This window comes from Thalassospira sp. SM2505 (assembly GCF_054901115.1).
Genome location: NZ_CM142731.1, coordinates 4,150,753 through 4,208,423, shown reverse-complemented (window position 1 = coordinate 4,208,423; position 57,671 = coordinate 4,150,753). Strand labels below are relative to the sequence as shown.

General features: G+C 54.7%; 55 protein-coding genes (2 of these 55 only partly in view). 23 read left to right on the top strand and 32 right to left on the bottom strand.

What is annotated here, in order from left to right:
• Positions 1-1,730 carry the 3' portion of a branched-chain amino acid ABC transporter ATP-binding protein/permease gene (locus tag ACTU44_RS19710; protein ID WP_462096174.1) on the top strand. It extends 835 nt beyond the left edge of the window, so the window shows 1,730 of its 2,565 coding nt (coding positions 836-2,565); the start codon falls outside the window, past its left edge; it ends in the stop codon at positions 1,728-1,730.
• On the top strand, positions 1,723-2,943 hold the full coding sequence (locus ACTU44_RS19705; RefSeq protein ID WP_462096173.1) for an amidohydrolase family protein: 1,221 nt from the start codon (positions 1,723-1,725) through the stop codon (positions 2,941-2,943). Before ACTU44_RS19710 ends, ACTU44_RS19705 begins: the two co-directional genes overlap by 8 nt.
• A gap of 64 nt (positions 2,944-3,007) precedes the next feature.
• On the opposite strand, the gene ACTU44_RS19700 is transcribed toward ACTU44_RS19705, so the two are convergent.
• From ACTU44_RS19700 to ACTU44_RS19620, 17 genes are all read right to left on the bottom strand, one after another.
• On the bottom strand, positions 3,008-4,435 hold the full coding sequence (locus ACTU44_RS19700) for a gamma-aminobutyraldehyde dehydrogenase (protein WP_114098168.1): 1,428 nt from the start codon (positions 4,433-4,435) through the stop codon (positions 3,008-3,010).
• Between the two features lie 35 nt (positions 4,436-4,470).
• Positions 4,471-5,286, bottom strand: a complete 816-nt coding sequence (locus ACTU44_RS19695) for an ABC transporter permease (protein WP_336083868.1) — start codon at positions 5,284-5,286, stop codon at positions 4,471-4,473.
• The gene (locus ACTU44_RS19690; protein ID WP_336083866.1) at positions 5,276-6,247 is read right to left on the bottom strand and encodes an ABC transporter permease; all 972 of its coding nucleotides are present in this window, start codon (positions 6,245-6,247) and stop codon (positions 5,276-5,278) included. The genes ACTU44_RS19695 and ACTU44_RS19690 overlap by 11 nt, the downstream gene beginning before the upstream one ends.
• A complete protein-coding gene (locus ACTU44_RS19685) occupies positions 6,244-7,233 on the bottom strand; it encodes an ABC transporter ATP-binding protein (RefSeq protein ID WP_462096172.1) in 990 nt (329 codons plus the stop codon). Before ACTU44_RS19685 ends, ACTU44_RS19690 begins: the two co-directional genes overlap by 4 nt.
• A 225-nt stretch (positions 7,234-7,458) precedes the next feature.
• Positions 7,459-8,619, bottom strand: coding sequence for an ABC transporter substrate-binding protein (locus ACTU44_RS19680; protein WP_114098172.1), 1,161 nt, complete (start codon positions 8,617-8,619; stop codon positions 7,459-7,461).
• Positions 8,620-8,795: 176 nt separating this feature from the next.
• A complete protein-coding gene (locus ACTU44_RS19675; RefSeq protein WP_462096171.1) occupies positions 8,796-9,761 on the bottom strand; it encodes a LysR family transcriptional regulator in 966 nt (321 codons plus the stop codon).
• Entirely contained in the window at positions 9,762-11,120 is a 1,359-nt protein-coding gene (locus ACTU44_RS19670; RefSeq protein WP_462096170.1) for a sensor histidine kinase, read from the bottom strand. It lies immediately after the preceding gene.
• Between the two features lie 5 nt (positions 11,121-11,125).
• Positions 11,126-11,806, bottom strand: coding sequence for a response regulator transcription factor (locus ACTU44_RS19665; RefSeq protein WP_114098174.1), 681 nt, complete (start codon positions 11,804-11,806; stop codon positions 11,126-11,128).
• Positions 11,807-11,898: 92 nt separating this feature from the next.
• Positions 11,899-12,507, bottom strand: coding sequence for a nucleotidyltransferase family protein (locus ACTU44_RS19660; protein WP_462096169.1), 609 nt, complete (start codon positions 12,505-12,507; stop codon positions 11,899-11,901).
• Between the two features lie 12 nt (positions 12,508-12,519).
• Positions 12,520-13,515, bottom strand: coding sequence for an XdhC family protein (locus ACTU44_RS19655; RefSeq protein ID WP_462096168.1), 996 nt, complete (start codon positions 13,513-13,515; stop codon positions 12,520-12,522).
• A gap of 82 nt (positions 13,516-13,597) precedes the next feature.
• On the bottom strand, positions 13,598-15,766 hold the full coding sequence (locus tag ACTU44_RS19650; protein WP_462096167.1) for a xanthine dehydrogenase family protein molybdopterin-binding subunit: 2,169 nt from the start codon (positions 15,764-15,766) through the stop codon (positions 13,598-13,600).
• A gap of 3 nt (positions 15,767-15,769) precedes the next feature.
• Positions 15,770-16,231: a (2Fe-2S)-binding protein gene (locus tag ACTU44_RS19645; RefSeq protein WP_114098178.1), complete on the bottom strand. Its 462-nt coding sequence runs from the start codon at positions 16,229-16,231 to the stop codon at positions 15,770-15,772.
• 292 nt (positions 16,232-16,523) lie between these two features.
• A complete protein-coding gene (locus tag ACTU44_RS19640; RefSeq protein ID WP_462097442.1) occupies positions 16,524-17,882 on the bottom strand; it encodes an FAD-binding oxidoreductase in 1,359 nt (452 codons plus the stop codon).
• Between the two features lie 82 nt (positions 17,883-17,964).
• The gene (gene dapA / locus ACTU44_RS19635; RefSeq protein ID WP_114098180.1) at positions 17,965-18,864 is read right to left on the bottom strand and encodes a 4-hydroxy-tetrahydrodipicolinate synthase; all 900 of its coding nucleotides are present in this window, start codon (positions 18,862-18,864) and stop codon (positions 17,965-17,967) included.
• A gap of 30 nt (positions 18,865-18,894) precedes the next feature.
• Positions 18,895-20,199 carry a TRAP transporter large permease gene (locus tag ACTU44_RS19630; RefSeq protein ID WP_462096166.1) on the bottom strand — a complete coding sequence of 435 codons (1,305 nt, stop codon included), beginning with the start codon at positions 20,197-20,199 and terminating at the stop codon, positions 18,895-18,897.
• 8 nt (positions 20,200-20,207) lie between these two features.
• A complete protein-coding gene (locus ACTU44_RS19625) occupies positions 20,208-20,726 on the bottom strand; it encodes a TRAP transporter small permease (protein ID WP_114098183.1) in 519 nt (172 codons plus the stop codon).
• 135 nt (positions 20,727-20,861) lie between these two features.
• Positions 20,862-21,896, bottom strand: coding sequence for a TRAP transporter substrate-binding protein (locus tag ACTU44_RS19620; RefSeq protein WP_462096165.1), 1,035 nt, complete (start codon positions 21,894-21,896; stop codon positions 20,862-20,864).
• Between the two features lie 407 nt (positions 21,897-22,303).
• Between ACTU44_RS19620 and ACTU44_RS19615 the strand changes: the two genes are divergently transcribed.
• Both ACTU44_RS19615 and ACTU44_RS19610 read left to right on the top strand, forming a co-directional pair.
• Entirely contained in the window at positions 22,304-22,921 is a 618-nt protein-coding gene (locus ACTU44_RS19615) for a helix-turn-helix domain-containing protein (protein WP_114098185.1), read from the top strand.
• A 4-nt stretch (positions 22,922-22,925) separates the two neighbouring features.
• The gene (locus tag ACTU44_RS19610) at positions 22,926-24,068 is read left to right on the top strand and encodes an alpha-hydroxy acid oxidase (RefSeq protein ID WP_462096164.1); all 1,143 of its coding nucleotides are present in this window, start codon (positions 22,926-22,928) and stop codon (positions 24,066-24,068) included.
• Between the two features lie 130 nt (positions 24,069-24,198).
• On the opposite strand, the gene ACTU44_RS19605 is transcribed toward ACTU44_RS19610, so the two are convergent.
• Positions 24,199-24,432 (bottom strand): hypothetical protein, encoded by a 234-nt coding sequence (locus tag ACTU44_RS19605; RefSeq protein ID WP_114098187.1) that lies wholly within the window; start codon positions 24,430-24,432, stop codon positions 24,199-24,201.
• A 214-nt stretch (positions 24,433-24,646) separates the two neighbouring features.
• On the opposite strand from ACTU44_RS19605, the gene ACTU44_RS19600 reads away from it, so the two are divergent.
• A complete protein-coding gene (locus ACTU44_RS19600) occupies positions 24,647-25,084 on the top strand; it encodes an Lrp/AsnC family transcriptional regulator (RefSeq protein WP_114098188.1) in 438 nt (145 codons plus the stop codon).
• Positions 25,085-25,272: 188 nt separating this feature from the next.
• Here the strand turns inward: ACTU44_RS19600 and ACTU44_RS19595 are convergent, their stop codons facing one another.
• Positions 25,273-26,520 (bottom strand): saccharopine dehydrogenase family protein, encoded by a 1,248-nt coding sequence (locus tag ACTU44_RS19595; protein WP_462096163.1) that lies wholly within the window; start codon positions 26,518-26,520, stop codon positions 25,273-25,275.
• A 76-nt stretch (positions 26,521-26,596) separates the two neighbouring features.
• Positions 26,597-27,694: a carboxynorspermidine decarboxylase gene (locus ACTU44_RS19590; protein ID WP_114098190.1), complete on the bottom strand. Its 1,098-nt coding sequence runs from the start codon at positions 27,692-27,694 to the stop codon at positions 26,597-26,599.
• Positions 27,695-28,311: 617 nt separating this feature from the next.
• Here ACTU44_RS19590 and ACTU44_RS19585 point away from each other — a divergent pair.
• On the top strand, positions 28,312-28,800 hold the full coding sequence (locus ACTU44_RS19585; RefSeq protein WP_114098191.1) for a VOC family protein: 489 nt from the start codon (positions 28,312-28,314) through the stop codon (positions 28,798-28,800).
• A gap of 29 nt (positions 28,801-28,829) precedes the next feature.
• Here the strand turns inward: ACTU44_RS19585 and ACTU44_RS19580 are convergent, their stop codons facing one another.
• Positions 28,830-29,864, bottom strand: coding sequence for a LacI family DNA-binding transcriptional regulator (locus ACTU44_RS19580; RefSeq protein WP_114098192.1), 1,035 nt, complete (start codon positions 29,862-29,864; stop codon positions 28,830-28,832).
• A gap of 176 nt (positions 29,865-30,040) precedes the next feature.
• On the opposite strand from ACTU44_RS19580, the gene ACTU44_RS19575 reads away from it, so the two are divergent.
• The 14 genes from ACTU44_RS19575 (at position 30,041) to ACTU44_RS19510 (ending at position 44,815) form a co-directional block, all read left to right on the top strand.
• Positions 30,041-31,594 (top strand): sugar ABC transporter ATP-binding protein, encoded by a 1,554-nt coding sequence (locus tag ACTU44_RS19575; RefSeq protein ID WP_462096162.1) that lies wholly within the window; start codon positions 30,041-30,043, stop codon positions 31,592-31,594.
• Positions 31,587-32,600, top strand: coding sequence for an ABC transporter permease (locus ACTU44_RS19570; protein WP_114098194.1), 1,014 nt, complete (start codon positions 31,587-31,589; stop codon positions 32,598-32,600). The genes ACTU44_RS19575 and ACTU44_RS19570 overlap by 8 nt, the downstream gene beginning before the upstream one ends.
• Before the next feature lie 65 nt (positions 32,601-32,665).
• Positions 32,666-33,622, top strand: coding sequence for an ABC transporter substrate-binding protein (locus tag ACTU44_RS19565; protein WP_114098195.1), 957 nt, complete (start codon positions 32,666-32,668; stop codon positions 33,620-33,622).
• A gap of 104 nt (positions 33,623-33,726) precedes the next feature.
• Positions 33,727-34,782: a sugar phosphate isomerase/epimerase family protein gene (locus tag ACTU44_RS19560; protein WP_462096161.1), complete on the top strand. Its 1,056-nt coding sequence runs from the start codon at positions 33,727-33,729 to the stop codon at positions 34,780-34,782.
• A 59-nt stretch (positions 34,783-34,841) separates the two neighbouring features.
• Positions 34,842-36,005, top strand: coding sequence for a Gfo/Idh/MocA family protein (locus tag ACTU44_RS19555; RefSeq protein ID WP_114098197.1), 1,164 nt, complete (start codon positions 34,842-34,844; stop codon positions 36,003-36,005).
• A gap of 531 nt (positions 36,006-36,536) precedes the next feature.
• The gene (locus tag ACTU44_RS19550) at positions 36,537-37,502 is read left to right on the top strand and encodes a 2-hydroxyacid dehydrogenase (protein WP_114098198.1); all 966 of its coding nucleotides are present in this window, start codon (positions 36,537-36,539) and stop codon (positions 37,500-37,502) included.
• Positions 37,503-37,710: 208 nt separating this feature from the next.
• Positions 37,711-38,868, top strand: a complete 1,158-nt coding sequence (locus ACTU44_RS19545) for a TRAP transporter substrate-binding protein (protein WP_114098270.1) — start codon at positions 37,711-37,713, stop codon at positions 38,866-38,868.
• 101 nt (positions 38,869-38,969) lie between these two features.
• Complete coding sequence (locus ACTU44_RS19540; protein WP_114098199.1) at positions 38,970-39,542, top strand: TRAP transporter small permease subunit; 573 nt, start codon at positions 38,970-38,972, stop codon at positions 39,540-39,542.
• 57 nt (positions 39,543-39,599) lie between these two features.
• Positions 39,600-41,021: a TRAP transporter large permease gene (locus tag ACTU44_RS19535; protein ID WP_114098200.1), complete on the top strand. Its 1,422-nt coding sequence runs from the start codon at positions 39,600-39,602 to the stop codon at positions 41,019-41,021.
• Positions 41,022-41,033: 12 nt separating this feature from the next.
• Positions 41,034-42,386: an amidase gene (locus tag ACTU44_RS19530; protein WP_114098201.1), complete on the top strand. Its 1,353-nt coding sequence runs from the start codon at positions 41,034-41,036 to the stop codon at positions 42,384-42,386.
• Entirely contained in the window at positions 42,386-42,571 is a 186-nt protein-coding gene (locus ACTU44_RS19525) for a hypothetical protein (RefSeq protein WP_114098202.1), read from the top strand. The genes ACTU44_RS19530 and ACTU44_RS19525 overlap by 1 nt, the downstream gene beginning before the upstream one ends.
• A gap of 230 nt (positions 42,572-42,801) precedes the next feature.
• Positions 42,802-44,028 (top strand): hypothetical protein, encoded by a 1,227-nt coding sequence (locus ACTU44_RS19520; protein WP_462096160.1) that lies wholly within the window; start codon positions 42,802-42,804, stop codon positions 44,026-44,028.
• Positions 44,029-44,230: 202 nt separating this feature from the next.
• Positions 44,231-44,410 carry a hypothetical protein gene (locus ACTU44_RS19515; protein WP_462096159.1) on the top strand — a complete coding sequence of 60 codons (180 nt, stop codon included), beginning with the start codon at positions 44,231-44,233 and terminating at the stop codon, positions 44,408-44,410.
• Positions 44,411-44,473: 63 nt separating this feature from the next.
• Positions 44,474-44,815: a hypothetical protein gene (locus ACTU44_RS19510; RefSeq protein ID WP_462096158.1), complete on the top strand. Its 342-nt coding sequence runs from the start codon at positions 44,474-44,476 to the stop codon at positions 44,813-44,815.
• Between the two features lie 48 nt (positions 44,816-44,863).
• On the opposite strand, the gene ACTU44_RS19505 is transcribed toward ACTU44_RS19510, so the two are convergent.
• The 9 genes from ACTU44_RS19505 to ehuR form a co-directional block, all read right to left on the bottom strand.
• Positions 44,864-45,355, bottom strand: coding sequence for an Lrp/AsnC family transcriptional regulator (locus tag ACTU44_RS19505; protein ID WP_462096157.1), 492 nt, complete (start codon positions 45,353-45,355; stop codon positions 44,864-44,866).
• A gap of 2 nt (positions 45,356-45,357) precedes the next feature.
• Positions 45,358-46,356, bottom strand: coding sequence for a N(2)-acetyl-L-2,4-diaminobutanoate deacetylase DoeB (gene doeB / locus ACTU44_RS19500; RefSeq protein ID WP_114098204.1), 999 nt, complete (start codon positions 46,354-46,356; stop codon positions 45,358-45,360).
• Positions 46,357-46,465: 109 nt separating this feature from the next.
• Positions 46,466-47,647, bottom strand: a complete 1,182-nt coding sequence (doeA, locus tag ACTU44_RS19495) for an ectoine hydrolase DoeA (protein WP_114098205.1) — start codon at positions 47,645-47,647, stop codon at positions 46,466-46,468.
• A gap of 57 nt (positions 47,648-47,704) precedes the next feature.
• The gene (gene eutC / locus ACTU44_RS19490) at positions 47,705-48,697 is read right to left on the bottom strand and encodes an ectoine utilization protein EutC (protein ID WP_462096156.1); all 993 of its coding nucleotides are present in this window, start codon (positions 48,695-48,697) and stop codon (positions 47,705-47,707) included.
• 5 nt (positions 48,698-48,702) lie between these two features.
• Positions 48,703-49,692, bottom strand: a complete 990-nt coding sequence (eutB, locus tag ACTU44_RS19485; protein WP_462096155.1) for a hydroxyectoine utilization dehydratase EutB — start codon at positions 49,690-49,692, stop codon at positions 48,703-48,705.
• Positions 49,689-50,492, bottom strand: a complete 804-nt coding sequence (locus ACTU44_RS19480; RefSeq protein ID WP_462096154.1) for a maleate cis-trans isomerase family protein — start codon at positions 50,490-50,492, stop codon at positions 49,689-49,691. Before ACTU44_RS19480 ends, eutB begins: the two co-directional genes overlap by 4 nt.
• 106 nt (positions 50,493-50,598) lie before the next feature.
• On the bottom strand, positions 50,599-51,882 hold the full coding sequence (locus ACTU44_RS19475) for a TRAP transporter large permease (RefSeq protein ID WP_114098209.1): 1,284 nt from the start codon (positions 51,880-51,882) through the stop codon (positions 50,599-50,601).
• 13 nt (positions 51,883-51,895) lie between these two features.
• Positions 51,896-52,477, bottom strand: coding sequence for a TRAP transporter small permease (locus tag ACTU44_RS19470; RefSeq protein ID WP_258548691.1), 582 nt, complete (start codon positions 52,475-52,477; stop codon positions 51,896-51,898).
• Positions 52,478-52,632: 155 nt separating this feature from the next.
• Positions 52,633-54,030 carry a MocR-like ectoine utilization transcription factor EhuR gene (ehuR, locus tag ACTU44_RS19465; protein ID WP_114098211.1) on the bottom strand — a complete coding sequence of 466 codons (1,398 nt, stop codon included), beginning with the start codon at positions 54,028-54,030 and terminating at the stop codon, positions 52,633-52,635.
• Between the two features lie 219 nt (positions 54,031-54,249).
• On the opposite strand from ehuR, the gene ACTU44_RS19460 reads away from it, so the two are divergent.
• A complete protein-coding gene (locus tag ACTU44_RS19460; RefSeq protein WP_114098212.1) occupies positions 54,250-55,269 on the top strand; it encodes a TRAP transporter substrate-binding protein in 1,020 nt (339 codons plus the stop codon).
• 133 nt (positions 55,270-55,402) lie between these two features.
• Here ACTU44_RS19460 and ACTU44_RS19455 read toward each other — a convergent pair whose 3' ends face one another.
• The gene (locus tag ACTU44_RS19455) at positions 55,403-55,783 is read right to left on the bottom strand and encodes a hypothetical protein (RefSeq protein WP_462096153.1); all 381 of its coding nucleotides are present in this window, start codon (positions 55,781-55,783) and stop codon (positions 55,403-55,405) included.
• A gap of 227 nt (positions 55,784-56,010) precedes the next feature.
• Between ACTU44_RS19455 and ACTU44_RS19450 the strand changes: the two genes are divergently transcribed.
• Together ACTU44_RS19450 and ACTU44_RS19445 are read left to right on the top strand one after the other, a co-directional pair.
• Positions 56,011-56,619, top strand: a complete 609-nt coding sequence (locus tag ACTU44_RS19450) for a TetR/AcrR family transcriptional regulator (protein ID WP_462096152.1) — start codon at positions 56,011-56,013, stop codon at positions 56,617-56,619.
• A 183-nt stretch (positions 56,620-56,802) separates the two neighbouring features.
• The gene (locus ACTU44_RS19445) at positions 56,803-57,156 is read left to right on the top strand and encodes a hypothetical protein (RefSeq protein ID WP_114098215.1); all 354 of its coding nucleotides are present in this window, start codon (positions 56,803-56,805) and stop codon (positions 57,154-57,156) included.
• Between the two features lie 121 nt (positions 57,157-57,277).
• Here ACTU44_RS19445 and ACTU44_RS19440 read toward each other — a convergent pair whose 3' ends face one another.
• Positions 57,278-57,671, bottom strand: the 3' end of a protein-coding gene (locus ACTU44_RS19440) for an aspartate aminotransferase family protein (protein ID WP_114098216.1). It continues 1,007 nt past the right edge of the window; only the last 394 of its 1,401 coding nucleotides appear in the window; its start codon lies beyond the right edge, outside the window; the stop codon is at positions 57,278-57,280.

Genomic DNA, 57,671 nt, shown 5'->3' with positions numbered 1-57,671 from the left:
CGGTGATGTTGCCCGAAATTCTGGCCGATTTTGCCGAATATCGTTTGCTGATTTTCGGGGCACTTCTGATCGTGGTTCTGCTGATCGCGCCACGCGGTATTGTTGGTGTGGTTGAACGTTTCATCCCGCTTAAAAAACGCACGGTCAATGCAATCCCCGCCGCCGAAATCGAAGCCGGGCTTAAGGCCTATGGCAAGTCAGACGGACTGGTGGTTGATGATATCTCCATCGCCTTTGGCGGGGTGAAGGCGGTGAATTCCGTATCCTTTACCGCCAAACCGGGACAGGTGACGTCGATCATTGGCCCGAACGGGGCAGGCAAGACCACGCTTTTGAACATCATCAGCGGCTTCTACAAACCAACCGAGGGGGCCGTTCGGATCGGCAATCAGGACATCGCCGGAAAGCCGACCGACTTTGCCGCGCGCAACGGAATTGCACGCACCTATCAGGCAACCAGGCTTTTTGAAAACATGTCGGTTGTCGATAACGTGATTGCCGGGATTCCGGTCGGGCGTTTTGGCAAGCCGTTCAGCGCCATTGCATCGGATGAAAACCGCAATCATGCGGCGGGACTTTTGGCGTTTTGCGGATATCAGGGCGATATCGATGCCCGTGCCGGTGACTTGCCGCATGTGGATCGCCGTCTGGTCGAAATTGCGCGCTCGCTTGCGACCAAGCCCGGTGTGTTGTTGCTTGATGAACCGGCCGCCGGTTTGATGCATGCCGATAAGGTGGCGTTGTCAAAATTGCTGCGTCAGTTGGCCGATGCCGGAATCACGGTGGTTCTGGTCGAACATGACATGGAAATGGTCATGGGCATTTCCGACCAGATTTTGGCGGTCGATGCTGGAACCCCGATCATCTTTGGCAGTCCGCAGGCGGTCCAGAATGATCCGCAAGTCATTGCCGCCTATCTGGGGGATGGCAAAATGAAAGCCCGCCCGCGTCCGGTGCCGTTCGAGGCGGGTGAATCACCCGTCATTGAAACCCTGCGTTTGACGGCGGGATATGGCGCGGCCCCGGTTCTGCATTCGGTTGATCTCAAGGTCCGGCAGGGAGAAATGGTTGCCCTGCTTGGTGCCAATGGGGCTGGCAAATCAACCTTCCTGACGGCTCTTGCCGGGTTGCTCCGGCCAGTGAAGGGGCAGATCGTTCTCAATAACGAATATATCCACGCGCTTGCCCCGCACCAGATTGTTGAACAGGGACTGATCCTTGTCCCCGAAGGACGGCAGGTCTTCCCGGAACTGACGGTGCGCGAAAACATCGAACTGGGGGCCTATAAGCAACCCAAACCGGTCAGTCATGACGAACTGGAAGCCATCCTGAAACGTTTCCCGCGTTTGCGGGACCGTATCAACAGTCCGGCCGGGCTCCTGTCGGGCGGCGAACAGCAGATGATGGCAATCGCGCGCGGTCTGGTGGCCAAGCCAAAGGCCTTGTTGCTTGATGAGCCGTCCCTTGGTCTGGCACCCGCCATGACCGAAGAACTTTATGCCATTCTGGGCGAGCTTCGCGATGACGGGGTAACGATCCTTCTGGTCGATCAGATGGCGACCATGGCGCTGGCCGTTGCCGATTACGCCTATGTCCTGGAACAGGGGCAGGTGGTTGCCGAGGGCGTTGCGGCCGATTTGCGACAGGATGAACGCCTGATTGCGGCCTATCTTGGTGGCAGCGAACAGGGCGATAAAAATCAAGAAAAGGAAGCCGTTGCAAATGCTTGATTATCTGGTGAGGAACGCCTGCCTGCATGGCGAGAACGGACTTGTTGATATCGCCGTAAAGGGCGGGAAAATTGTTGAGATCGCAAAGGCCATTTCAACCGAGGCACCGGGCTTTGATGCCAGCGGCCAGCTGATCAGTTGCGGCTTTGTCGAAAGTCATCTGCATCTGGACAAGGCTTGTATTCTTGATCGGGCCAAGAATGAAACCGGGACCCTTGCCGGGGCAATAAGCGCGGTTGCCAATGCCAAAAGCGGCTTTACCGAAGATGACATCTATCGTCGCGGCGCACGCGTGATTGAAAAGGCGATCACCGAGGGAACCAACGCCATCCGCACCCATGTGGAGATTGATCCGGGCATCGGTCTTGCGGGATTTAATGCGGTTAAATGCCTGAAGGAAGATTACGCCTGGGCAATGGATATCGAGATTTGCGTCTTCCCGCAGGAAGGCCTGTTCAACTATGCAGGCACAGAAGAACTCCTGCGCGAGGCCCTTGAAAACGGTGCCGATCTTTTGGGTGGCTGTCCCTATATGGATACGGACCCGAATGGTCAGATCCTGCGTCTGTTTGAAATGGCGCGCCAATATGATGTCGATCTTGATTTCCATCTTGATTTCGATCTGGACGGTTCGTGGCGCCATCTTGACGAAGTCGCCCGCCAGTCGATTGCCTTTGGCTGGCAAGGGCGGGTGATGATTGGTCATGTGACCAAGCTTTCGGTCCTGCCGAAAGCAGAACTTGAAGATACAATCGCAATCATGCGCGATGCCGGGATTGGATTAACCGTGCTTCCGGCAACCGACCTTTTCCTGACCGGGCGCGATCATGATCATAGCGTTCCGCGCGGCGTGGCCCCAGCGCACAAGATTGCCCATCATGGCGTTTGCTGCACAATTGCGACCAACAATGTGCTTAATCCGTTCACGCCTTATGGGGATTGTTCGCTGTCGCGCATGGCGAACCTTTATGCCAATGTCTGTCAGCTTTCGACGCAAGCCGAACTTGAAAACTGCTTTGCCATGATCGCCGATGCCCCGGCCAAACTTCTGGGCCGGTCCACCAAGATCGCAGTGGGCGAAGCGGCAAGCTTCATCATCCTGCCCGCCCAAAGTCGCGCACAGGTGGTTTCCGAAATCAGCCGCCCGGTTTGGGGCATGAAAGACGGGCGGGTAACGTTCGAACATCCCGCCGCAAAGCTGTTTCGGCCATAAGTCACACAAATAAAAAAGGGCAGCAAATATACTGCCCTTTTTGTCTGATGATTGGTGGTTGTGACTAACCGTGCGCGATCATGATGTGACGGGCAGCGGTGTAGTCTTCGAGTGCGTAGTGTGACATGTCCTTGCCATAGCCGGATTGTTTCAAACCACCATGGGGCATTTCATTGACCAGCATGAAGTGGGTGTTGATCCATGTGCAGCCATAACGCAGGCGGGCACTTGTTTGCATGGCGCGCGAGATATCCTTGGTCCAGATAGATGATGCCAGACCATAATCGGAATCATTGGCCCAAGCGACGGCCTCGTCGACATCGGTAAAGCGGGTGATGGACGCCACCGGCCCGAAAACCTCGCGGCGCACGATTTCATCAGATTGAAGGGCACCGGCAATCACGGTCGGCTGATAGAAGAAGCCCGGCCCGTCATGCAGTTTGCCGCCGGTGGTGATTTCGATGTGTTTCTGCTCGGATGCGCGGGCGACGAAGCTTGCCACGCGGTCACGCTGGCGTTCGGAAATCAGCGGGCCGATTTCGTTTTCGCTGTCATCAGCACGGGCATAGGCAATGCTTGAAACCGCTGATGACAAATCCGCCACCAGCTTGTCATGGATTTTCGGGCCTGCATAAATGCGACACGCTGCCGTGCAATCCTGACCGGCGTTATAGTAGCTAAAGGCGCGCAACCCTTCGACAACCGCATCCACATCGGCATCATCAAAGACAATGACGGGTGCCTTGCCGCCCAGTTCCAGATGGGTGCGCTTGACCGATTTGGCCGCAGCCTGAAGAACCTTTTTGCCGGTTGCGACATCACCGGTGATCGAAATCATATCGACCTTGGGATGGTTGATCAGGGCATTGCCCACGGTGGCCCCGCGACCCAGCACGATATTCACCACACCTTCGGGCAGGATATCGGCCAGAATGGTTGCCAGTTTAAGGGCGGTCAGCGGTGTTTGTTCAGACGGCTTGAAGACAACCGTGTTACCCCCGGCAATCGCCGGGGCGAGTTTCCAGGCCATCATCATCATCGGATAGTTCCAGGGCGCGATGGAACCAACCACACCAATCGGATCGCGGCGGATCATCGAAGTGTGTCCGGGCATATATTCACCGGCAAGCGAGCCCTGCATACAGCGTACAGCACCGGCAAAGAAGCGATAGCAATCGACAATGGCGGGAATTTCGTCATCGCGCACCGCATTGATCGGTTTGCCGCAGTTCAGGGATTCCAGTTTGACGAATTCTTCGGCTTCGGCCTCGATCCGGTCGGCTATTTTCAGAAGATAACCCGACCGTTCTGACGGTGTGGTGCGCGACCAGGATTTGAATGCATGTTCTGCGGCATTCACGGCCCGGTCGATCTGTTCCATTGATGCTTCGGGCAGCATCATGATGGTTTCGCCGGTTTTCGGATTGATGATGTTTTCTTCGGCTTCGACGCCCATTTCAAGGCTGCTGCCGATCAGCATCTTGGTATCCATAATAAGTTCTCCCGTTTGTATCATTATCGCGTTGTTCATTTCCCGGATCCGGCCACCTGATCGCCATCACGCGTCAGGTAATAGGCCGCAAGGATCGGCAGGACCGTGACCAGAACCACAACCATCGCCACCACATTGGTGACCGGTCGCTGGCGCGGTCGGACAAGTTCTTCAAGCATCCAGATCGGCAGGGTCGATTGCTGGCCTGCGGTAAAGGTCGTGACGATCACCTCGTCAAAGGACAGGGCAAAGGCCAGCATGCCACCCGCCAGAAGGGCGGTGCCGATATTGGGCAGAATGACATGACGGAATGTCTGGAAACTGTTGGCACCCAGATCCATTGACGCCTCAACCAGTGATCCCGATGTGCGTCTGAAACGCGCGACCGCATTGTTATAGACAACAACAACACAGAAGGTCGCGTGACCCAGAATGATCGTCCAGATCGAGAACGGAATGTCGGCAATGCTGAAGGCTGACCGAAGCGCAATACCGGTAATGATGCCGGGCAATGCAATCGGCAGGATCACCAGAAGCGAAATGGTTTCCCGGCCAAAGAATTTGGTCCGTGATACGGCGGCTGCGCACAGCGTTCCCAAAACCATGGCAATCACGGTCGAGATGGTTGCGACCTGTAACGACAGTTTCAAGGCATCCCAGACATCCGGACGGTTCCAAGTGACTTCCAGCCACTTCATGGTGAAACCGGGCGGCGGCCACTGGTATGATTTGTCCTCGGTCGTGAAGGCATAGACAAAGATCAGCGCAATGGGCAGGTGCATAAAGGCAAGACCAAGCCCGGCGGCGGCTTTCAGCGCAAAGGGTGCGCGTTGCTTTCCATCAGATCGCATCGAAGGCCCCCATGCGTTTTGCGCCCCAAAGATAGAAGCCCATGATGACAATCGGCACGACCGTAAAGGCCGCAGCCAGCGGAATATTGCCCGCCGTGCCTTGCTGGGCATAAACAGCCTGACCGATAAACAGGCGCGATGACCCGACGATTTGCGGAATGATGTAATCACCAAGGGTCAGTGAGAAGGTAAAGATCGACCCCGCGACAATGCCCGGCAAGGCCAGCGGGAAAATTACATGGCGGAATGTCTGACCCGGTGTGGCACCAAGGTCACCCGATGCCTCGATATAGCTTCCCGGGACACGTTCAAGGGCGGCCTGCACGGGCAGCACCATGAAAGGCAGCCAGACATAAAGGAATACAAGGAAAGTTCCGGTATAGCTGACCGACAGGGAATAACCGCCAATGATCGGGATCGCAAGCCAGGCTTCAAGCAGCCAGGTCAGATGCAGCTTGGCGAAAATCCAGGTCAGAATGCCTTCCTTGGCCAGGATCAGTTTCCAGGCATAGACCTTGACCAGATAGCTCGACCAAAGCGGCAGCATCACACCGATGTAAAACAGTGCCTTCCATTTGCCGCGTGCATAACGGGCGGCAAAATAGGCAATCGGAAATGCCACACAGGCCGCAGCAACCGTAACGATGGCGGCCATCGAAACGGTGCGAATGATGATGTCGAGATTGGCCGGACGGAACAGCTCGCCATAGGTTTTCAGCGTCAGTTCGTATTGAACCATCCCCGAAAATTCATCAATGGAAAAGAAACTTTGCGCCAGTAACGCAAACAGCGATCCGAGATAGATTATGCCAAGCCACAAAGCAGGCGGGGTCAGCATCAGGATCAAAAGCAGTTTGGGATTGCGCCAGAACTTGTCAGACAGCGATCCGGTCCATCCGCCCTGACCGGGCAAAATGGCGCTGCTTTGAGCCGTTTGGGTGACGGATGAGGCGGCCGTCATTGGGCATCCTCCATCAAATGCAGTTCGTTTTCCTGCCAGCTGATCTGAACCGATGCACCGTTTTCGGGAACATTCTGATCGGCCGGGATCAGGGCATTGATCCGCATATTGCCAAGGGCCAGACCAACCCGGGTGGTGCCACCCAGATAGCTGCTTCCGGTGACGGTTGCGGCATGACCGTCGGATTGAACGATACGCACAGCCTCGGGGCGCAGGCTGGCATAGGCATTTTTGCCGGTCAGCTGTTTGACAAAGCCCGGCTCAAGGACATTGGATGAACCGACGAAATCAGCGACAAAGCGGCTTTGCGGACGCTGATAGATATCTTGCGGGCTTCCGACCTGCTGGATTTTACCGTCATTAAAGACAGCCACCCGATCCGCCATCGAAAGCGCTTCGCCCTGATCATGGGTAACAAAGACAAAGGTGATGCCAAGCTTGCGTTGCAGGGTTTTAAGTTCTTCCTGCATCTGTTCGCGCAATTTAAGGTCAAGCGCGCCCAGCGGTTCATCAAGCAGCAACACCTTGGGCTTGTTGACCAATGCGCGCGCAAGCGCAACGCGCTGGCGCTGACCGCCGGAAAGCTGACCGGGTCTGCGGTCGCCATACCCCGGAAGGGCCACAAGTTCGAGGGCCTCGTTGGCGGCTTTGTGGCGTTCGGCCTTGCCCATGCCCTGGATCATCAGGCCATAGGCCACATTGTCGATGATGTTCATATGCGGGAACAGGGCGTAATCCTGAAACACGGTATTTACGTTGCGCCGATAGGGCGGAACGTTTTCGACCTTGGTGCCGAAAATCTCGATATGACCGCTTGTCGGTTGCTCAAAGCCGGCAATCAGGCGCAGGCAGGTGGTCTTGCCCGATCCTGACGGGCCGAGCATGGCGAAAAACTCGCCCTCGGCAATCGACAGGTCCACATCATCAACAGCACGGACAGTGCCGAAATGACGTGAAACACTGGAAAAGGAAACTGCATTCGTCATGGGTAAACCAGTTGTTTGAAGCCCGCTCGCGCGGGGCGGGCTTCGGGTAGCAAGGGAAGGTGGCGGGTGGCGTACAATCGGGTGACTTGTGACCGGGACATGACGTGCCATTCGCGGCTTGCCCCCCGGTTTTGCCGCAAGACATCATCACATCAGGCAAGGCATCAGGTGCCGGGTGTACGAGACACCCGATGACCAAAGCCGGTCCCGGTCACATGGCTGGTCCTAGCGACCGCCGATCACACCGATATAGTCAGATACCCAACGGTAATAGGGCACGCATTCACCCTGACTTTCGCATTTCGAAACCGGGGTCTGCCAGAAGCTGACACGGTCGAAATCGTCAAAGCCATTGGTTGCGCAACCTTCGTCACCCAAAAGGGCATTGCCCTTACATGCGGCGGGAACAGCCGGGTTGGAGCCAAACCAGGCGGCAAGGTCGCCCTGAACTTTGGGCGACAGGGAATGTTCCATCCAGAGATAGGCGCAGGTCGGGTTTTCAGCATCGGCGTGAAGCATGGTGGTATCGGCCCAGCCGGTCACACCTTCTTCGGGGATGGTCGATGCAATCGGAAGGCCTTCGGATTTCAGAAGGTTGACCTGGAACGGCCAGGAACCCGATGCAACCACACCTTCGTTCTTGAAATCATCCATCTGGATGAAGGCATCGTGCCAGTAACGTGAAACCAGTTCACGCTGTCCGCGCAGAAGATCAAGGGCGGCGGCATATTGATCGGCATTCAGCTCATAGGGGCTTTTAATGCCGAGTTCCGGGTTATGCGCCATCAGATATTGTGCCGCATCGGCAATATGGATCGGGCCGTCATAGGCCTGAACACGGCCCTTGTTGGATTTGCCATCGGCAAGGGTCATTTCCTTGAAAACGACATCCCAGCTTTTCGGCGCTTCCTTGAAGGCCTCGGTATTATACATCAGAACGTTCGGACCCCACTGATAGGGGGTGCCGTAATGCACGCCATTGACCGTGTGCCAGGGGGCACTTTTCAGGCGGTCATCAACACTGTTCCAGCTTGGAATAAGGTCGGTATTGATCGGCTGAACACGTTTGCCGGCAATCATGCGCAGCGACGCATCGCCCGAGGCGGTGACAAGGTCAAAACCGCCCTCGTTCATCAGGGCAACCATTTCATCGGATGTGTTGGCGGATTTCACATTCACCTTACATCCGGTTTCTTTCTCAAACGAGGTCACCCAGTCAAAGTTGGCGTCGGTTTCACCGCGTTCGATATAGCCCGGCCATGCAACGATATTTACATTGCCTTCGGGGGTGCCAAGTGCGGTCATCATGTCGGCTGCGGCGGCCTGACTTGCCGCCAGGGCAAGCACGACCATCACGGACGTGCCCGATTTCAGTAACGATTTCATTGTGATGTCTCCCAGTTGCAGGGCGTCAATTCGTGTGACTTTTATTTCCCGCAGCCAAGGGTACGCTGATCCTGAGCATTCACAATTTCATTTATCAGAAACACGTTATCGGTTTTTCCGATATCGTTCTGAGGCGTATGGTGACACGGCGATTGGATGACCTAAGGCAATGTGCTTTAACGCAGGCGTGTTGCGCGGTGGGCCTGGGCAAGCCCGATGAAGTCACGTGCTGCCTGTGAAAGCGGTGATCCTTTGCGCCAGACGACACCAACCTGAACCATTGGAAGGGTTCCGGATACATCGCGGCTTTCGATCCGGTCACCTTCGAGTGACCAGGGGCGATAAACCAGATCGGGCAGCAATGACAAACCGGCCCCCGTTGCGACAAGGCTTCTGACAGCTTCGACCGAACGGGTGCGAAAGGCCACGCGCGGACGCGTGCCAAGGGCGCCAAGAAGCTTGCCGGTTGCTTCCTCGATCTCGTCAACGGTCAGCATGATCAGCGGTTCGGAGGTGACATCGTCAAGGGTGATGCTTTGCGCGGTTGCCAGCCGATGGCCAAGCGGCAACCACAGGCGATAAGGCGAGACTTCAAGAATTTCCGATTGCAGGGCAAGCCGGTCGCGCAAGTTGGAAATCACCATGACGGCGGCATCAATTTCGCCTCCGATCAGAAGATGTTCCAGATAATCGCCGTTATCTTCGATCGCACTGACGGTCACATGCGGATAGGCGCGGCGATAGCGCGCAAGAATGTCAGACAGGACATAACCGGCAACAAGCGAGGTCACGCCAAGATGCAATTCGCCCTGTTCGGCCTTGGCGGTATCTTCAAAGGCCTGTTTGGCGTCCGAGACATTGGCAAGAATGGTGGTGGCATGACGCAGGAACTGATGGCCGTTATGGGTGATGTTCAGCCCCCGTGAATGACGATCAAAAAGCGTCACACCAAGATCGGCTTCAAGTTCCTTGATGGCCTCGGTCACCGCCGACTGGGAAATCGACAGAATATGCGCCGCCCCCGATACAGTTCCCTGTTCGGCAACGGCGACGAAATATTGAAGCTGTCGAATGGTAAATGCCATGATGCAATCACGATAGGCGATGGCTGCACCCTTGTCGCGGTTTTTTCGATACCACAATCAAGATTGCAATATGACCTGGCTTTTCACCAGTGCCGGGGCGGGTTTGATCAGGGTTCTGGCACCGGGATCGAAGCTGACCGACATGCCGCCATTGGGCAGATGCGTTGGCGTGCAGTGCCAGTCAAGCCGCTGGCAAATCCGCTTGACCAGTTGCAAGCCGATGCCTTCGCCCTGCGGGGTGGTGCATTGACCATTGCAGGTCGAAATGGTGTTTTCGACACGCAGTTCCGTCCCGGTCAGCGTGATGGTGACCTGACCTTTGGGTGTGTGCTGGAACGCATTGCGGATCAGGTTGGAGACAACGATCATCAAAGCTGCGCGCGACGTTGCGATTTCTGTTTCCGTGCTGTCAGGGACAAAGGTGCAACTGACATGCTTGCCATCGGTCAGATAGGAAAGATCGCTGATTTCCTGTTCGATGAAGCTTGAAAGATGGATATGTTCGGTTTCACCGAGCGGCGCGTTTTCACGACCCAGCCACAAAAGGGTTTCAAGCAATTGCTGCATGTTGCGGTTCGCACGTTTGATGCGTGACATCACGCGCGACTGGGTTTCGTTAAGCGGGCTTTTTTCCAGAAGTTCCACATTGCCCGAAACAATGGTGACCGGGGTGCGCAATTCATGGCTGGCCTGACGCAGGAATTCCCGTTCGCGGGCAACGAACTTGTCGATCTGGTCAACGGATCGATGAAGTTCATGGGCCACGTCATTGAGTTCTTCAAACCCGAAATCGGGGATGGGATCACCCAAACGATCAGCGGTCAGGCTGTTGGCCCAGCTTTGCAAATCCTCGGACGGTTTGGTCAGCCGTTTGCCGATAACCCACAGGAACCAGGCAAAGATCGCCACAATGGCAATCGCAAACGGGATCGACAGCAAGGCCAGTTTATGCAGGCGCACGAAATAGACGTTGTCTTCATCGCCAGCGTGATAGGTCTGCAAAATCAGGATTTCGCGACCGTCTTTCAGCGCATAGGGGAACACAAGAAAGACCGGGTTTTCCGGATCTTCGTTCTCGGCATATTTGTCGGTATTGACATAGAAAAGCTCGCCCGGTTCCAGATCATCAGGAGATGCAAGCGCACGTAATTGTGCAGGCAATTCGTCAAAACGGTCAAAGGTCTGGATATTGAACCCGTTTGGAAGCGGCGCGTCGGGTATCTTGGCAAGCTGGTCTTCATATTGCTCGGCGATGACCTGAAGCTGAAATGATGCCACCATCCACTTGCCATAAAGCATGTAGAAATTCACGACGACGGTATAAAGAACCAGCGTGATGACCAGACCCAGCAACACGTAATTGCGCACAAAGCGCGAGAAGGATCGGGTCTTTGGGGCACAGCAGGTTGACGACATAACAGTTACTCGCGAAGGGCCACGCCCTGGCCCGGAATGGTGTGAATCAGATTTTGTTCGAACGGTTTGTCGATCCGATGGCGCAATTTGTAAAGATGCGTTTTAAGCGCATTGGTATCGGGCGGATCACCCTGCCACAGCGCCATCGACAGGCGTGACCGGGTTACTACGCGCGGGCTGTTTTGCGCCAGAACTTCAAGGATCGTCCAACCTGTTGGCGACACACTGATATTTTTGCCTGCACGCACAACCGAGCGGTTCTCAAAATCGATGCTGAGATCGCCAAGCGCGAACCGTTTGACTTCACCGCTGCGACGGCGTGACAGAACCCGGGTGCGCAGCAAAAGTTCTTCCAGCGCAAACGGCTTGACCAGATAATCATCTGCACCGGCATGAAACCCTTCGATCTTGTCATCAAGCGTATCGCGTGCGGTCAGCATCAGGACGGGGGTGTCCACCCCTTCGTCACGAAGCGCCTTGCACACACTGATCCCGTCGCGGAACGGCAGCATCAGATCAAGAACAATGACGTCATATTCCCCGGTCAAAGCCATTTTGAATGCGGTTTCGCCGTCATAGGCATGGTCGCACTCGACCCCTTCAATCGTCAGATAGTCACTGACGGTTGCGGCGATATCCATATTGTCCTCGACCAGAAGGACCATGATGTTGGCGGTTGCTTTCATTCACGTCATCTCGTTATCGGCAGGCATGAATACCATGCCGCAATTCCACCCGCAGGTCAGCCGGAAATGGCAAGACCTGCAGGCATGCCTGTTCAGGCAGGGTGTTTCAGGACTGCTTTCAGATCGTCTTTGGTGTCGATATCAAACCGGGCATTGGGCAAATCAATGCCGATCCCGTGATGAGCGGGGCCGTTCAGGATTTTACGCGCACCAACTGGTCCCGAAAGTGCGGCAAGCGTGTCAAATGTGGCCCTTGGAAAGACGGCCGGAACGCCCAAACCATCGGGGTGACGGGTGGCAATGATATCGTTGCCGTCAAAGGTCCCGATCAGTTTGGCATAGTCAGTCGTGGCAAGTTCGATCTGATCGCATAGGGCAATCAGGACCCCGTCAAATCTGTCCTGTTTCAGGATCGCGGTCATGCCCGCAGCAATCGAACTTCCCATGCCCGACGCCCAGTCATCGTTCTCGACGATACTGGCATCCGATCCGATGATCGGGCAGATTTCATCGGCAAAGGCACCCAGAACGACAAAGCATTCGATACCGGGCAAGGCTGCAACGCGATCAAGCGTATGGCGGATCATTGGCATGCCATTGATATCGGCAAGTTGTTTACGCCCGCCAAAGCGCGCACTTTCGCCCGCAGCCAGAACAAGGGCCGCAAGTTTGGGTGTGGTGTGATCTGTGTGCATGCTCATGACAGGGTCAGACTATTCCGCAGCCTGTGCCATTGCCGGTGCGGCGCGCTGTTTGAACAGGGCATGATGGATGCCTGAGAGCATCGAAAGTGCGATGCTTTCGGGCAATTGTCCGCCGATATCAAGCCCGGCCGGACTGGATATATCAAAACCCAGATCATTGCGGCTGATCCCGGCACGCTCGAGTACATCTTCGAACCGGTGGCGCGGGCCAAGGGCCGAAAGATGCTTGATTGGTGCATCGTGCAAAATGGCCAGCGCATTGGCGTCAATGCCAACACTATGTGCCATCAGGATGACGGCGTCGACACGTTGCTTCGCAACATAACGGGCAAGATCGCGATCAATAGTGCGCAGGATTGTGCCCGCTTGCGGGAAATGTTCGGGTCGTGCATTGGCCGGACGCGGATCAACCAGTGTGGTTTTCCACCCCATATTATGGGCAATCCCGATCACCGGGCGGGCGTCAATGCCCCCACCCACCACCAGAATATGGGGCTCGGGTGAAATCGGCGTGACAAGCCAGTCGCCGTCACGGCGATTTTCAATATGGGCCGGATGGTTAGCGTGCAGGGTTCCGGTCTGGAAATACCCTTCGACCGCGTTGATCTTCTGGAAATAAAGACCGCTTTCGCGTCTGGTCAATGCGCTGTGCAGATCCGATAATCCAAGGTCATTACCCCCGGTGATCGGTTGCAGCATGATATAGACCGTGCCGCCACATCCAACGCCCAGCTTGAATGACAGATCATCTTCGTCATTGCCGTCATAGGTCAGCATGACCGGGCGTCCCGTATGCATGGCCTTGCGGGCATTACGGATGATGTCGGCTTCCAGACAGCCGCCACTGAGCAGGCCGAACTGCTGTCCGTGCCCGTTAATCAGCATCATGGCCCCGGCCTTGCGATAGGCCGATCCTTCGGTGCGGTACACCGTGCCCAACACCCATTCGGTGCCTTCACGGTTTTCCTGCCAGGCGTTGAGCATGGCGGAAAGCTGGTTATTCATCACATCGCCCTTTCCATAGAAGGGGAACTGCCCGGAGAACCGGGGAGGGGGGAAGATGTTTGGTTCCCCGGGCAGTCATGCCTTAGACGAAGTCGAAACCGGCTTTGGTCATGGGAAGATCCATGATCCGCTTGCCGGTTTTGGCAAAGATGGCATTGGCAACAGCCGGACCGGTCGGGGGAACGCCCGGTTCGCCAACGCCAGTAGGTGCATTGTTTGACGCAACAATTGCGACCTCGATTTCAGGCATTTCGATGTTTCGCAGAAGTTCGTAATCAGGGAAGTTATATTGATCGACTTCCCCGTCGGTGAGAGTGACCTCGTTGCGGAAGATGGCCGAAAGGGCATAGCCCGCCCCGCCTTCCATCTGCGCGCGGATCACGTCCGGGTTCACGGCAACACCGCATTCAACCGCCATGAACAGTTTGTTGACATGAACACTTGTGTCTTCGACCGTGACATCGGCAACCACCACCACACAGGTGTTGAACGAGTAGTGGGCAGCAAAGCCGCGCGTATCGCCCGCCTTCCAGCCGGAAATCTCGCGAACCAGTTTGATGGCCTCGATCATGCGGGCCTGATTGGCGCCAGCGGGATCAAGCATGGACAGACGCATTTCAATCGGGTCCTGACCGGTTTCGGTCGCGACCATATCCATCAGGCTTTCCATAACAAAACCGGTATGGGTATGACCAACCGAACGCCACCAGTTGATCGGAACCGGGGTGGTAAAGTCGCTGAGACCGATCCCCATATTGGGAAGGCGATAAAGGCTTTCGGCCACACCTTCGACCGAGGTCGGATCAACGCCATCCTTGACCATCATTTCGAACGGCCCACCCTTGGCAATGGATTTGACCGCCAGTCGATGGTCCCATCCGATGATCTTGCCATCACCATCAAGGCCGATCTTGGCGCGATGGGCGGACATCGGGCGATAGTAACCGCCCTTGATATCGTCTTCGCGGCTCCAGACCAGCTTGACCGGAACCTTGCGTCCCGAAACGGCAAAGGCCATGGCGGCTTCGACATTGTAATCGGATGCCGCATTGGCGCGGCGTCCGAAGGAGCCCCCGGCATACAGGGTTTTAATTTCAACCTTGGCCGGATCAAGGCCAAGTGTTGCCGCAACCATCGGACGGGTCAGGGTCGGGAACTGACAGCCGTCATGAACGCGCACGCCATCACCGACCGGCTCAATGGTGCAGTTTTCCGGTTCCAGTGGCGCGTGGGCAAGGAACGGGAAGGTAAACTGGGCGTCAATTGTCTTGGCCGCACCCGCCAGAACAGACGCAACCGATGCCAGTGGAACTTGGTGATTGGCATCAAATTGCGGGGCATCAAGCATTGCAATATGATCGGCAATCATGGCGTCCGTGCTGCGTGTTTCCGCGGCACTGAAATCCCATTCGACCGACAGGGCGTCACGGGCCTGGAATGCAGCCCAGGTGTTTTTGCCAAAGGCAACCACGCCAGCCTTGTTTGGCAGAACCTGTGCGGCGATGAAGCCACCGACTTCCTTGGCAGCACTGTCATCAAACGAGACAACGGTACCGCCAAATTTCGGGCTGCGCATGATGGCGGCATAGATCATGCCGGGCAGATTGACATCCATGGCAAACATCGCCGTGCCATTGGTCTTGCCGGTATTGTCCTTGCGATGAAGTTTGGAGCTTCCGATCAGTTTGAACTGATCAGGGGTTTTCACAGCGGGTTTTGCGACAGCCTCAAGGGTTGCGGCAATGGCAACAAACTCGCCGAAATGACCGGATTTTCCGCCAGAGCTCAGCATGCCGTTTTCAACCGTGATGGTTGATGCCTCAACACCCCAGCTTTGTGCGGCAGCACGTACCAGAAGGTCACGCGCAGCGGCCCCGGCTTCGCGATACTGCATGAAGGAGTTGGCAATGGATGTTGATCCACCGGTTCCCTGTGCGCCAAAGAACAGGTTGGCATAGCGGTTGTTATCTGCTGGCGCGAAATCAGTGGCAACCGTGTCCCAGTTGGCATCAAGTTCTTCGGCAACCAGTGTGGTCAGGCCGGTTGTGGTGCCCTGACCCATTTCGAAATGCTTGATGATGACGGTGACTGTGCCATCGGCATCAATTTTGACAAACGGGTTAAGATCGGTCGCAGCCGCAGCAGCGGAACCGGCGGCCAGAACACCCTTGGCATTCACGCCAACCAGAAGGGCGGTGGTGCCAGCAGCCGAGGCCTTAAGGAAGCCGCGACGTGAAACATTGATTGTCATGACTTAGGCCTCCAGCTTTTGGGATGCGAGCTTGACGGCTTCGTTGATGCGGACATAGGTCACGCAACGGCAGGCATTGCCGTTCATGTAATCGCGAATCTCGTCATCGGTCGGGTTCGGGTTTTCGGTCAGAAGACCGATGGCCGACATGATCTGACCGGACTGGCACCAGCCGCACTGCACGACGTCTTTTTCGCGCCAGGCTTCCTGAACGGCCTGTGCGATCTTGTCGGTCGCGCCTTCAATGGTGGTGATGTCAGTATCAACCGCGTCTTCGACAAAGGTCTGGCACGAACGGGTCGGGTAACCATCCACATGCACGGTACAGGCACCGCAATAGGCAACGCCGCAACCGAATTTGGTTCCGGTCAATTGAAGTTCGTCGCGCAAAACCCAAAGCAACGGTGTGCCGGGTTCGGCATCAACGGTGCGGGTCTCGCCATTGATTTTAAGCTGATATTGCATGGCCGCCTCATCTCTCTCTTGGCTTGTTATGCCCGATCTTCGCGCAAGGGCAGGTAACCAAGCGGTAAACGCCCGATTACCCTTTGATCGGTCGGGCGCAAAAGTGATGACCCGGCATTCCAAGCCATCAGATCGGCTGGTCGCCATGCAGATGGAGGTGTGTCGTCGTGGATTTAAGGTGGGCGAAAGAACAGAATAAAAAAACGGGCGCAAACCAGCTGCGCCCGTTCTTGCCGATCCTGCTTAAGCTTGGGAGAAGAAGCAGGTCGGACTTTGCCGTAATCAAAAAGGGTTATTCAAACAGGACACCCGGGTTCATACGGTTTTCGGGGTCGAAGGTCTGTTTCACACTTTTCATAAGTTCATAGCGCAGCGGATCGGCAAGACGTTTGAGTTCGTCGGTCAGTTTGCGACCAACCCCGTGTTCGGCGCTGAATGTTCCGCCAAAGCTTGCCGCGATGTCATGAACGCAGGTCTGAACATCATGGATAACCGCATCCGGGTCAGACAGGCTCTTCCAGTAATCATGCGGGAACATCAGGATGTAATGCACATTGCCGTCACCAAGGTGATTGACCAGAAGCGGCGTTGCCATCGGGAATTTCTCAGCGGTGACTTCCTTGGCCTTGGCGATGAATGCCGGGACCTTGGAAACGCGCACGGCGACATCATGCACCATGCCCATGCCTTCAAGCTTGTTGGCCTCGGTCACGGAATGACGAACATGCCAGATCTGTTCGGCCTGTTGGGAGTTGGTTGCGATAAAGGCATCAAGGACCGAACCGTTTTCAAGGTTCTCGCCAAGGATTTCCTCGAACACGCCATTCAGATCAACCGAGCTGTCATTTGAGGTCAGCTCGATCATCAATGACCATTCGGGAACCGTGTCAAACGGGACGTGAACGCGGTCGATATGGCGAACAACGGCGTCGATCTCGGTGCCTGAAAGCAGTTCGAAGGCCTCGACATAGGCGCCGCATTTTTCCTGAAACTCTGTAAACAGGCGCACCGCAGATTCCGGTGAATCGACCGAGACCCATGCATGGGCATCATTGGTGTTCTCAGGATGCAGGCGAAGGGCAGCACCGGTAACGATGCCAAGCGTACCCTCGGCCCCGATAAACAGATGTTTAAGGTCGTAGCCGGTGTTGTTTTTCTTGAGCCCTTCAAGGTCGCTCAGGATACGGCCATCGGCCAGAACAACCTCGATTCCGCACACCAGATCGCGCATCGGACCGTATTTGACAACCCCGGTGCCCCCGGCATTGGTCGAAATCAGGCCGCCGATCTGTGCACTGCCTTCGCTGCCCAGATAAAGCGGGAACTGACGTTTGTGGGTTTTGGCCTTTTCATGCAGTTCGGCAAGAATCACCCCGGCATCAACAGTTGCGATATTGGCGGCAACATCGATTTCGCGGATCTGCTTCATGCGTTGCAGGCTGATGACGATGCCCGGTTTGTCTTTCGGCGACGGGCTTTCAGGCACGGCGCCATAGCACAGACCGGTATTTCCCCCGAGGGGAAATACCGGCTGCCCTTCCTCGGCAGCCACTTTCATCGTCAGGGAGACCTCCTCAACTGAGGCTGGAAGGGCAACGCAAACGGCATTGCCTTGCCTGCGATCGCGCCAATCGGTCAAGAAAGGGCGCATTTCTTGAGGATCGGTGATCAAACCTTTATCGCCGAGGATTTGGTGGAGACGATCAATCATGGCTGGTCCTTGGAAAGTTAAATCAGGCGACGTTGGCAAGTGATGTGACATCGAAGGCAGATTTAAGGGCTGCCATCGTGTCCCGGGACGGGCTTTGCAGCGGAAGGCGGACATCGCCAACCGGCTGACCGGCCATTTCCATGTATTTTTTCAACGGGCCCGGATTGGTTTCGCGATAGATCGCGTCAATCGCACAATCAAGCTTGGTCTGAAGCTTGAGCGCTTCGTTCAGTTTGCCTTCACGTGCGAGATTGAAAATCTCGATCCAGATTTCCGGATAGATGTTGGCAGAAGCCAGAACACCACCCTTGGCACCCATGGTCACATGGGTCGCGAACAGCGGTTCCTCGCCACTCAGGATTGCCATTTTATCACCGGCAAGCTTCATGGTCTTGATGAATTCCGGCATGTCATAGTTTGAACATTTCATGCCGATGATCGAACCGTCTTCTGCCATTGCCTGAATGGTTTCGGCCTTGGTGGCAACGGTGGTACGACGCGGGATCTCATAGAGAAGAACCGGAACACCGATTTCGTTACGGTAGTTGGCAAAATATTCGCGCATGCCGTCCTGGGTGCCCGCTGCATAGTAGGGCGTAACAGTCATGACCCCGGCGGCACCGACAGCTTCGAAATCCTTGCCGGCTTCGACAGCATCAAGGAAACCGGTGGAAAGAACACCCGGAATGACCGGTGCGTCGCCCGCGGCTTCGACACAGGTTTTGACAATGTCCTTGCGTTCCTGACGCGACAGCGCCGGATATTCACCGGTGCCGCCAATCGGGACGATACCGGTTGCACCAGCGGCAAGCTGGCGGGTGACCAGAGCTGCAAGGGCTTTGTGATCGACAGATTTGTCTTCGGTGAAGGGCGTGACAATGGCGGTATAAAGGCCACTGATATCGTTTTTGGTGAGCGTCATTTTAGTCTCATATCTTTTGGGTGGTGGCGATTAATCGAGGAAGCCGAGCAAACGTGGCAGCGTTAGTGAGACTGCCGGGATGTATGTCACGACCAGCAACACGACGATGTTTGAAACCAGGAACGGGAAACTTTTGCGGACGATCGCGGCAAGGGGCTGTCCGCTGATGGCCGATCCAAGATAAAGTCCCAATCCATAGGGCGGTGTCATCAGGCCGATCATGACATTGACGACCATGATCACGCCGAACTGCACCGGGTCGACGCCCATTGCCGCGACAATCGGGGTGAAAAGCGGCGCAAACAAAAGCAACTGAACGGAATCCCCGATCCAAAGACCATTGATCAGGAAGAAGATGTTCAGGCACAGCAGCAACATCCATGGCTGCATATCAAGCGTTGCAATCAGTTCGGTCAGTTCGGAAGGAACACGTTCGGTCGCAAGAATCCAGCTGATGACACTGGCAAAGCCGACAATCAGATAAACCGATGCCGATGTGCGTACTGCGCGATCCAGAATATCCCAGACCTGTTTAAGAGACAGGGTACGATAGGCACAGATACCAACAACAATGGCATAGGCAACGGCAATCGAAGCCGCCTCGGTTGCAGTGAAGATACCGGAAATAATCCCGCCAATGATGATCAGCGGCATGAACAAAGCCCAGAACGCATTATAGAAAATGCGGAAGGCAAGACCGAGTGTCAGGGCCTTGATCGGGTTGGCCGGGAAGTTGTTTTTGCGTGCGATGAAATAGATCACGACAATCTGTGCGATCCCCATCAGCGCACCGGGGACGGCACCACCAAGGAACAGGGCTGCAACCGAAGTGTTGGTCAGGCTCGAAAAGATGATCAGCGGAATGGACGGCGGAATGATCGGCCCCTGAATGGCGGAACTGACCGTTACGGCGGCTGCGAAATCGGCGCGATATCCATCCTTCTTCATCATGTCGATTTCGACAGGACCAAGGGCCGAGATATCGGCAAGGGCAGAACCCGATACGCCTGAAAACATCATCGACCCGACCACGTTGACATAGGCCAGACCACCGCGCCAGCGACCGACCAGAAGACGGGAAAACTGAACAAGGCGTTCTGTCATGCCGACCGATGTCATGATTTCACCGGCAATGATAAAGAGCGGAATCGAAAGCCAGATAAACACATCCATCCCGGTAAAGAATTTATGGGAATACATGTGCAGCATGTCGGTCATGCCGGGCTTGACGAAGAAATAGGAAAGACCGGCAAAGCCGATGGCGAAGATTACCGGGCTGCCAAGGAACATCAGCAACAGCAGCAACCCGATCATGGTGATAAGTGCGTAATCCATAATGTTCCTCAGAGCTCTGCGCGAAGAAGGGACGCTTCCTGCTCGGCTTCTGGTCCCTTGACCAGATCGCGAATGGCAAGAATGACCATGTGGAACAGCATCAGCGCGGCACCGACCGGCACCGAAAGATAAATCCAGAACCACGAAAGATTGAGGGCGGCTGACGTGCGTCTCATGCCGAATATTGCCGAATCAATTCCCTTGATGAGAAGGACGGTCAGCAGGATGGCAAGCAGCAACCGGAACAGGGCATTACGATAGCCAAGCCATCTGCGAGGCCAGAACTTGTCAAAGAAATCGACGCAGACCAGTTGTTCGTCGCGAACAAGCAGACTGCCGCCCAGCATCACCACCCAGACCATCAGAAAGCGCGATGCCTCTTCGGGCCAAGGCAGGGAAAAATTAAAGCCAAATCGCAAAACAACCTGAATGAACAGGACGACGGCAACGGATGCCAGCATCAGCCTGGCCACGACGGATGTGACATAGGCGACGGACAACGAAAGTTTGTCGAGGGTCTGGAGCATGGAAGGTCCTCTCTCGGATTGCGTTTCGCGCTGGAAACATCAATCACAGAACGGCGTGCGAATGGACCGGTCACAATTCGCAAATCAAGCGGGAAACAGTTGGGCCCGGACAGAAACTGCCCGGGCCCTGACTGTTTATTCCTGCGCCGCTTTGACGGCTGCTTCAAGTTCGTTGATCAGGTCGGCACCGACCTTTTCTTCCATGAAGGCACGAATGGGGCCCTTGGTGGCATCAACGAATTTCTGGAATTCTTCCGGGGTCGGCTGATAAATCTCGACACCGGCATTACGGATCACCTTGAGATCCTGGGATTCCTTAGCCGCGATAATGCCAAGCATCGCAAAGGTTGCTTCGCGGGTGGCATTGTCAAAGATCTGCTTATCTTCGGCGCTCAGGCCCTGATAGAACTTATCATTGATCGTGATCAGCGGCATGTTGATCAGGTGGTGATCAAGTGTGTAGTACTTCTGGACTTCCTGAAGGTTGGTCAGAAGCATGGTGTAAGGCGCATTTTCCTGACCATCAACAACACCGGTCTGAAGCGCGCTGTATAGTTCCGCCCATGCAATCGGGGTCGGGGATGCGCCAAGGGCCTTGACCATTTCCATATGCAGCGGAACGGTCTGGGTGCGGATTTTCAGACCCTTCATGTCTTCGGGCGTACGGATCGGACGCACCGAGTTCGAGAAGTTGCGGAACGCGCCGGTCAGGTAGCTGAGGATGCGAACGCCACTGCCTTCGGCGATCATGTCCGAAAGTTTTTGACCAAACGGGCCGTCGTTAAGAACCTCGCGCGCGACCTCGGTGGTCGGGAAGGTATAAGGCATTTCAAGGATCTGTGCCGGCGGGTAATAAGCCGCAAGGTGGCCTGCATTCAATCCGCCAACCATATCGACAAGGCCGATGGAGTTCTGTTCGGCAAGGGATTCAAGATCACCAAGCTGTCCATTCGGGAAAACTTCGAGTTTGTAGCGGCCTCCGGACTGGTTCTGAAGGGTGTTGTCAAACACCTCGGTAAAGGTCCAGTACGGGTTGTCCAGCAGATTGCCTTCGCCATCGACATGGGCGAATTTGACAATGGTTTGTGCGTAGGCGGATGCAGACAGTACGGTGCTCAGGCCGATGGTGGCGGCGAGGGTGACATGCCGAATTTTACGAAGAATCGTCATTTTTACTCCTTTGCCGGGCGACGCACAAAGCAGTGGCGCTTCGAAGGTTGCCTGGTTTCCCTGATAAGGTTTCAACGACGGCGTCAGGCTTTATCGGGTGCCAGATCGCTGACGTTAGCGTTGTTACCGGATGCGGACCGAACGGTTGTGCAATGATGATTGGGCGAGAAGAACATCAAGGGATCCGATCGCATCCGGTAAAACCAAAATATATCCGATATGATGCAAGTCAACACAATATGACAAAAAATTTCCTATAGTATATTTTTTGTCAAATATGGCATAATGTGCAAGATGGTATATTATGGTGTGTCATAAGAAGAATCTGGACACGTGCAATTTATGGTTGTCAGACCAATAAGTGCCGGAAATAAAAGCAAGGTGTTTGCGAAAGGGATTGAGCTAGGATGAATGTCGATCTGGAAGATTTTCAGGCCAACCGACGACAAGTAAGCGTCACAAGCAACCAGTCTGATGAAATCGGACCGCGGTTGCATCATCTGCGCAAAGGGCGCGGCTGGACCTTGCAGGATGCCAGCAAGGCATCGGGAATTTCGGCATCCGCCTTTTCCAAGATCGAGCGTGGTGAACTGTCGCCGACAATCTCGACCATTCAGCGTATAGCACGCGGGTTCGATATGGATGTGGTCAGCCTGCTTTCCGATCCGGAAGCGCAGCCAACCCTTTTGGGGCGTCGCAGTGTGACACGTGCCAATGAAGGCAAGCCGCATCTTTCGGGCAATTGCGATAACAAGCTTTTATGTGCCGAACTCAAAAACAAGCGGATGACTCCGATAAAGACCCGTGTGGTTGCCCGCGATGTCGAGGAATATGACGTCTGGCCAAAAACCGACGCCGAGATTTTCATGACGATCCTGAGTGGCACCGTCGTTGTTCACAGCAAGATCTATGAGCCGCTTGAGCTCCATGAAGGGGACTCGATGTATTATGATGCGAGTGCCGAACATGTCTGGACTCGCAAGGGGCCGGAAGAAGCAGTTGTTCTTTGGGTGCTGACGAGCTGATCCGATGCAGTTGCTCAATGCCGACGATTACCGGGCGGCTGCCAGACGGCATCTGCCCAAGGGATTGTTTGAATATATTGATCGCGGCACCGAAGCAGAGCTTGCGATAGCAGATATCCGTCGATCCCTTGATAATATCCGGTTTCGTCCATCGGTTCTGACCGGGCATGCGGGCAGCAACATGACGACGTCGCTGTTTGACCGGACCTATTGCAGCCCGCTGATTATTGCGCCGACCGCCCTTGCGGGTTTGGTATCCCATGACGGGGAAACCAAGCTGGCGCGGGTTGCCAGTAAGCTTGGCATACCGTTCTGCGTTTCAACCCAGTCCGTGACATCGATTGACGATATTCGCAAAGGCGCACCTGAGGCCGAATTGTGGTTGCAGCTTTATGTCTGGCGCAATCGGGATCTAACCTGGGGGCTGCTTGATCGGGCGCAGAAAGCAGGTGTTTCAACGCTTGTGATTACAGCGGACACACCGCTTTCGCCCAAGCGCGATTATAACCAGCGCAACGGGTTTTCCGTGCCGTTCGTCCCGTCCCTTCGCGGGGTTTGGGATGTTGCGACCCGTCCCAAGTGGCTTTGTTCAGTCATGCTGCGCTATCTGATGACAAGCGGTATGCCGACCTATGCCCATTATCCGGCAGAATTCAAAACAGCCATTACCCGTGCCGCGATTGCCGAAGATGTCAAAATCGAAAGTGCGATCAGCTGGGCCGATATTGCCGAAATCCAGAAACGCTGGTCTGGCCGGATCATCATAAAGGGTGTGTTGTCGGTTGATGACGCAATCAGGGCCCGCGACATGGGGATTGATGGCATCGTGGTTTCTTCCCATGGCGGCCGGAACCTTGATGTGGCGCTGGCCCCGGCAGATGTGTTGCCCGAAATTGTCGATGCGGTCGGCGCAGAGATGCTGGTGATGGCTGATAGTGGCATTCGCCGTGGGAGCGATGCCCTTAAATATCTGGCACTTGGCAGTCGTGCGGTGATGGTCGGGCGGTTACCCCTTTACGGGCTTGCCGCCGGTGGCGAGCAGGGGGCACTTGATATCCTGACCATGCTGATCGACGAGATGCACAGCAATCTGGTTTTTGCCGGTGCCAAGGATATTGATGCACTGCGCACGGCCGCGATTGCATAGCGTCCCCGATACCGATCAGGACATTTTTGAAAAAAAAAAGCCTGTCGATGTGCGATGCACTGACAGGCTTTTTATATGGTCAGGCCGGTTGGGGCGTCGGCCTGCCATCATTGGGGGCGTGAAGTGTTTGTCAGCGCGGTGCGCGTCCATGTTCGCAAATGAAGGCGACGTCGCTGCGGGCAATGCCGATGTCATCAAGAAGTTCGCGCGGGGCGTTGCGAAGCATTTCGGTGTCACGGGCGACCTTGGTGGCTTGTGCCCATTTGCGGGGCAAAAGGACGAGCCAGCGCCAGATGGATGCGCCCGAAACCGGCGCGACATTGGTGGTGGCGACGAGGGAGTCATTCGTAAACTGTGCTGGCATGATGCTGGCTCGCTAGTTTGTTTGCTAATAAGGGGTCAAAGTTTCGTCTGACCCACAAGCAATCTACGCCTGCACTTTGTTAAATGGCGCGCAAACTTCGCAAATTCGTGCGAGATTTTCGCAAAAATTCTGCAAAAACGATTTTCTTTCGTTTGCGGCTTCGGTCATGTTTGTTTGCAGGGTGTTACATCATCACGAACCGGGAAATCGAAACGTGGCGGAACTCGATAAATTCGACTATCGCCTGCTGGAGCTGTTGCAGGAAAACAGCCGCATGACGGGCAATGAACTGGCAGACAAGGTTGGCCTTTCGTCGGCGGCCTGCCTGCGCCGTGTTCAGCGTTTGCGCGAAACCGGCGTGATCGAACGCGATGTTGCGGTGGTTTCCCCCAAGGTATTCGGCAAGCGCATGATGGTGATCGTGCTGTTGACCATGGAACGTGATCGCCCCGATCGTTACATACTGATGCGCGAGGAATTCGCCAAAATGCCCGAAGTGGTGCAGTGCCATCATGTTACCGGCGCACATGATTTTGTGTTGCGTATTCAGGTCAGTGACATGGAAGAATACAGCGCCTTTGTCGAACGGGTGTTCCATGAACCCTATATCAAGCGATATGAAAGCCTTGCGGTGCTGGGATCGCTGAAATAGCGATTTTGCACGGGCAGATTGGCGCCCGGTCTGCCTGACCTGATTGTTAGATCGTATCTAATAATCAGGCTTATTATTCAATTTTTCCTGTTAATCAAAACCAACAAAAATGGCGGACCTAAGCCCGCCATTTTGCTGCAAATATAATTGTATGAGGATTTGACCCTCGTCCTTGATCGCTATTGCGATCAGGCTGCGGAGAAATCCAGCGCCCGGTCGCCATCGGCATCCTTGATGCGGGTCGGAAGACCCATGCCATTGAGCAGGTTCAGGAACGGCTTGGCCGGAAGTTCTTCGACATTGGCCATTTTCTTGACATCCCATTCGCCCGTGGCGATCAGCATGGCAGCCGCAACCGGCGGCACACCAGCGGTATAGGAAATACCCTGGCTTCCGACCTCGTTATAGGCGTCCTTGTGATCCGCCACGTTATAGATCAGGACTTCGGTTTCCTTGCCGTCCTTGGTCCCCTTGACCAGATCACCGATGCAGGTCTTGCCGGTATAGTCCGGTGCCAGCGAGCTCGGGTCCGGCAGGCAGGCCTTGACGACCTTGAGCGGGACGACTTCGAGGCCCTCGGCGGTGGTGACCGGTTTTTCGGACAGAAGGCCGATATTTTTCAGAACCGTGAAGACATTGACGTAATGGTCGCCAAAGCCCATCCAGAAACGAACGTTCGGAACGTCAAGGTTCTGGGACAGGGAATGGACCTCGTCATGGCCGGTCATGAAGGTCTGGCTTTCGCCAACAACCGGCATGTCCCAGATCTTCTTGATCTCGAACATCTTGTTCGATTTCCACTGGTTATCCTGCCAGGAATAGACCGTGCCGGTGAATTCGCGGAAGTTGATTTCCGGATCGAAGTTGGTGGCAAAATATTTGCCATGGCTGCCGGCATTGATGTCGATGATGTCAATCGAGTCAATCTTGTCGAAATAGTCTTCGACTGCCAGCTTGGCATAGGCATTCACCACACCCGGATCAAAGCCGACGCCCAGAATGGCGGTGACGCCAGCAGCTTCGCATTCGGCGCGGCGTTTCCATTCATAGTTTGCATACCATGGCGGGGTTTCGCAGATTTTGTCCTGCTCTTCATGGATGGCCGTATCGAGATAGGCGACACCTGCCTTGATGCAGGCCGACATGACCGGCATGTTGATAAAGGCAGACCCGACATTGATGACGATCTCGCAACCGGTTTTTTCGATCAGGGCGACAGTCGCGTCGACATTGGTTGCATCAAGTGCGTGACCTTCAAGAACGCCCGGGTTCTTGAGGTTTTTCTTTTCATGGATGCTGTCGATGATTGCCTGGCACTTCGCAGCCGTACGCGAAGCGATATGAATATCGCCAAGCACGTCGTTATGCTGCGCACATTTATGTGCCACTACCTGTGCGACGCCACCTGCGCCGATAATCAGAACATTCTTTTTCATGTCGGGCCAAAAACTCCCTTGCTTTGAGAGGTGGGGCACCCGTGCCCCGGTTCGCTATGAAAAGTGCGCTTTCGATTTACGAAAGGCTCGATACGTAGTCATCAAAGGTGAACTCGCGAATAACGCGTTCAGTTCCGTCCAGTTCCCGGATCACGATGGACGGCATGCCGACCCCGTTAAACCAGTTCTTCTTGACCATGGTGTAACCGGCCGCATCCTGAATGGAGATACGGTCGCCAACCTTGATCTCGTTTTCGAAATCAAATTCCCCAAAGACGTCACCGGCAAGGCAGGACTTGCCGCAAATCATATAGTGATGATCGCCTTTATTGGGCAGCACCTTGGCATTTTCGCGATAGATCAGAAGATCAAGCATGTGGGCTTCGATCGAGCTGTCGACGATGGCAAGGTTCTTGCCGTTAAACAGGGTGTCGAGCACGGTGACTTCAAGGGTCGTGCTTTTGGTGATCGATGCTTCGCCCGGCTCCAGATAGACCTGCACGCCGAACTTTTCGGAGAAAGCCTTAAGGCGCGCGCAGAATTTATCGAGCGGGTAGTTTTCACCGGTGAAATGGATGCCGCCACCAAGGCTTACCCATTCCACACGCGACAGCAGGGAGCCGAATTTTTCCTCGATATTGCCAAGCATCCGGTCAAACAGATCAAAATCGGCATTTTCACAGTTATTGTGAATCATGAAGCCGGAAATCTGATCCATCACCGCTTCGACCTTGGTGACATCCCATTCCCCCAGACGCGAGAACGGGCGTGCCGGATCGGCAAGATCAAAGCTTGATGTCGATACCTGCGGGTTCAGGCGAAGGCCGCGCACAATGCCCGATGCCTGCGCGCTGAAGCGGGTCAGCTGGCTGATCGAGTTGAAAATGATCTTGTCGGCATTTTCGATGACCTCGGCGATTTCGCCGTCGGAATAGGCCACGCTATAGGCATGGGTTTCCTTGCCGAACTTCTGACGCCCGAGTTTGACTTCGTGCAGCGACGAAGACGTGGTGCCATCCATATAGTCGGACATGAAATCGAACACCGACCATGTGGCAAAGCATTTAAGTGCCAGAAGCGCCTTCGCACCGGAATGTTCGCGCACATAGGCGATCTTTTCCATGTTGCGCAGCAGCTTGGACTTATCAATGAGGTAATAGGGCGTCGCGGGCATGGGCGGCTCTCTATAACGATGTCACGGGAAAAATACGGATGAAACGCGATCAGTGGCGCATTACGCCAATTTCGGGTTTCGGGCAGTCACCAATATGGTGGAAATCAACAGATCAACTAGTGATCAGCAAGACGATGCGTGATCCAATAGACAGAGACAGATAAACTGTGTTCATTCATCACTTCTTCTCCGTCTAAAAGTTGTTGCCAAAATCAGCCGGTGGGAAAACCCGTTTCGGGTCAACCGGACGGCTGCGCGTGATTCTGCGTATCTTCCGCGACCCAATAGCAGCGGGGCGCATGGGGGTCAATACCGCATTGACCCCTATCTAATGCGATTTCGTCATTCCGCGCATGTTGTCGTTTCATGAAGCTTTACACGAACGTCCGTCGCATTGATTTCGATTTGTTATTCACCATCTGATATTTAAGGGCAAACGCACCGGTTAATGCGGACGTCCGGGCAACGAGCACGCCCCCAAAACCATGCCGATCCTGTGGCAAGTGTGACATCTAAACCACTGGTATTCAATGATCGGGAAATTTTGATGTCCCTTGTGGATCAAATGTGGCGCACAGGCGTTGGGGCAGTAAGGATAAACTCAGACGGAGGGGGCCATGTCACCTGCAGCTGTCAGTGTCGACCATCTTGCGTTTCCAACCCGCGACCTTGAGGCAACCGACCATTTTTATTCCAAGGTCATGGCGGCCAGACTTGTTCATGCCGAAAGCGGATACAGCCCGTCATGGAAAAGCGATTACTTGCTGATTACCTATGCCTTGCCGGACGGCACGCGGATTTCGTTTTTTGACTGGCCTGCCGATACCGGGCCATATCCCGATGATCCGCACATGCCCGATGATGTGTTCCATATCGGGCTGCGCTGTGCCGCGCCACGCGACGTGATTGCCTGGCAGAACCATCTGTTCCAGCACAAGGTTGTCTATCATAGCGAGGATGACGGACAATCGCGCCGCCTGTTCATTCGCGACCCGAATGGTATCCGCTATGAGATCTTTGCGTCTGAAACGGCCAAATCGGGGCAGGAGCACGAAGGAAATGCGCGTTCCGTCATGGGTGAATGGCAAAGGATTTCAGGGAGCTGATCAGAAACATCTGATCAGGGTGCCCGCGATCAGAGGGTTGGGCAGGGGCCGCTGCTTTGCCGGACAATCAGTTCGGTCGGAATGATGACCGGGCCGGTGTCGCGGGAGTCATGCAGGCCCTTTGATCCCAGACGATCCAGAAGCAGGGTGATGGCCTGTTCGCCCAATCGGCGGCGCGGCTGACGTACCGTGGTAATCGGCGGGTCATAGGCAGCCGCATGGGGGATGTCGTCAAAACCGACAACCGAGACGTCTTGCGGGATGCGCAATCCATATTCCTTTGCCGCGACAATCACGCCGATTGCCATGCCGTCACTTGCACAGGACACAGCCGTCGGACGGGTTTTCGGATCACCAAGCAGTGCGCGGCCTGCGGCAATTCCCGAATCAATCGAAAAATCGCCGCGATAAATCAGTGACGGATCATGGGCGATACCGGCGGCCTCAAGCGCGCGGCGATATCCGGTGACACGGTCAATGGTCAGGATATTGCCCGAAGGGCCACTGACATGGGCGATGCGCCGATGGCCCAGATCGGTCAGATGACGGTTGGCGATAAAGGATGCCTCGTCATTATCAATGATCACGGTCGGCAGGGCACATCCCGGAATACGTTCGCAGGCAACAACAACCGGCGGGGTTGCATTGGCAGGCGCATTGGCAAGCGACGCCGGAAGACGCCCGTTCAGCAGGATCATGGCGTCGGCCTGATTGCTGCGCAGATAGGCGGCATAGGTTGCTTCGCGTTCCGGATCGTTTTGAGTGTCACCGATCAGGACGTTATATCCTGCCTGGCTTGCGCCTTTTTCGATTCCCGACAGAATCGCCGAAAAGAACGGGTTTCCAATGTCAGGTACCAGCAAAAGGATCATGCCTGAACGGTTCAGGCGCAGGTTCCTTGCCATGACATTGGCGGTATAGCCGGTGGCGGTGATTGCAGTTTGCACTTTTTCACGTGTGGTTTCGGAAACCACATCGGGTTTGTGCAGGGCCCGGCTGACAGTGGCGATAGACACTCCGGCATGACGGGCAACATCTTCAATCGTCGCGATTTTTTCACTCATGCTTCTTCCTACTCCGCCGGATAAACCCTGTCCAGCGGCATTCTATGCGTCATTGCAGGGGGTGATTTTGGTCACAATCAGTCAAATGTAAAGGTTTACATTGAAAATGAAAACGTTTACACAGAGGGTAATCAAGAGCTGATCGCAAAAAATGCGACGCCAGGGAGGATATATTCATGACGGATGCGGCCGTTCACGCCGTTAATGCCGATCTGCGGGCGCAAACACGCCTGTCGGGGCGGCAAATTTGCAAGTCATTCGGTTCTGCGCAGGTTCTTTTCGATGTTTCCATCGATCTGAAAGCGGGCGAGGTTCATGCGCTGCTGGGGGAGAACGGCGCGGGTAAATCCACACTTGTAAAAATTCTGTCCGGTTATCATCAGCCAACAAGTGGCGCGCTGCTTCTTGATGACGCGCCGCTCGAATTTCATGACAGCGAAGTTGCGGAAAGTCATGGTGTGATCCTGATCCATCAGGAGCTTAACCTTGCCGAACAGCTGACCGTTGAAGAGAACATCTTCCTGGGTCGCGAAATCAAGCGCGGCTGGTTCCTTGACAAGACGACGATGCGCCTTGAAGCCAAAAAGCTTCTTGATCAGTTGCAATGTGATGTTGATCCGCGCACGCGCATCCGTGATCTTTCGGTTTCCGACCGCCAGATGGTTGAAATCGCCAAGGCGCTGTCAAAGAAAGCCGAGATTCTTATTCTTGATGAGCCGACGGCGGTTCTGACCGGGCGCGAGGTCGATATCCTGTTTGATCAGATCAAGCGCCTGCGCGATCAGGGTGTCGCGATCCTTTATATTTCCCACAAGCTTGATGAAATCAAAGCGATTGCTGATCGGGTCACGGTTCTGCGTGACGGACGGCACATCACCACCGAACCGGTTGCCGGTCTTGAAAAAGATGACATGGCGCGCCTGATGGTGGGGCGTGACATCAAGCAGATGTTTCCTGATCGTGCACCGGGACATGCCGGTGATATCGCCCTTTCGGTGCGTAATCTGTCGGTCGACGGGCAAGTTCGCGATGCCAGTTTTGATCTGAGACGTGGCGAGGTTCTTGGCTTTGCCGGGATTGTCGGGGCGGGGCGTACGGCCCTGATGGAGGCGATCATTGGTCTGCGTGAACGCAGCGCCGGGACGATTGAGCGCAACGGTGCGCCGGTCACAATCAAGGATCTTCAGGACGCCAAAAATTGCGGAATTGCCTATCTGACCAAGGACCGCAAGGGCAGTGGGCTGCTTTTGAATATGGATATGCGGCCCAACCTGACTTTGCTGGCGCTTGAGAAATTCGGGCGTGTGATTATCGACCGCAAGGCCGAGGAAGCAGCACTTGAAGCCGCAATTGAGGCTTTTGATATTCGCGCAGCCGACCGCAAATCCAAGGTCGGCGATTTTTCCGGCGGGAACCAGCAGAAGCTTTTGCTGGCCAAGGTCATGGAAACCGACCCGGAGATCGTGATCATCGACGAGCCGACACGCGGCATCGATATCGGCACCAAAAGCCAGATTTATCATTTCATCGGCGATCTGACCAATCGCGGAAAATCCGTCATCCTCCTGTCGTCTGAAATGCCGGAGATGCTTGGCCTGTCTGACCGTATTGCGGTCATGGCAGCCGGACGCATTACCGGCATTCTTGAAGGTAACGACCGTAATGAGCATGAAATCATGCGGCACGCGACAGGAATTTCAGGCAAGCAGGGAGTGTCTGTTCATGAATAGCCTTGAGCGAACCGAAGCATCATCGTCAAGCCGGTTCCAAATCGATTTCAAGGCCCTGGGGCCGTTTCTGGCCCTTGTTGCCCTGTTTGTTTTGGGTGCAGCCATCAATGATGCGTTCCTCAGTGGTGGTAACCTTGCCAATATTTTCACCCGCGCGGCCTTTATCGGGATCATCGCTGTGGGTGCAACCTTTGTGATCACGGCAGGGGGAATTGATCTTTCGGTTGGTTCGATGGCGGCATTCATCTCGGGTGCGATGATTGTTGTGATGAATACGCTGGTCGCAACCCTTGGCGCGGGGATCGAGACGGTCCTGATTGGCGTGTTGCTGAGCGTGGTTTTGGGGGTTGCGGCGGGTGCCGTCAACGGACTGGTCAGCACCAAGGGCAAGATCGAAGCCTTTATCGTTACCCTTGGCACAATGGGGATTTACCGGTCGCTTGTGACCTATATGGCCGATGGCGGGACCCTGTCGCTTGATTTCGAAATGCGCGGTGTTTATCGCCCGGTTTATTATGGCGATGTACTGGGTATTCCGGTGCCGGTGATTGTGTTCTTTGCTGTGGCGGTCGCCGGTTATGTGTTGCTGAATATGACGCCGTTTGGCCGGAAATGCTTTGCCATCGGATCAAACGAGCAGGTTGCGCGCTATTCGGCGATCCATGTCGACCGGGTCAAGACCCTGACCTATGTGATCCAGGGACTTTGTGTGTCGCTTGCCACCATCATCTATGTGCCGCGTCTTGGGTCGGCATCAAGTTCGACCGGTGTTCTGTGGGAACTTGAAGCGATTGCTGCGGTGATTATTGGCGGCACGATGCTTAAAGGCGGTTATGGCCGCATCTGGGGCACGGTTGTTGGCGCAATCATGCTGACCACCATTGGCAATATTCTGAATTTGACGGATGCGATCAGTAATTATCTGAACGGAGCGGTTCAGGGGCTGATCATTATCGTTGCCGTGTTCCTGCAACGCGGGGACTGGCGACGCAAAAAGAGCAAATAACCGGCGATCAACGTCCGGGAAGAATGTGAAAACGCATCATTTTTTTTGATCAGGAGGAAGCGTTGATGAAAACGTTTACAAAATATCTGGGGGCAGCTTGCGTGCTGGGTCTTGGCCTTGCATCCACGACTGCACTCGCAGCAGATAAAATCAAGATCGGGGTTTCTATTCCTGCGGCGACGCATGGCTGGGCCGGTGGTCTGAACTGGCACGCCGAACAAGCTGAAAAGCGCATTGAGGCGACCTATCCGAATATTGATGTCATCGTCGTCAGTGCAAATGGTGCATCCGAACAGGCCAACGACCTTGAAGATCTGGTGTCTGTGCAGAACATCGATGCGCTGGTGGTTCTGCCGTTTGAATCCGATCCGCTGACGATTCCGGTCCAGCAGGTCAAGGAAGCAGGCAAGTTTGTAACGGTTGTTGACCGCGGGCTTTCAATTCCGGGGATCGAGGACGTTTATGTTGCCGGTAACAACCCGGAACTTGGCCGTGTGTCGGGCGAATATATCCGCGATCGTCTGAATGACGAGGGCAAGATCGTTGTCCTGCGCGGTATTCCGACCACCATTGACACCGAACGTGTGGATGCCTTCGTCGATACGCTTGATGGCTCCAAGATCGAAATCCTTGATATGAAGCACGCCAACTGGAACCGCGATGACGGCTATGAAGTCATGCAGGACTTCCTGTCGCGCTTCCCGAAAATCGATGCAGTCTGGGCACAGGATGATGACATCGCCCTTGGTGTGATCGAGGCTGTCAAACAGGCTGATCGTACAGATGAAATGTTCATCGTCGGCGGTGCTGGCATGAAAGACATCATCAAGCGCGTGATGGATGGCGACAAACTGACTCCGATTGATGTGCTTTATCCGCCGGCAATGATCGCAACCGCGATTGATATTACCGTGATGAAGTTTACCTCGAACGCGCCGGTCGAAGGCCGTTACATCCTTGGTGCGACTGTCGTGACCCAGGAAAACGCCGAGAACTTCTATTTCCCGGACAGCCCGTTCTAATCAATATTTGATTGGGATCGGCAAACCTTGGTGTCGGGCGGAAGCCCGCCCGACACAGCCATTTTCCTGAACTATCCATCCTATTGCAGTCAAAGAGGCCCGTGATGAAAACGCTTAAGGGACCGGCAATCTTTCTTGCCCAGTTTGCAGGCGATGAAGCCCCGTTCGATAACCTTGATTCCATAGGTCGCTGGGCTGCATCGCTCGGATATAAGGGGGTTCAGATCCCCAGCTGGGACAAGCGCCTGTTTGATGTTGAAAAGGCGGCAAGCAGTAAGGATTACTGCGATGAAATTACCGGCACCCTTGCCGCGCATGGCGTGCAGGTGACCGAGCTTTCTACCCATCTTCAAGGTCAGCTTGTTGCCGTTCATCCGGCCTATGACGAAATGTTTGACGGCTTTGCCGCACCGGAAGTCCGCGGCAACCCCAAGGCCCGTCAGGCATGGGCCGTTGACCAGGTCAAAGCGGCGATCAAGGCATCAAACCATATGGGTATCAACGCCCATGCGACATTCTCAGGCGCACTTGCCTGGCCTTATGTCTATCCCTGGCCGCAGCGCCCGGCAGGCTTGATTGAGACCGCCTTTGACGAGCTTGCAAAACGCTGGACGCCGATCCTTGATGCTGCCGAGGATGCAGGTGTTGACGTTTGCTATGAAATCCATCCGGGTGAGGACCTGTTTGATGGTGCGACATTCGAGATGTTCCTTGAACGCGTCAAGAACCATCCGCGCGCCAATATCCTTTATGATCCGAGCCACTTTGTTTTACAGCAGCTTGATTACCTTGATTTTATCGACATTTATGCGGATCGTATCCGCATGTTCCATGTCAAGGATGCCGAGTTCAACCCGACCGGGCGGCAAGGCGTTTATTCCGGCTATCAAAGCTGGGTCGGGCGGGCCGGGCGGTTCAGATCGCTTGGCGACGGACAGGTGGATTTTGGCGCAATCTTCTCGAAACTGGCGGCGATTGATTTTGACGGCTGGGCCGTGCTGGAATGGGAATGTGCGCTTAAACATCCCGAAGACGGTGCCCGCGAGGGGGCCGAATTTATTAAAAACCACATCATTCGCGTGACCGAAAAGGCCTTTGACGATTTTGCCGATGGTGGCACCGACGAAGCCGCAAATCGCCGCATTCTTGGTCTTGGTTAAGGCGGCCTGATTGAGGCCAGCCCGTTCGCATACAGTCAAAAAGACATCTGGAGACAGTTATGAGCAATCCTTCCAATCCCGGTCGTCGCATTCGCCTTGGCATGGTCGGCGGTGGTCAGGGGGCGTTTATCGGTGCCGTACACCGGATCGCGGCCCGTCTTGATGATCGTTATGAACTGGTTGCCGGTGCGCTGTCATCGAAACCCGATGTTGCGGCGGCATCAGCTGCGGAATTGTTCATTGCGCCGGATCGCAGCTATGACAGTTTTGAAACCATGGCAAAGGCCGAAGCGGCGCGTGAAGACGGCATGGATGTTTGCGCAATTGTTACGCCCAACCATGTGCATTTCCCGGCAACGATGGCGATGCTGAATGCCGGGATTCATGTGATTTGTGACAAGCCGCTTTGTCTGACGGTTGATGAGGCCGAACAGATCGCTGCCAAGGTCAGGGAAACGGGGCTTCTGTTTGCGCTGACCCACAATTACACCGCCTATCCGATGGTGCGCGAAGCCCGCAAGATGGTCGCCGACGGCAAGCTTGGCGATATCCGTCTGGTGCAGGTTGAATATCCGCAAGGCTGGATGGCGACACGGGTTGAGGATACCGATAACAAACAGGCTGCCTGGCGGTCTGATCCGGCCAAGGCTGGCATGGGGGGGGCGCTTGGCGATATCGGAACGCACGCCCATAACCTGGCCGAGTTTGTCACCGGGCTTGAGATCAGCGAACTGTGTGCGGATGTCGATGCGCTGGTGCCGGGGCGCAAGCTTGATGACAATGTGCAGATCCTGCTGCGCTATAACAATGGTGCGCGTGGCATGCTGTGGGCAAGCCAGGTTGCCGTTGGCCACGAAAACGGCCTGCGTCTTCGGGTCTATGGGGACAAGGGCGGTATTGAATGGGCCCAGGAACATCCAAACCACCTGCATTTCCGACCGCTTGACGGTCGTCCGGAACTGATGACGCGTGGCGGGGCGGGCATCGGTGCGGAGGGGATGCGCGGGGTGCGTGTTCCGCCGGGACACCCGGAAGGATATCTTGAGGGCTTTGCCAACCTTTACACGGACTTCGCCGATCAGCTGAACGCCCATATCAGCGGGACCAAACCCGATGCCGGATCGCTTTTGGTACCCGGCGTGGTTGAGGGTCTTAAAGGTATGAAATTTGTCGAGGCCGTCGTGCGGTCCGGGCGGGACGGGGCCGTGTGGGTCAAGATGTGATTGCCGTGCGGATCTGTTCATCTGGGGATTGCAGATACCAGCCGATTACATGATACGGATTCTTCCCGACCGGCACCTTGTCGGCGTCGCAGCCGCTGCCTCAATGGCAGCGGCTTTTTTTTCGGCGCTGCTTTGGATGAAATTATTGCTTTCGATCATTGCAACGGGGGTGCGAAAACGTCGGATCGTTCACGAAATTCGGGGTGATTTGTCAGGGAATGTGAATTTTTACGTGCGATTCTCTCACGGCATGTGGCCCGGTTTATACTTCTGGATGGTGTGATATCCGGGGCGAGAGGCCTGATGTCCGGTTTGAAAATTCCCAGCTCCGGCAGCCTTTTTATTTATTGAAATCATAAACTTGATGAACGTTTGGCGTGGGTGTGCCGCAGTTCACACCACCGCTGGTTTTCCACGAAGTGAAAAAGAATTACCAGTTGATTGATCCCCTATTGATGGTTTTTTCGTAAGGGTGTTTGCTTGAAAGATAATAAATAAATCTACCTTCAGGGAAAAACCGGGAGCGTTCGCATGCCCGAAAAGCCAAGGCTTCTGATTACACGCCGTCTCCGCGATGCCGTTCAGGCACGTGCGGCGCGTGACTATCAGGTGCTGACAAATGATGAAGACCGTGTCTTTACCCGCGACGAGCTGATCGAGAAATGTCAGCATGTTGATGCGGTATTGCCGTGCCATTCCGAACATTTCTCGGCCGAGGTGATCGCGGCATTGCCCGAGCGCCTCAGGATCATTGCCAATCACTCGGTCGGTGTCGATCACGTTGACCTGTCAGCGGCCAGGGATGCGGGCATTGTGGTCACCAACACACCCGACGTCCTGTCGGATGCGACGGCTGAAATTGCCATGCTGTGCATGCTTGGGGCTGCGCGTCGCGGGGCCGAGGGGGACGCCATGGTGCGGGCCGGGAAATGGGATTTCTGGTCACCGGCCTTTATGGTCGGGCGGCAGGTCACCGGCAAGCGTTTTGGTGTTCTCGGGATGGGACGTGTCGGGCAGGTGGCGGCCGAACGCGCGCGTGGTTTTGGAATGACTGTTCATTATCACAATCGCCAGCCGGTGCCGGATCATCTGGCAAAAGGTGCGATTTATCACGACACTATTGAAGGGCTGTTTGCCAATTCCGATGTGTTGTCACTGCACTGCCCGTCAACACCGGAAACCACCGGCATCATCAATGCCCGGACCATCGGATTGTTGCCGGACCGGGCGATCCTTGTGAATACCGCGCGCGGCAATCTGGTGGACGAGGATGCGCTGGTTGATGCGCTTGAAAGCGGCAAGCTTTTTGCCGCCGGACTTGATGTGTTTCGGAGTGAACCCGGTGGAAATCAACGGATTAGCGCGTTGAAAAACGTATTTCTGTTGCCACATATAGGCTCCGCTACCGAAGAAACACGCGATGCGATGGGATATCGCGCGCTTGATAATCTTGATGCGTATTTTTCTGGCCGTGAACCGGGCGACCGGGTGGCATAAAAAGGCGGGAAAACCGCCGGATATCAGTTAGTTCACAAGTTCTAATAATAAGAAAATGCGTGCCGTTTTTCTGGTCCCGAAACGGGATAAGCGCATGATCAATGACTTTCATTACTGAGGTCAGGGACTTTTGAAGGCTGACAGTTATCGTTGGTTTTCCGGCAATGGTTGTCGGAAAAAGCGATAAATCTGGGAGGAAATAATGGATATGAAGACCAAGTCAAAAGACGTGAAGTCCAAGGAAGTATCCCGCCGTTCGTTCCTTACCAAAGGTGCGACCGGGGTCGTTGCCGGCGGTGCAGCAGCATCAGGGCTGTTTGCCGCACCTGCCGTTCATGCACAGCCGGCACCGATGGTGCTGAAAATGCAGACTTCCTGGCCGTCATCCGACATCTGGATGACGTTTGCCCAGCAATATGTTGACCGCGTAGAAGCCATGTCCGGTGGTCGTCTGAAGATCGACCTTCTTCCGGCCGGTGCGGTTGTCGCTGCCTTCCAGGTTCTGGATGGCGTGAATGACGGTGTTATCGATATCGCCCATTCCGTTCCGGTTTACTGGTACGGCAAGAACAAGGCGGCTTCCCTGTTTGGCACCGGTCCGGTCTTTGGTGGTTCTGCAACCACCATGCTGAGCTGGTTCTATGCGGGGGGCGGTGAAGAGTTCTATCGCGAACTGATCCAGGACGTTATGGGGCTTGATATCGTTGGTCTTCTTGGCTTCCCGATGCCGGCACAGCCGTTCGGCTGGTTCAAGGGCCAGGTGAACTCGGTTGCTGATATTCAGGGCTTCAAATACCGCACCGTTGGTCTGGCAGCGGACCTTCTGCAGTCGATGGGCATGTCGGTCGCACAGCTTCCGGGCGGCGAGATCGTCCCGGCGATGGAACGCGGTGTGATTGATGCGTTCGAATTCAACAACCCGTCATCGGATATGCGTTTCGGCGCGCAGGACGTTGCGAAGAACTATTATCTGTCTTCGTACCACCAGGCATCTGAAAGCTTCGAATTCCTGTTCAACAAATCGTTGATGGAAGACCTTGATCCGGATCTGCAGGCAATTCTGCGTCACGCAGTTGAAGCAGCTTCGACCTCGAACACTGCGCTGGCGATGGATAACTATTCTGCCGACTTGCAGAAACTCCAGGACGAAGGTGTTGAAGTCCACCGGACCTCGAAAGAGATCCTGGCAGCACAGCTTGAGGCTTGGGACAAACTGATCCCGACACTTGAAGCTGATCCGTTCATGAAGCGTGTTCTGGACAGCCAGCGCGCGTGGGTTGAACGCGTAACCTATTACGAACTGATGAACTCGCCTGATTATCAGCTTGCCTACGATCATTACTTCCCGGGCAAACTGAAACTCTGATCAACCGGCCAAGGTTTTTCAGTGTTGCGATGAAATCTGACTGCCCCGTCTGGTGCGATTGCATCAGGCGGGGTGGTTCATAGGCTAACGGACAGGGTTTCATGATTGGATTTATTGAATTCGCGGACAAGCTTTCTGGCTGGTTTGGCAAGGCTTTTGGCTGGTTGATCATTCTGATGACGGTCGGCATGAGCTATGAGGTTGCTGCGCGATACCTCTTTAACGCACCCACGACATGGTCGCTTGATGTTTCATTCATCATGTATGGCACGCTGTTCATGATGGGCGGGGCCTATACCCTGTCACGCGGCGGGCATGTCCGGGGGGATTTCCTGTACCGTCTCTGGAAGCCCAAGACGCAGGCGATGGTCGATCTGGTGCTTTATATCTTCTTCTTCTTCCCCGGTGTGACGGCCCTTATTCTGGTCGGTAGCAAATATGCCATCCGGTCGTGGGGATATGGCGAAGTAAGTGTGAACAGCCCGGCGGGTGTTCCGATTTTCCAATTCAAGGCGGTGATGGTCGCGGCCGGTATTCTTCTTTTCATCCAGGGCATCGCACAGGTGATGCGCTGTATTCTCTGTATCCGTGAAGGGTACTGGCGCAATGCAGATGATGATGTTGAAGAAACCGAAGAACTGCTGATCAAGCAGCGCGTGGTCAAAGAAGACTGATGATGTTCAGCCTTTGCCAGCCATACGCCAGATACGCCCCCGAACGGAGCTTCCAAAGTGATTGACGCACATGTCGCCCTTATGATGTTGGGCATCTTTATTATACTGGTATTTCTGGGTTTTCCGGTTGCCTTTACCCTGATGGCGCTGGGGATCGGATTTGGCTATTACGCCTATTTCGACGACGGCCGCATGTGGCGGGCCTTTAACCGGCTTGCCGAAGACAGTGACACCCTTACATCCGCGATAACGTGGGTTGAAGGGGCGTTTAACAACCGAATATTCGATCTGTTTATCAACCAGACATATACGGTGATGTCCAACGAGGTGCTGACCGCAGTGCCGCTGTTCCTGTTCATGGGGTACATCGTTGAACGTGCCAATATCGTCAACCGGTTGTTCTCCACACTTAACATTGCCGCACGCAACATTCCCGGATCGCTTGGCGTTGCCGCACTTGTGACCTGTGCGCTGTTTGCGACGGCAACCGGGATTGTCGGTGCAGTTGTGACCCTTATGGGGATGCTTGCCCTGCCTGCGATGCTTAAGGCGCGTTACGATAAAAGCTTTGCTGCGGGCATCATTTGTGCCGGCGGGACGCTTGGTATTCTGATCCCGCCATCAATCATGCTGATTGTTTATGCCGCGGCATCGGGTGTGTCGATTGTGCGTCTTTATGCCGGTGCGCTTTTGCCGGGCCTGACCCTTGTCGGTTTGTATCTTTTGTATGTGATGGGCCGCGCAATGTTGCAGCCCAAAGCCGCCCCGCGCCCGACCAGTGATGAAATCCCGGAAGTTCCGTTGCCCAAAGTCCTCTGGATGCTGGCGACATCGTTCTTCCCGCTGGCGTTCCTTATTCTGGCGGTTCTGGGTTCGATCCTGTTTGGTCTGGCCACTCCGACCGAGGCAGCATCGATTGGTGCGCTTGGCGGGATGATCCTTGCGGCGGCATATCGCGCGCTGACCTTTGATCGTCTGCGTGAGTCGGTTTATCTGACCGTTCGGACATCGGCCATGGTGTGCTGGCTGTTTGTCGGTTCCTATACCTTTTCGTCTGTGTTCTCCTATCTTGGCGGGGAACATGTGATTGCCGAATTCGTTGGCGGTCTTGACCTGACGCCGCTTCAGTTCCTGTTGCTTGCACAGCTGATCATCTTCCTGCTGGGCTGGCCGCTGGAATGGTCGGAAATCATCATCATCTTTGTTCCGATCTTCCTGCCGCTGTTGCCGCTGTTTGATATCGATCCGCTGTTCTTTGGCATTCTTGTTGCCCTGAACCTTCAGACTTCGTTCCTGACTCCGCCCATGGCCATGTCGGCCTATTACCTCAAAGGGGTGGCACCAAGCGGGTTGTTGCTGACCGATATCTTCAAGGGGATCATGCCGTTCCTGTTCATGGTGATTGTCAGCATGGTTCTGATGTATGCGTTCCCGCAAATCGTGTTCCATCTGCCTGATCTGTTCTATGGCGCACGGTAAGGGGATTTATTGATGAGTAGCATTCATCCGTTACTGACACTTGATGTCGTCGAATTGCGGGACCGCCTTGCCAGCGGGGCGGTCCGCGCAGTCGAATATGTCGAGGCGTGTCTTGCCCGGATCGCCGAGGTCGAGCCACAGGTGCAGGCATGGGCATGGCTTGACGGTGATCATGCCCTTGCCCAGGCGCGCGCCCTTGATGCCCGTCGTCAATCAGGTGCCCCGATCGGCCCGCTTCATGGTCTGCCGGTAGGACTGAAAGACGTTATTGATACGGCAAAAATCCCGACATCAAATGGCACACCACTTGATGAGGGCCGGGTGCCCGAGGAAGACGCTGTTCTGGTTTCGCGTCTTAAGGCGGCCGGTGCGATCATTATGGGCAAGACGGTTTCGACCGAGCTTGCCTTTATGCATCCGTCCAAAACCCGCAACCCGCACAACCCGGAACATACACCGGGCGGATCATCCGCCGGATCGGCAGCAGCGGTGGCCGCGGCCATGGTGCCATTGGCGGTGGGAACCCAGACCGGCGGATCGGTCATCCGTCCGGCATCGTTTTGCGGTGTGGTCGGGTTCAAACCGACATTCGGGGCAATTGCCCGAACCGGTGTGCTAAGCCAAAGTCCGACCCTTGATACAATCGGTGTTTTTGCCAGTTCGATCAACGGGGCTGCGATGGTTGCGGAAAGCCTGTTTGGCTATGACGCGAAAGACCCGGCAACCACACCAAGCCCGACGCCGCGCTTGCTTGACATTGCCAAAAGCGATCCGCTGGTGACCCCGATGTTTGCCTTTGTCCGTCCGCCGCAATTCGAGGAGGTCGCAGACGAGGAAAGCATTCTGGCGTTTGGCGAAATTACCAGCATGCTTGGTGATCAATGCTTTGAAACACCATTGCCAAAGGCCTTTGATGATGCGGCTTCGCTTCGGGCCAGGATCAATTTTGCCGAAATGGCCAAAGATTATTACGGCTATGAAAAGCGTGGCCGCGATCAGTTGTCGCCTGAAATTCTTGAGGCAATTGACAAGGGCAATGACGTCAAGGCCCGTGATTATCTGGCGGCCCTTGACTGGCGCAAGGTGTTGAATGCGGGACTGGACGAAGTGTTCAAGCGATGTGATGCAATTATCACCCCGGCAGCACCCGGACCCGCCCCGGCAAGTCTCAGGACCACGGGCAACCCGATCTTTAACGGGCTTTGGACATTCTGTGGCACCCCGGCTGTGACCATTCCGCTGTTATGGTCGCAAAACGGTATGCCGATTGGTGTTCAGCTTGTCGGGCGGATCGGCGATGATGCGCGGTTGATGCGCACAGCGAACTGGTTGAACAAATTTCTGAAAGCTCAGGAGGACGCGTGATGCAAAACAGTCTTTTAAATCGTGTCATGGCCTTGCTGGCCTTTGTCGTCCTTGTCGGATTTGTCGGCATTCTGGTGGTCTATGTGCCGCGCTGGGATCTTGGCATCATGGTCGCATTGTGCGTCGGACTTGCCGGATGGGATATCTGGCATGTTGCGATGGGCCACAAGGAAGACAAGCACTGATCTGTCGGGGAAACCCGAAAGATGCAAGCAAACTGAGGAGGCAGGAACATGTTCCTGCCTTTCTTTTATCGGGTGAGCAGATCTAGCTCCGCCCAGAGTTGCCAGCTGTCGATCATTTCTTTCATTTTGCTTGCCTTGTTTGAAGCGGTCCTAAAAAAGGTTACAGTTCAAGCTATTCTCTCGCACTTCCTACGTTGCAGTTTAATGCAGTACTAGCAGGTTTGGTCTGAATGGTTGAAAGAGCCATACTATCTCAATCTATTGTCGATTGTGTAAGAGTGCCGCAAGTCGGGGAAAAATGGATTGCGGACACGAAGGTTCAAGGTTTTGGTTTGCGAGTTTGGCGTAAAGCAGACGGCTCTGAAGGAAAAGCTTTCTGTGTGAGAGCAAGCGATCAGCTCGGCAAATCTCATCGACGAACACTTGACGTGACGTCGCGATTTGAGTGGCGTCTAGCGACTTGGAAAAGCAGCCGATCAACAACTGAGAAACTACCAAGCTTGGGACTGTTTGTAGAAGCAGCACGCGATTGGGCGCGTGATACGGTTGACGAGATTAAAGGTCGCCCGACGCTAGCAGATGAAGAAAAAATTCAGAGACAAGCTTACCAATCCTCAGCGCGCAAAAGGACGGTTCGGAGATTGGCAGAAGTGATTCTGCGTGGTTATAGCGTTAACGGTGCATCTCAAAGCTACATTGATAGACTGGACAAACTATTTTTCGGTCATGTACCTGCAAAGCTCTTAGACCAACCAGTTTCTAGCCTTACGGAACAAGACATTTCGATGCTCAGTAACTTCAAGGTTGTTTCACCGGGAAATTTGAAGTTCCTGAGGCCGTTCATAGGAAGGATTTTTGAACTTGATTCTCGATTGAGCAACACACGTAATCTGTATTATCAGCTGCGGCGTTCCGCCACGATAAATGACGAAGATCAGAACAGTGAACAACAGATCTTAGCCAACTGGGACGATGCGAAGATAAGTCAACTTTTCGATTTTTTGTTGGCTGAAAAACAGTATTGGCAGCAGGCTACGTGCCTGTACTTCTATTTTAGCTTCAGCCGGGCGCCTTTGAGTCAGTTAATGGCAGCTCGCTGGAATCAATTCTACGAGTTCAAAAATAGAACAGCGGACAGCCAGGATTCAGAGAGTTCGGGGCGAATAGCATGGTGTTACCGCGATGCTGCGTGGCATCACGAAAGTGTTTCCATCAGGGATTTAGCTGTTTTGTCCGATATAAGAGCTGCCTCTCTGTCAAACTCCCGCGACAATGAATATTTGTTTCCCTCTCCATTCGGTGAAAAAGTCAAACACATACGATCTGTAGATCACGTATGGATCAGGACTTTAGAGCGCTTTCAGTTCTCGTATGTTTCTCCGAGGCAGTTCAAGCTCATGTTGAGTGAAAGCCATTCGTATAGATTTCGCCGTTTGCGTGACCTAAGAAACTTTTGATTTATCTCCGTTGAGTGCAAATTGAGGCGTAATTGTCCATAGGTAGCAAATCGCAAAGCTTTTTTCTCCCGATTTGCAAGCTTAAGAGCTGAGAGCAACAGACTAGATGTCTTTTCATTCCTTGTTTGAGCAGGGTCTGCGGTCTTTATATGTCTTGCGGCCGCAGATCAGATTTCCTGATACAAGATGAAAGGATCTAAGAATGAAACATCTATCCAAAGCAGAAATTGCCGTAATCAAAGGTCGCATTTTACGTGGAGACAAGTACGCAGAAATTGCGGCTGATTATCGAATTAACCAAGGCCGTATTGCCGATTTGAAGTTTGGTCGGATATTCCCGGACATTGTTGCCGCGGACTTAACAGATGCCAGGCGTTATTGAAAACAAATATGAGAAAATAGAAACTATACCGATCTGATCGGTTAGTTTAAGGCGAAATTGTCCATGATATCTAACGTGGGACAGCAATCTTTATTGAATCACAGCTGGTTAAGATGGTGGTTCAAGTCCCACGTTACTTTTCATTCATTGATTGGAAGTGCCGCATCGTCAATATCGATTTTAGCAGCGCTGCGTTCTTCTGAACTCCAATCGAAGGATGTAAAAATGAAACACCTTTCACGTGCCGAGATTGCGGTCATCAAAGCAAGGATTGCTCGCGGTGACAAATATGCAGAAATTGCTGCCGATTACCGAATAAATCAGGGGCGTATTGCTGACTTGAAGTTTCGTAGAATATTTGCGGATGTGGAACCCGCTGATGTGTCGGACGCATTTGGCGGTTAAAAGTTTTGGGCAGGTGATCAAGTGGTTCACCTGCCCAAAAAAAATTAGTTATTTGCGTTCCGGCGGAGCAACGAGATTTTCGACCGGGATGATCGAGATCATTTTGACCTTTTTGGTGACGATATAGGTGAAATACCGGTCAATCCCGATATCGGACACCAGCAACCGGTCGATCAGGCGCTGATAGGCATCAACGTCATGGCACAGCACCTTGAGCATGTAATCGACCCCGCCGCCAAGCGCATAGCATTCGATGATTTCGGGGATGTCCTGCACGGCCTTTTCGAAGATTTCGAAATCGGCATGCTGGTGATGACGCAGGGTGACTTCGGTCATCACCAATGTCGGTTTGACCAGTTTTTCCAGATTGATATGGGCGTGATATCCGGAAATGACGCCAAGGTCTTCAAGGCGTTTCAGGCGTTCCCAGCACGGACTTGGCGAAAGGTTCACCGCCTCGGCCAGCTTGACCTTGGTGATGCGCCCTTCGCGTTGCAGGGTTTTGAGGATTTTCAGATCCAGCTCGTCAAGCCTGACCATGGTCAGAGTACCTCGGCAATCACGGCCAGACAGTCCCCCGTCTTGATCAGCCCGGGGAAGTGACGACACGATAGAATACCATCGCGCGGGGCATGATATTCACGTGGTTCTGTGCCAGTGCGTTCAACATCATAGATGCGGGCAATCAGATCACCCTTCCTGACCATGGCACCCAAATCAACACAGGGTTCGAACAGGCCGGTTGCCTCGGATGCGACAAAGCAATTGTCATCAGGCATATCAAGCATGGTGGTGCCATCCGGTGCAGGATCGATATCACCTGACATGATGCCCGCATGGATCAGGATGTTGCGCACACCGCGATCAGCAATGGCAACCCGTTCTGCGGTGGTTGACCCGCCACCCCCCAGTTCGGTGGTGACAAAGGTTTTGCCTGCTTCCTCGACCACGGTGTCAAACATGCCAACCGCATCAAGTTCAAGCATCATCATGGCATAGGGGGCGCCAAAAGCCTTCATCGCGGCAACGCAACGGGCTTCCTGTTCCTTGTCAGGCAGGACATGGGCCGCCGCAAACGGGATGAAATCAAGCGTCTTGCCGCCGGAATGGATATCAAGAACGATATCGGCCCCGGGCACCAGATAGCGCAGGATATAATCCGCAATTTTTTGCGTCACGGTGCCATCAGGCTTGCCGGGATAGGACCGGTTCATGTTGCCTGCATCAATCGGGGAGGTGCGCGACGCACTGCGAAATGCCGGATAGTTCATGGCAGGCAGGATGATCACGCGCCCGCGGATATCTGCGGGTTCAAGCGACCCTGCCAGTTTGAAAAGCGATACCAGCCCTTCATATTCGTCACCATGGTTGCCACCGGTCAAAAGGGCAGTGGGGCCATCGCCATTTTGAACAACCGTGATCGGGATCATCACGGCCCCCCATGCGGAATCGTCGCGCGAATAGGGCAGCTTTAAAAAGCCGTGATGGACGCCATCCTGATCAAGCGGGATCGTCGGGCTGATGGGTGATGGTTTTGTCATGGCCGTATCCTTGAAAAAAGCCCGGTCACGCGACCGTCGTTCCCGGGCTGTGGTATCGGGCACCGGATATCTGGTGTTTCACAAATGATCCGGTGCGGCGTTGATCGAGCTAGTTCTTGACGAACAGCTGGCGCGGATAACTGGTCAGTGTTTTGCTGCCGGTCTCCGTGATCATCATGCTTTCGGTGATCTCGATCCCCCAGTCATCAAACCAGAGGCCGGGCATGAAGTGGAATGTCATGCCCGGTTCAAGAACCGTGCGATCACCGGGACGCAGGCTCATGGTGCGTTCGCCCCAGTCTGGCGGATAGGAAAGACCGATCGGATAGCCACAGCGACTGTCTTTTTCGATGCCGTATTTCTGAAGAACGCCAAAGAAGGCAAGTGCGATATCTTCGCAGACATTCCCCGGCTTTGCGGCTTCCAGTCCGGCCTGAAGGCCTTCGATCAGGGCGTTTTCGGCATCAAGGAAACGCTGATCGGGATCGCCAAGATAGATCGTGCGCGAAAGCGGCGCGTGATAGCGCTTGTAGCATCCGGCAATCTCGAAGAATGTCCCGGCATTGCCCGGAATGGGTTTTTCATCCCAGGTCAGATGCGGGGCGCTGGCATCCTGTCCGGATGGCAGCAACGGCACAATTGCCGGGTAATCCCCGCCAATCCCGTCAATGCCAGCGATGCCGGTACGGAAGATTTCAGCAACCAGTTCGTTCTTGCGCATGCCCGGCTCGACGATTTCGAAAATGCGTTCATGCATGTTTTCGACGATGCGTGCGGCCTGGCGCATATAGAAAATCTCGGTTTCGGATTTTACGGCGCGCTGCCAGTTCACCAGTGCGGTTGCATCGGTGAATTTGGCGTTTGGCAGATGCGTTTGAAGCTGAAGGAAAGCCTTGGCAGAGAAATAGTAGTTATCCATTTCCACACCGATCCTGCGCGCCCCCCAACCGCGATGCTCGATCACCTCGGCAAGGTAATCCATCGGGTGATGGGTGGTCGATTGCACATAGTAATCGGCATAGGGAATGATGCGATCATGGGTCATATAGACCGTGCGCTTTGCGCCATTGGCGTCCTGGGATCGCCCGAACCAGATCGGGTCGTCTTCGATCGGGACAAGCACACATTGATGGACATAAAAGGACCAGCCATCATAGCCGGTCAGCCAGGCCATGTTTGACGGATCGGTCACGATCAAAAGATCAAGACCCTTCTCCACCATGGCGTTTTTGGTTTTCTCCAGACGCTCGGCATATTCCTCGCGCGTGAAATTCAATTCAACCTGGCTCATCGCAGGCCTCCAAAAAAGGCGGGTTTCAGTTTTTCCTGACCCATGTTCCTTGTGTTGTTAAGACGATATCTCGACACCAGCGTTGGCTGCGTCGCAGCGTTCGCGGGCGAGGGTGGCGATTGCGGTGTCCTGGACACCGGTTCCGGTCAGGTCACAGACCGTCATCTGCGTGGCAGATGTTCTTCCCGCAGCAGATTTGGCGATGACCTGTCCAAGTTCGGGGAATGTGTCGTCCTTACCGACAATTCCGGCATCAATGGCATGATGAAGTTCGCCAAGGATGCGTGTTTGCGCCTGACTGTCGCAGACATAAAGGTCTGCCTTGCCAATCAGGGCAGGATCGATTTCGTTTTTGTGTTCGGCATCCGACCCCATGGCCGTGACATGGGTGCCAGCGGCAACCCAGTCGGCCATCAGAACCGGTTCACGGGCCGGGGTGGTGGTGACAATGATGTCGGCACCCGATGCCGCCTCCTTGCCATCGGTGGTGGCCGTAACCGGAATGCCAAGTTCCCGTGAAGCTGCCTTGGCGCAGGCTTCGGCCTTGGCGATGTCGCGCGCCCAGATGGTTGCCGAGGTAATATCGCGCACCAGCGTCAGCGCCCTAAGCTGCAAGCGGGCCTGAACACCGGCGCCGAAAATTGCGGCATGTCTGGCATCAGGTCGTGCAAGGTGCTTTGCCGCCACACCACCGGCGGCGGCGGTGCGGATATCGGTCAGATAGCCGTTATCGAGCAGGACGGCTTCAAGCATGCCGGTTTTTGATGAAAACAGGTTCATCATGCCATTGACCGATGGCAGACCCAGTTTCGGATTGTCAAAAAAGCCCGGGCTTATTTTGATGGCAAAGCCGTCAAGGCCCGGAACATAGGCGGTTTTGACATCGACCTCGCCATTATATTCGTCGATATCCAGACGCAGGATCGGCGGCATGCGGACATCCCTGGTCGCCAGCGCATGAAAGGCGTTTTCGACACAGGTGATCGCATCCATATCAAGATCAATCACCTTGCGAAGGTCGCTTTCGGTCAGAATTCTGATTTGGGGCATATCGGTTACTCCGCCATCAGGTCGACGTCTTCGCCGCCAGCAATGCGTTTATGCAATGCCATGTCGATATTGCAGCCCGTGGTCAGAACAACCGTCTGGCCGGGATTATCAACCAGTCCGGCACGCAGGGCTGCGACACCAACGGCACCTGCCCCCTCGATCACCTGCTGGTCATCGTGGTAGGCGGCGCGAATGCCATCGGCAATCTGGGCTTCATTGACCAGAACGAAATCGTCGGTCAGATCAGCACACATATCGAAGGTGTATTGATTGTTTTCACCAATGCCGCCGCCAAGGCTGTCGGCAAGGGTTGGAAGTTCCCGGACTGCGGTGGGTTTGCCTTCCTGAAGGCTTGTGATCATCGCGCAGCCGCGTTCCATCGAAATGCCAACCACCCGGATGCCCGGATTGATCGATTTGGCCACCAGCGCCACACCGGCCAGAAGCCCGCCACCTGACAGTGGCACCAGAAGGGTGTCAACGTCTGGCAGGGCTTCGATCACCTCAAGGCCCAATGTCCCCTGACCTGCAATGATGTCGGCATGGTCAAAGGGCGGCAGCATGGTCATGCCGTCTTCCTTAACAAGGCGATCAACCTCGTGCTGGGCTTCATCCTGTGACCGGCCGATGATGCGGACTTCTGCCCCTTGGGCGCGGATACCATCAACCTTGTTTTGCGGGACCAGCTCGGACATGCAAATCACCGAGCGCACCCCGGCATTGCGCGCCGCATAGGCAAGGGCGCGACCATAATTGCCCGTGGATACACCCACAACGCCTTTGGCCTTCTGGGCATCGCTCAAGCGCAATACGGCATTGGCCGCACCGCGCAGCTTGAAGCTGCCGGTATATTGTTGCTGTTCACATTTGAGCCAGACCGGGCTGCCCACCTGTTCGGAAAGGGCGGTGGACGGACGCAACGGCGTATGGATCACATGACCCGCAATGGTTTTGCGGGCAGAAAGAACATCCGCAAATGTGATGGGGTCTTTCATGAGGCCTCGACTTGTTCTTCGGGTTGTGGGGCATGGTCAAACAGGGTTCCGAACCCTGTGACCGGTTTGTCATAGCCAAGCAGATGAAGCGCATGCCAGATCAGGGCCTGATTGCTGGTGATCACCGGTTTGCCGAGTTGCTGTTCGGCTTTGGCGGCAATTTCGGCAGACCGAATGGCGGTGCAGGAAATGAACACAGCATCGGCATCGGGTGTATCGACCTTCAAGGCTGCTTCAAGCAGGGCACTTGGCGGCAAAGCGGTCATATCAAGATCGCTATCAAGGCCAAATCCCATCATCCGGGTGGCCTCAAAGCCCCTGGCGGTAAAGCCATCGGCAACCGATTGCGTTACTTCGGCAAGATAGGGGGTGACGATGGCAATTTTTTGCGCACCCACAGCACGCAATGCCAGTTCGCTTGCAAGCATCGGATTGGTGACGCGCACGCCGGGCATTCCCTGATTGATCAGTTCGGCGATCTTGTCCGATCCGGTAACAGCTGTTCCCGATGTGCAGCCGAAAATAACAACATCAACGCCGTAACCGGGCATCAGGGTCCGTGCCGCGCGCGGCAGATCGGCTGCCATTGAACGCAGGTTCTCAACGGTGACCGGATTGGCATTTTCGATGCGTGTGGTGAACAGGCGCACATCATCGGGCAGGATGTTGCGCAGGTCATCCTCGCTATTGAAGTCAGTCGCCAGTGTGATCAGCCCGATCTTTCCCGCAGGTCCAACGGGGTCTGGAAAATAGGGCAGGTCTACCGGCTCTGGCGTGACCGCTGGGGATACGGACATCATCCTGAACTCCATGGATGGGGTGGTCCTGTTGGCAAGTGGGGACCACCCCGGTTTCACTTGTTATCGAGTATGTTTCCGGGACGTCCCGGTCCTGTTCCGGCTTTGCCTAGTGGAAGGCAAGCTCGGGCAGGAACAATGCGATTTGCGGAATGAAAATCAGAATCACGGCTGCAAGCAGCAGCATGAAAATGAAAGGTGGCGTTCCGCGAATGACCTCGGCATAGGGTCGCCTGAAGATCGCAATTGCCGTAAAGATATCGCACCCGAATGGCGGTGTGGCTGACCCGATGGCGACCTGCAAGGTAACCAGTGTGCCGACCAGAACCGGGTCCAGACCGGCAGCATTGACCAGCGGCATGAAGATCGGGGTCAGAACCAGAATGACGACAATCGGGTCAACAAACATGCAGCCGACAAAGAAGGCGATGCAGATCGCCGCCAGAATGACATAGGGATGTGCCCCTTCAAGACCCAGGGCACCGATCACATGTTGCGGAATCTGGGCAAAGGAAATCACAAACGAGAATGTCGTGCCTGCGCCAACCAGAATAAACACAACAGCCGTGATCAGGCCTGTTGATCGCGCGATTTCAAGAAGCTCGGACCATTTGACCGATTTGAAAATGATCACTTCAAGGATGATGGCATAGACCACGGCGACCGCTGCGACCTCGGTCGGGCTGACCCAGCCCAGATAGATGCCGCCGACGATCAGAACCGGGAACATGATGGCAGGACCGGCATTGATCACAGCACGACCGCGTTCCGCCCAGGTCATGCGCGGAATGGTCGGGATGTTGTGCTTTTTGGCGTAATACATGCAGTAAAGCGAGAACATGATCAGGATCAGAATGCCCGGACCGATGCCTGCGAGGAACAGTTCGCCAATCGAGACTTTGCCAACGACGCCAAAGACGATCATGCCAATGGATGGCGGGATCAGAAAGGCAATGTCACTGGCGTTAATGATCAGTGCGATGGCGAATTTGTCTTCGTAACCGGCCTTGAGCATCTTGGGGCGCAGCGGTCCGCCCATGGCGACCACGGTGGCCTGTGTTGACCCAGACACCGCGCCGAACATTGTGCAACCAAGTGCGGTGGTCACGGCAAGACCGCCCCGGACATGGCCGACAAAGGTCATGGCCAGATCAATCAGCCGGTTGGCTGTATGGCCCTTTGTCACGATGTCAGCGGCAAAGATGAACATCGGCACGGCAATCAGGGCAACAGGCGAGATGCCCGTCACCATTTGCTGGATCAGAATGCGTTCGGGAATGGGCATGTAAAAGGCGAATGCCACAACACTGGCAGTCGCAAGCGGGACCATCATCGGGAAGCCGAGTACCAGCAGGACCAGCATCACCAGAAGGATTGAGGTTCCTAAATCCATTTTTCCGTCCTCCTTACAGGTGATGATCTTCGGCTTCGAACGTGTCTTCGACCCGATAGGACAGATGCGTGCCGGGTTTGAAGATGTTCGTCGCAGCAGCGAACAGGAACTGAATGCCGGTAACGGTCAGACCGAACGGAACCCAGAGGACGGTGAAGTAATAGGGAATGCGCAAGGCCGGTGTCAGTCGGTTCGACTTGATCAGCGACATCACATAATCAACAGAATACCAGGCCAGCAGGAACAGAAGGCATGCGGTGCCCGTGGTGATGATAATCATCATGATCTTGCCCGACTTCGGGCCAAGCATATCGGTAAAGGCCGACATGCGAATGTGGCGCCCCATGCGGGCCGCCTCGCTAATGCCGACAAAAGTAACAAGAATAATCAGAAACTGATTGAGCTCTTCGGAAAAGAAGATGCTCGAACTGAACCCGAGACGCATGATCACGTTGGCGACGGTATTGACCGCCATGATCACGATGCTCCACCCCAGAAGCTGGCGCTCGATCACGGATAATCCGTCATCAAGATGTTTCAGAATGCCCAGCACCCCGCCACTCGGGGCGGGGGTCTCCCCGTTAGAACCTGACATACGACCTCCTTGATGCGCGTGCGAGACATTGTTGCAGAACGTGCTGTGCGGTGAATGGTTCCCTCCCACACGTGTTGTCGTTCGCTTCGCGCCGGTTTGGTCAGAATAAAAACGCTTTGTCGCGGTTCAATCAGATTTTTGTCATGACACAAAAATCAATACATAACGTCGAAGGCATGGACCCCGGGCATCTGTTCCATCGTATGGCGGATTTGCATCAGGGCGTGATGCAGGGTCGGGGTGTCAGGCGCACCACCAAGGCAGATGCGGATGGCATTCGGGCGGGGAACCTTGACCGTCATGAACGGGTCGGAAATCGTGACGGCAATGCCGTTTTTACGCAATTCAGAGGCGAACCATTCTTCCTGCCAGTGGGCCGGAATTCGGACCCAGGCGCTGAGCGATGTCGGGTGATGGCGCACAACTGCACTTCCCAAAACCTCTGCGACAAGGGCCTGTCTTTCGCGCATCAGGGCACGCTGGACCGTAACGGCCTGTTCGACGGTTCCATCGGCAATCCAGCGTGCCCCGATCTCGGCCATCAATGGAGTCCCCATCCATCCGGTGACACGCAAAACGCTGCTGGCACGAATCGAAAGGTGCTGTGGCACGGTCAGAAAACCGGTCCGAAGGCCGGGCATGACGATCTTGGTCAGGCTTGAAACATGGAAACCGAGTTTGGGCAGGAAGCTTGTGATGGGCGGCAGGTTCTGTTCCAGAAGCGGGCGATAGACGTCGTCTTCTATCACATAGACACCGTAATGTTCGGCAATCTCGGCGATCTTTTTACGGCGTTCAAGACCCATCAGACAGTTGGTCGGATTGGTGAAAACCGGTGTGACGACAAGCGCACGGATCTGTCGATGCTGACATTCCCGTTCAAAGGCGTCAGGCAGGATGCCTTCGTCATCGGTTGGCAGGGCACCAAGCTTGAAGCGCAGGATACTGGCCGTTCCGATCACGCCATGATCGGTCAGGCTTTCGGTCAGGACAACATCATCAGGCTGCACAACTGTGGCAAGGGCCGTAAAGACGCCCTGTGCCGCGCCGTTGGTCACCAGCAGGTTGGGAATGGCAACATCAACGCCATATCCGGCAAGCCATGTGCGGCCGATTTCACGGTGATATTCGAACCCGGCAACCGGTCGGCAGCTTTCCATCCAGCCATGATGGGGTTCTTCGGCAAGGCGTGCGTGGACCTGGCGTGACAGGTCATTGTGAAAATCGGTATAGGCTGCGCGCACGATCGAAAGATCGATCAGGTCAGGCTGGCGGCTATCAAGAATGAAGGTCGAAGCCCGGTCGGTCAGGCGGGCCTGAACAAAGGTCCCGCGTCGCCGTTCGGAGCGCAAATAGCCCTGTCTTTCGACTTCCTTATAGGCCGCACTTACTGTCTGGACGCTGACTTTCAGGCGATAGGCCAGTTCGCGATGCGTCGGCATCCGGACATCGTGACGCAAGCGACCCGATTCGATGTCGGTGATGATCGCTTCGACCAATGCCTTGTATTTCGGGCCTGTTTCGCCGCTGAGATTGATGTCTGGCAGCCACATGGTTCGATTCCCACCCTCTGTGTTTTGCCGAACCCTAACATGAGCTGCGGGTTAATGTGTAGACGTCAATGTTATTTTGTCATGAAACAAAACTAACATTGACCTGATGCAGGAACATTTCAACACTTTGCGCGTTCATGACATTGATGTGCCAACTAAACGCCCCTGATTCCGGGTCAATACTCGGTCGTTGCGCGTAACAATAAGGGAGACTTCGATATGAGTTTGAACAAACTCTTAAAGGCGACCCTGTCTGCTGCCGCCCTGTTCGCAGTAGCCGGGACCGCTGTCCATGCTGAAGAATGGAAATTCGCCCACGAGGAAAGCCCTGGTGATGTTCAGGACCTTTATGCCCAGGAATTCAAACGCCTGGTGGAAGAGAAGACCAATGGTGATGTGACGGTTACCATCTACACCTATGGTCAGCTTGGTACTGAAAATGACATTACGGAACTGACGGCCGCGGGTGCGGTTCAGTTCTCGAACGCGTCGCCGGGCCATCTCGGTACGTTCGTTCCGGAAATTCAGGTCTTTGGTGTTCCGTATCTGTTGTCGCAGGACAACGACGTGAACAAGAAAGTCCTTTCAGGCAGCCCGACCATTTATGATGGTCTGGGTAAGGATTTCGAGTCCAAGGGGCTTAAGCTCTATACCATGTATCCGGAAGGTGAAATGGTCTGGACCACCAAGAAAGAAGTCAAGGAGCCGGCTGATTTCGATGGTGTGAAATTCCGTGTGATGACCTCGCCGATTCTGATCGAGACTTATAAATCGTTTGGTTCGGATCCGGTTGCACTGCCATGGGGCGAAGTTTATTCGGGTCTTCAGACCAGCGTTATCGACGCCCAGGTCAACCCGATCTTCTTCATCGAAAGTGCAAAATTCTATGAAGTTACCGACTACCTGATTTATGCCGGTCAGCAGCAATACACGACCACCGTTGTGTCAAATGCCGATTTCTATGCAGGTCTGTCGGACGAGCGCAAAGCGATGCTTGCAGAAGTGAAGGCCGAACTGGATGACTTCATTTACGAAGCCCAGAAGAAAGCCAACGATTCTGCACTTGAGCGCATCAAGAAAGCCAAGCCTGACATTGAAGTCATTCGTCTGAATGACCAGCAGCGCGCTGCTTTCAAGGAAGCGTCCAAAGGCATTGGCGCATCGCTGGTTGAGGAAGTTGGTGGTGACACCAAGGAAGTTCTCGACTCCCTGCGCAAGGAATTCGGTACGGCAATGTAAGGGTTCTGCCCCTTATACGACCTGAATTGCAAAACCCCCGCAAATCGGATTTGCGGGGGTTTCTTTTCTGCAGAGTTTGCTCGTGGGGGTTGTTCGCGGGGGTTGTTCGCGGGGTTTGCTCGTGGAGGGGCAGTTAGCCACCATTATTGATGCGAAGCGGACTCGTAAGCGTGATGGCAGCAAACAGGGCGGCCGAGATGATCACCATCAGCGATCCTGCCTTTGCCAGTTCTTCGGCGCCGGTCTGATGGGCGATGGCAATGCCGATTCCCATGATAATCGAGCCGGGAATGGCAAACAGAACCTGCAGGCGGGCCAGACGAAGACAGGTGACACCAGCCAGATGATAATAGGTGCCATATAGCGCCAGACTGACCCATCCCAGAAGGCTGAGATGGGCATGTGCGGCAAGGTTGCTGTGGTCTCCGCTAATCGCCATTTGCAGCCCCCAAAGCATTCCGGCAAGTGCGATGAGAGCCGAACTTGTCCAGCAAATGCGCGGTAAATTGTTCATGAAGATGATCCCTATTCATGTTAATTTTGATCTCCAATTTCGAAACTGTACCGTTCAGTTTCAATTTTGGCAAATGATAAGTTGTGGCAATGTCGGTCATGGCAATAAAAGGGAATTTGCAAAAACGAAACTGTCCCGTTTCGCGTTTCTGGTCGAAACTGACCGCCCACATTGCCGTGCTGTGCATTCGGGGATGTGTCCAACCGGATTAACGAAAGGCAAACGCCGTGCGCCTGCCAACGACTCCCAAACAACAGGAACGCTTCGACCGTATTCTTGAGGCGGCAGCGCAGGAACTTCTTGATATGCGCGATGACAGCACGGCTGTTGATCGTATTGCCCAGCGATCAGGTACATCCAAGGCAACCATCTACCGGTATTTCGGAGACAAGACCGGGCTGGAACGTGCGATGGTTGCGTGGCTTTGCGAGCGCGCCCGTGATCCGCTTGAAGACATTGTACCCGATCCCGACAATCCACGGACAACGATGATTGCGATCGGTACGGCATTTGCCCACGGGGTTCTGAACCGTAACGTGATGGATCTGCATCGCTATGTGGTGGCCCGTGCATCTAAGCATCCGGAACTGGGACAGATATTCTGGGAAGCCGGGCCAGAGCGGACATACGGGGCAGCATCGCGATTGATTGCAGCCCTTGATTTGCCCGACCATCTGCGCGCTGTTTCGTCCCGACAGCTGGGAGAATATTTTCTGAACATGCTGACCGGTAGCCTGCAGTTATCCTATTTCTGTCTGGGTGAAAGCGTTTTTGTGACCGATGACATGGACCAGCGTATCGAAAATGCCGTCGCCACCCTTGGACTGGTTTCCTGAGGCGCCAGCTTCTTCCCGCCAGTAGCAGTCACACCACACTATCCTGTCCCGTCATGGAGAGGCCCGTTTATGTGCCTGGCCGTTGCCTGATTTTGGCAAGGCATGGGCATTACAAAACGGGCCTAACTGACATGAAAGGAAAAGACTGTGACTTGTTTTAACTTTCGGAAATGGACGCTTGGCATGGCGTTCATGCCCCTTTTGCTGGGGGCTTTGGTGCTTGCCGTGCCGTCATCTTCGGCGATGGCGGATGTGTATTCGCCAAATGGCGTTTTGCTGAGTTCGGCAGAATGGAAAGAAGCATCAACCGATGGCAAGAAGGTGACGGTGCGGGATGCGCTGACCAATTCGGCCAGCCGCATGATCACAAGCGGGGTCAAGGGTGTGAATGGTTATACCCTGACCGTGATGTCCTTCTGGTCTGACTCGCCAGACGGGGACGAGCTTGTCATTGAAGTTCGCCAGAACGGCAGTGTCAAAGCCACCTGCGAGGTAAGCTCCACCAAAACAGGTACGACCTACGAGACCACCTGCTAGGTCGCGGTGATCGTCGATATATACGAAAGCAGGGGCCGGTCATGGGCCCGGCCCCTGTCATTCCGTCGCACCAAAAAGAAGATTGGTGCGACGGGCATTTGATTATCCGAAACAGACAGTTCTACTTGCCTGCTGCGACTTCGTCGGCGACGGCATCAACAGCCTGTTTGGCGATGTCGACCACCTTGTCGATTTCGGCTTTGGTGATGCAAAGTGGCGGTGCAAAGCCAAGAATGTCACCGTGCGGCATGGCACGTGCGATCATGCCGCGTTCAAGGCAGGCTGCCGAGACGCGCGGACCGATCTTGGCGTTCGGGTCAAAGCGTTCTTTTTTGGTTTTGTCGGCAACAAACTCAAGTGCGGCCATCAGGCCAACACCGCGTGCTTCACCAACCAGCGGATGATCCTTGAAAGTTTCACGCAAGAGATGCTGGAAATAGCCGCCAGTTTCTGCGGCATTGCCTGTAAGGTTTTCACCATCAACGATATCAAGGTTGGCGTTGGCGGCTGCGGCG

Coding starts and splice junctions, on each gene's coding strand:
- ACTU44_RS19640 (WP_462097442.1), bottom strand. CDS start 17,882: ATGCGCCCTTTCTTGACCGATTGGCGCGATCGCAGGCAAGGCAATGCC.
- ACTU44_RS19595 (WP_462096163.1), bottom strand. CDS start 26,520: ATGAAAAAGAATGTTCTGATTATCGGCGCAGGTGGCGTCGCACAGGTA.
- ACTU44_RS19625 (WP_114098183.1), bottom strand. CDS start 20,726: ATGCTCCAGACCCTCGACAAACTTTCGTTGTCCGTCGCCTATGTCACA.
- ACTU44_RS19685 (WP_462096172.1), bottom strand. CDS start 7,233: ATGACGAATGCAGTTTCCTTTTCCAGTGTTTCACGTCATTTCGGCACT.
- ehuR (WP_114098211.1), bottom strand. CDS start 54,030: ATGTGGCTGCCAGACATCAATCTCAGCGGCGAAACAGGCCCGAAATAC.
- ACTU44_RS19615 (WP_114098185.1), top strand. CDS start 22,304: ATGAATGTCGATCTGGAAGATTTTCAGGCCAACCGACGACAAGTAAGC.
- ACTU44_RS19670 (WP_462096170.1), bottom strand. CDS start 11,120: ATGTCGTCAACCTGCTGTGCCCCAAAGACCCGATCCTTCTCGCGCTTT.
- ACTU44_RS19645 (WP_114098178.1), bottom strand. CDS start 16,231: ATGCAATATCAGCTTAAAATCAATGGCGAGACCCGCACCGTTGATGCC.
- ACTU44_RS19545 (WP_114098270.1), top strand. CDS start 37,711: ATGAAGACCAAGTCAAAAGACGTGAAGTCCAAGGAAGTATCCCGCCGT.
- ACTU44_RS19705 (WP_462096173.1), top strand. CDS start 1,723: ATGCTTGATTATCTGGTGAGGAACGCCTGCCTGCATGGCGAGAACGGA.
- ACTU44_RS19475 (WP_114098209.1), bottom strand. CDS start 51,882: ATGGATTTAGGAACCTCAATCCTTCTGGTGATGCTGGTCCTGCTGGTA.
- ACTU44_RS19480 (WP_462096154.1), bottom strand. CDS start 50,492: ATGATGTCCGTATCCCCAGCGGTCACGCCAGAGCCGGTAGACCTGCCC.
- ACTU44_RS19530 (WP_114098201.1), top strand. CDS start 41,034: ATGAGTAGCATTCATCCGTTACTGACACTTGATGTCGTCGAATTGCGG.
- ACTU44_RS19660 (WP_462096169.1), bottom strand. CDS start 12,507: ATGAGCATGCACACAGATCACACCACACCCAAACTTGCGGCCCTTGTT.
- dapA (WP_114098180.1), bottom strand. CDS start 18,864: ATGACGCTCACCAAAAACGATATCAGTGGCCTTTATACCGCCATTGTC.
- ACTU44_RS19620 (WP_462096165.1), bottom strand. CDS start 21,896: ATGACGATTCTTCGTAAAATTCGGCATGTCACCCTCGCCGCCACCATC.
- ACTU44_RS19540 (WP_114098199.1), top strand. CDS start 38,970: ATGATTGGATTTATTGAATTCGCGGACAAGCTTTCTGGCTGGTTTGGC.
- ACTU44_RS19460 (WP_114098212.1), top strand. CDS start 54,250: ATGAGTTTGAACAAACTCTTAAAGGCGACCCTGTCTGCTGCCGCCCTG.
- ACTU44_RS19550 (WP_114098198.1), top strand. CDS start 36,537: ATGCCCGAAAAGCCAAGGCTTCTGATTACACGCCGTCTCCGCGATGCC.
- ACTU44_RS19560 (WP_462096161.1), top strand. CDS start 33,727: ATGAAAACGCTTAAGGGACCGGCAATCTTTCTTGCCCAGTTTGCAGGC.
- ACTU44_RS19570 (WP_114098194.1), top strand. CDS start 31,587: ATGAATAGCCTTGAGCGAACCGAAGCATCATCGTCAAGCCGGTTCCAA.
- ACTU44_RS19585 (WP_114098191.1), top strand. CDS start 28,312: ATGTCACCTGCAGCTGTCAGTGTCGACCATCTTGCGTTTCCAACCCGC.
- ACTU44_RS19695 (WP_336083868.1), bottom strand. CDS start 5,286: ATGCGATCTGATGGAAAGCAACGCGCACCCTTTGCGCTGAAAGCCGCC.
- ACTU44_RS19590 (WP_114098190.1), bottom strand. CDS start 27,694: ATGCCCGCGACGCCCTATTACCTCATTGATAAGTCCAAGCTGCTGCGC.
- eutB (WP_462096155.1), bottom strand. CDS start 49,692: ATGAAAGACCCCATCACATTTGCGGATGTTCTTTCTGCCCGCAAAACC.
- ACTU44_RS19680 (WP_114098172.1), bottom strand. CDS start 8,619: ATGAAATCGTTACTGAAATCGGGCACGTCCGTGATGGTCGTGCTTGCC.
- doeA (WP_114098205.1), bottom strand. CDS start 47,647: ATGAGCCAGGTTGAATTGAATTTCACGCGCGAGGAATATGCCGAGCGT.
- ACTU44_RS19665 (WP_114098174.1), bottom strand. CDS start 11,806: ATGAAAGCAACCGCCAACATCATGGTCCTTCTGGTCGAGGACAATATG.
- ACTU44_RS19505 (WP_462096157.1), bottom strand. CDS start 45,355: ATGGTCAGGCTTGACGAGCTGGATCTGAAAATCCTCAAAACCCTGCAA.
- ACTU44_RS19515 (WP_462096159.1), top strand. CDS start 44,231: ATGAAACATCTATCCAAAGCAGAAATTGCCGTAATCAAAGGTCGCATT.
- ACTU44_RS19650 (WP_462096167.1), bottom strand. CDS start 15,766: ATGACAATCAATGTTTCACGTCGCGGCTTCCTTAAGGCCTCGGCTGCT.
- ACTU44_RS19445 (WP_114098215.1), top strand. CDS start 56,803: ATGGCGTTCATGCCCCTTTTGCTGGGGGCTTTGGTGCTTGCCGTGCCG.
- ACTU44_RS19580 (WP_114098192.1), bottom strand. CDS start 29,864: ATGAGTGAAAAAATCGCGACGATTGAAGATGTTGCCCGTCATGCCGGA.
- ACTU44_RS19700 (WP_114098168.1), bottom strand. CDS start 4,435: ATGGATACCAAGATGCTGATCGGCAGCAGCCTTGAAATGGGCGTCGAA.
- doeB (WP_114098204.1), bottom strand. CDS start 46,356: ATGACAAAACCATCACCCATCAGCCCGACGATCCCGCTTGATCAGGAT.
- ACTU44_RS19610 (WP_462096164.1), top strand. CDS start 22,926: ATGCAGTTGCTCAATGCCGACGATTACCGGGCGGCTGCCAGACGGCAT.
- ACTU44_RS19575 (WP_462096162.1), top strand. CDS start 30,041: ATGACGGATGCGGCCGTTCACGCCGTTAATGCCGATCTGCGGGCGCAA.
- ACTU44_RS19655 (WP_462096168.1), bottom strand. CDS start 13,515: ATGAATAACCAGCTTTCCGCCATGCTCAACGCCTGGCAGGAAAACCGT.
- ACTU44_RS19455 (WP_462096153.1), bottom strand. CDS start 55,783: ATGAACAATTTACCGCGCATTTGCTGGACAAGTTCGGCTCTCATCGCA.
- eutC (WP_462096156.1), bottom strand. CDS start 48,697: ATGCCCCAAATCAGAATTCTGACCGAAAGCGACCTTCGCAAGGTGATT.
- ACTU44_RS19605 (WP_114098187.1), bottom strand. CDS start 24,432: ATGCCAGCACAGTTTACGAATGACTCCCTCGTCGCCACCACCAATGTC.
- ACTU44_RS19510 (WP_462096158.1), top strand. CDS start 44,474: ATGATATCTAACGTGGGACAGCAATCTTTATTGAATCACAGCTGGTTA.
- ACTU44_RS19520 (WP_462096160.1), top strand. CDS start 42,802: ATGGTTGAAAGAGCCATACTATCTCAATCTATTGTCGATTGTGTAAGA.
- ACTU44_RS19630 (WP_462096166.1), bottom strand. CDS start 20,199: ATGGATTACGCACTTATCACCATGATCGGGTTGCTGCTGTTGCTGATG.
- ACTU44_RS19690 (WP_336083866.1), bottom strand. CDS start 6,247: ATGACGGCCGCCTCATCCGTCACCCAAACGGCTCAAAGCAGCGCCATT.
- ACTU44_RS19525 (WP_114098202.1), top strand. CDS start 42,386: ATGCAAAACAGTCTTTTAAATCGTGTCATGGCCTTGCTGGCCTTTGTC.
- ACTU44_RS19555 (WP_114098197.1), top strand. CDS start 34,842: ATGAGCAATCCTTCCAATCCCGGTCGTCGCATTCGCCTTGGCATGGTC.
- ACTU44_RS19565 (WP_114098195.1), top strand. CDS start 32,666: ATGAAAACGTTTACAAAATATCTGGGGGCAGCTTGCGTGCTGGGTCTT.
- ACTU44_RS19470 (WP_258548691.1), bottom strand. CDS start 52,477: ATGTCAGGTTCTAACGGGGAGACCCCCGCCCCGAGTGGCGGGGTGCTG.